Consider the following 57023-nt stretch of genomic DNA (forward strand, 5'->3'; position numbering starts at 1 on the left):
TGCGCTCTGATTTCCCATAGGTCTCGATCACAGAATTGATCGCTTCCATCAGGTTCGGACCATCTGGCAGGCCCAGTTTCTTCATCAGGAAGTTTTTCTTTACCAGTTCCAGTTCGCTTTCCTGACCCGCCGCAACCGTCTGCGCATCCGCGTTGTAAATTGAAGGGCCACAGCCGATTGTGACCTTTGTCAAAAGATCCATGTCGGGCGTCATGCCACATTTGTTTTTCAAATCGTCTGCGTACTTCGCAATCCACTCGTCTCGTTTGCCCATGCAATAGTCTCCCACCTTGAAATTTAGCAGTCAGCAGGTGCCAACCTTCTGGGAAGACTACTGACAAATACGGCCTCTACAAAGGGAAAAGTGGGCTAATCCTCCCCCTCGCAAGTTCAATGGTTCATTTGTCGGATTCTGAACAGACGTGGGGGCATAGCAGATGAGACTGGAAATTGATTGAAGAGACGTCAAACTGCACCGAGACGGATTACAATGGACCGCAAGGCCAACCTGAGAACAAATTGATCGCACCGGTATCAAACAGACGCAGACAGCAGTATGTAAAGACATACGACAACGGGAGAACGGTAATGGCGAAGACTGTCAGCTTTACCCAAATGAAGGATGGCACCAAGGCAGACTACGAGCTGCTAGAAAGGCTTGAGAAACCTTATGTCGCGCTGACAGCCGACCGCGTCCTGGATGAACTCCGCAGACAGGGCGATGCGACGCTGGAAGGGTATCGCATCACGCGTCTGGACCACGGCCTGCAATCGGCAACACGGGCAGAGCGGGACGGCGCTGATATTGACTGGATCGTTGGTACATTGCTGCATGACATTGGCGATGGACTGGCGCCCCAGAACCACGACCGGTTTTCAGCCGAGGTCATACGGCCTTTCGTCCGTTGGGACGTGTCTTGGGTGGTCGAACATCACGGTATTTTCCAGATGATCTATTACGCTCACCACTACGGATGGGACGAAAATGCGCGTGATGCGTTCAAGGACCACCCGTGTTTCGAAAGCTGCGCAGAATTCTGTGAGCGTTGGGATCAAGCCTCTTTCGATCCTGACTACGACGCCAAACCACTCATCCATTTTGAGCCGATGGTGCGTGAAGTGTTTGCCCGCAAAGCCTATGATCCGGATGTGATCCGAGAGGGATACGTGTCACCGCTTGTCGCCTGACTGCGGTCTGCGCCGTTAGTCTAGGGTAACGCCATCCCGTGCACCGTGATTGGTGCGGCGATCCAGTTCTTTATCGGCCCTGTTGTATTTTCGAATGATCGCTGCACCACCTTTGCAATTTGCACGGCTGATCTCATGCGCTGCATTGATTCCGTTTTGCCCATGCAAACGTTCATGCGCTGCCAGGTTTGCAACCATCCGATCAAAAGCACGCCTCGTGCGATCTGGCAGCGCATCAGGATTGCTGTGTTGCGGTAGGGTGTAAACGATACGTGCCGATACCCGACACCCTGGGGTCCACCGTATGTCCCACCGTGTGTAGCCCCAAAACCCTTTGGGGCCTTTGTTGCGCATTTCACTTCGCAACCCCCGCGCAGTTGTTTCACTGACGCTATAGGTTTTGGTTGTCTCTGTGATTTGCGGGGCAGCCAGTGCCGGGGTCCATACAAACCCCGCCACCAGCCCGATGATCATGGCGCGCCAAAGGGATTTTACGACGCGCATCCCTTTAGTAACGATAATGCTCTGGCTTGAACGGCCCATCAGGGTTCACGCCAATGTAAGACGCCTGTTCAGGATCCATTTTTGTCAGCTTTACGCCGATGCGGTCCAGATGCAGACGCGCAACCTTCTCGTCCAGGTGTTTGGGCAGAATGTAGACGTCGTTCTTGTACTCATCACCCTTGGTCCAAAGCTCAATCTGCGCCAGTACCTGATTGGTAAAGGACGCGGACATTACGAAGGACGGGTGGCCAGTGGCGTTGCCAAGGTTCAGCAAGCGTCCCTCAGACAACAGGATCAGACGATTGCCGTTCGGCATCTCGATCATATCCACCTGTTCCTTGATGTTGGTCCATTTGTGGTTTTTCAGCGCGGCAACCTGAATTTCATTATCAAAGTGACCGATGTTACCAACGATCGCCATGTCCTTCATCTCGCGCATATGCTCGATCCGGATGACGTCCTTGTTGCCGGTCGTGGTGATGAAAATATCTGCCGTGCCAACGACGTCTTCCAACAGCACAACCTCAAAGCCATCCATCGCAGCCTGGAGCGCACAAATTGGGTCAACTTCGGTCACTTTCACCCGTGCACCCGCACCGGCAAGGGACGCGGCTGAACCTTTGCCCACGTCACCGTAGCCCATCACGACAGCAACCTTGCCAGCCATCATCGTGTCTGTGGCGCGGCGGATACCGTCAACCAGCGACTCTTTGCATCCATACTTGTTATCGAACTTCGACTTGGTGACAGAGTCGTTCACGTTGATCGCAGGGAAAGGCAACTGACCCTGTTTCTTCAACTCATACAAACGGTGGACACCCGTTGTGGTTTCTTCGGAAACGCCCTTGATCTGGTCACGCATCTTGGTGAACCAACCGGGGGAAGCTTCCATCCGCTTTTTGATCTGTGCCTTGATCACCGTCTCTTCTTCGGAGGTTGGAACAGAGATGATATCTTCACCAGCCTCGGCGCGGGCGCCCAGCAGGATGTAAAGCGTCGCGTCACCGCCATCGTCCAGAATCAGGTTCGGACCCTCATCAAACATGAAAGATTTGTCGAGGTAATCCCAATGCTCTTCCAGCGACTGGCCCTTGATTGCAAAGACAGGAACGCCTGCTTCGGCGATCACTGCTGCAGCGTGGTCCTGGGTCGAAAAGATGTTGCAAGATGCCCAGCGCACATCTGCGCCCAGCGCCACGAGCGTTTCAATCAAAACAGCTGTCTGAATGGTCATGTGCAGGGAACCAACGATCCTTGCACCTTTAAGCGGTTTGCTTTCGCCATACTCATCGCGCAATGCCATCAGTCCGGGCATTTCGGTTTCAGCAATATCAAGTTCCTTGCGGCCGTAGGCGGCAAGGTTAATGTCTTTGACGATGTAATCGTTTGCCATGAGGCACCTCATCCATGATGTTTGAACGCCAGCTAGCACTTTTGCCAGACTGTCTCAACAGCGATGGGGTCGCATGCCTTCTGGTTGATTAATTTGTCAGCTGTGCAAGCATTTCTGTCGCGTCAGGATTGACCAACCAATCATCACCTTGTGCGATTACGCAAGCATTTCCATCCGCCAGCATCTTGATCATCGTCCAGGTGCCCGTCTCTTGGGAAACCCAGATCTGTTCATTGTTTTCGGACGGCGCCGCAACGGGACGTTCACCATACCAATCTATCAGTGCCGCTTTCATCTCATCAGCGACCATGCAGACTTGCTCGGCATTCGCCGCAGGGGCAAAACTGGCCGTTCCAAGTAGTAGGGCAAATGAGGCAATTAGCGGTTTCATAGTTCTCTCCTTCGTGGGAAAAACAAAGAGTTAGCCAAATGGTTCCAAAGTACTCCAAGACGTGAAGGTGCACTCGCGTGGCACAGCAACCCAGAGCATGGCAGCGGATGCTGTCGGGGCGCAGGCTTGATCTGCTGGACCCGACCCCGGTGGACATTGAGATTGAAGACATCGCCCACGGCCTCGCCTTCGTGGCGCGATGGAATGGTCAGACCCACGGCGACTATGCCTACTCCGTGGCCGAACACTCACTGCTGGTTGAAACGCTTTTCAGCAGAATGAATCCCAAGGCACCGCCGAAATGGTGTTTGGCGGCCCTGCTGCACGACGCGCCGGAATACGTGATCGGGGATATGATTTCTCCGGTCAAAGCTGCCGTTGGGCCGGGGTATGGCGCACTGGACGACAGGCTTACGGCAGCCATCCACTTGCGGTTCGGATTGCCCGCCACAATTCCAGCCACGATAAAAAAGCAGATCAAGAAGGCAGACAAGATCAGTGCCTGGATGGAAGCCACACAGATTGCCGGATTCTCCGAGGCGGAATCTTCCAAATTCTTTGGGAAACCGGACGCGGCATTGATCGCTGACCTGAAGATCGTGCTAAGGCCACCTGTTGAGACCCGCAATGCGTTCACCGCCCGCCATGTTGCGCTTCTGGGTCAGATGACATGATCAAGGTCCGCAGACCAATCCCACTCGACCTGCCGGACATGGCGCGATTGCTTAACGCCATTATCCACGAAGGCGGCACTACTGCGCTGGCGCGGCCGGTGACAGGCGACGATCTGGGTGAATGGATGGAATTTGAACCAAGCCGGAACGCTTGGCACGTCGCGGTAGACGGCGCAGAACGTGTAGTGGGGTTCCAGTGGATTGAGCCGGAAAAGACGCTGCCTCCAGAAGCTGCCAATATCGCTACGTTCGTCGAGATCGGGCAAACCGGTCTTGGCATCGGATCGGCCCTGTTCGACGCGACAAAGAAGGCGGCGAAAGAACTTGGCTACATCTGGATTAATGCAAACATTCGCGCCGACAACGAAGGCGGCCTGATCTATTACCAAAGCCGTGGCTTTCAGGATTACGGTGCGATCGAAGGCTATGAAATGGCCAACAGTCAGATCGTGGACAAGCGGCTTAAACGCTTTGATCTATGATCAGCCTAGCGTGGTGACCGTTTCGCCAGAATACGCTGCAATGTCCGGCGGTGCATGCTCAGCCGTCGCGCGGTTTCAGATACGTTTCGATCACAGAGCTCATAAACCCGCTGGATATGTTCCCACCTTACGCGGTCCGCGCTCATCGGATTGTCAGGCGGTGGTGGCAAATCGTCGCCATTTGCCAACAAGGCATTCGTGATGTCGTTGGCGTCGGCAGGTTTTGACAGGTAATCCGTCGCCCCGATTTTGACCGCAGCGACCGCCGTTGCAATCGCGCCATATCCGGTCAGCACCACGACCCGTGCATCTTCGCGTTTTTCACGCAGTACTTCGACCACGTCCAGACCATTGCCATCTTCAAGACGCAAATCAATAACGGCATAGGCTGGAGGCCGCGCTGTCGCGATGGCACGGCCACCGGCAACGCTGTCAGCTGTCTCAACTTCGAATCCACGCTTTTCCATCGCCTTAGCCAGACGCCGCAAGAATGGTTCGTCATCATCGACCAGCAACAACGATTTGTCCGGCCCGATACTGGTAGTTTCCTGTGTCACGTCAAAGCGCCCGTATTCGATTTGAATTCTAGGCTTAATATGGGTCTAAGACGGGGCGGGTCAAACCCCGGGGCCAAGGTTCACCTCAAAGCTGGTCGACAAAGCACCCAATTTTGTCAGCCATCTCGTCCGGGGTGACCTCACGGCGGAAGTATTCGACAAATCCAATCTCGGGCATCACCAGATAGCTGAAAGTCGAATGATCGACCAAATACTCATCATCGACCGCCGGATGCGCCTTGTAATAAGTGCGGTACGCCTGACTTGCCGCCTTGACCTGTTCGGGTGAGCCGGTCAGCCCGATCATCCGAGGATGCATGACTTCAGCGAATTCACCAACCACTTCAGGTGTGTCGCGTGCCGGGTCGATTGAGATGAAGATTGGCGTCACCATCGTGCCGCGTTCTTCAAGGATCTCGATGGCAGACGCATTGCGGTCAACGTCCAGTGGGCAGACGTCAGGGCAGAAGGTATACCCGAAATAAATCAGGGATGGCGCGGTGATCACATCTTTGTCAGTGACTGTTTCGTTTGCGGCGTTCACCAGTTCAAACGGTCCGCCCAGATCCCCGGCAACTGTTGAAGACCGGCATTGCGCGAATTGGTCGTCATCACCGCTACCCTGCATGACGAACCAGACCGATCCCAACAGAAACGTGGCCGCCACCACAACGGCACCTATGGCTATGTTACGGTTCATGGGGGGCCTCCTGCGCCAAAGGGCGCTCTTGATCGTGTAATATCGCAGACCTACGCTACATCCTTTCGTACGCAACAGCGAATAAACAAAAGGTGCGCTCATGACGCAGGCAACCATCCGTCCTCTTTCAGGGCCCACGCGGGCCAACTGGATCAGGTTGCGCACCATGATCATGCTGCGCTGGGTTGCAATCACCGGCCAGCTGATTGCGATTACAGTGGCGCAACTTATATACGGGCTCCAGCTTGAACTCGGGCTGTGCTATCTGGCAATCGGCGCCTCTGTTATCGCCAATCTGGTCACCACATTCATTTATCCAGAGAACAAGCGCCTCACCGAATTTGAGAATCTCTGGATGATCATGTTCGACCTGCTGCAGATCGCCTTCCTGCTGTTTCTCACGGGCGGATTGAACAATCCGTTCGCCCTTTTGCTGCTGGGACCGGTGACCATTTCCGCAACCGCGCTCAGCTTGCGGCCCACGCTTGTGTTGTGTTCGGCGGCGATCTTGCTGGTCAGCCTACTGGCCCTGTTCCATCTGCCACTGATTACGGAAAACGGTAAGGTGCTGGCGATACCGGGGCTGTTTATCTTTGGTCAGTGGACAGCACTTGTCATCGCGATCCTGTTTACCAGTGCCTATTCTCGCAGGGTGACGACCGAAGTACATTCAATGGGTGACGCATTGGCCGCGACGCAGATGGCCTTGGCGCGCGAACAGAAACTGACCGATCTGGGTGGCGTCGTGGCCGCCGCCGCGCACGAACTTGGGACACCCTTGGCAACAATCAAACTTGCCAGCGCCGAGCTGTTGCACGACCTCAAGGACCATCCGGATCTGGCCGAAGACGCCGCACTGATCCGCGATCAGGCCGACCGTTGCCGGGACATTTTGCGTGACATGGGCCGGGCAGGCAAAGACGACATTCATCTCCGTCAGGCCCCGCTTGAAGCTGTCGTGCTTGAATCCGCTGAACCCCATATGGAGCGCGGCAAAACCGTAGTCCTGACGCAAGTCCCCGGCCCGGATCAGCGCAAAGACCAACCGACAATACTCCGCAAACCCGAGATCATTCACGGCCTGCGCAATCTGGTTCAGAATGCCGTCGATTTTGCACATAGCACCGTTTGGGTCGAATCCGCATGGTCAGACAAAGATGTTTCCATCCGGATCATGGACGATGGACCAGGTTTTTCTATGCATATCCTTGGCCGCATCGGCGATCCATTCATGCGAGAACGATCCCGCTCACAAACTGCTATCTCACGCCCGGAATACGAAGGTATGGGCCTTGGCCTTTTCATCGCAAAAACCCTGCTTGAGAGGTCAGGCGCACGACTGCGGTTTGCGAATGGTTCAGACGGCAGGCCGGGGACTTCTGGGTCCGGTGCGATTGTCGAGGTGATCTGGCCCCGTGCCAAACTGGAAGAAGAAATCGCGACCAACCGCCAGCCGATCGGCCGCAATCAACAAATCACAGCCTGAAATTCAGCGGCAGGTCTGTCAGACCAGCAATTAATGTGTCGTTAACCAAATTTAATGAGACTGACCCGATGTCGCAAACGTCGGGGACAAATCCATGCTGACGATTCTTGAATTGCTACTGATCGTCAGCGTGGCCATCACGACGGCCGGTATTGCAGCAATCATGCTGGCTCAACGGAAACCAGCGTCAGCACCGCATTGGCAAATAGCTGATGAACCTCTCTCCCTGCTCTTTGATGAAGGTGTTCTTCATCATGCAACGCAAAAGGCTCTTAACACCTTTTGTTTTCTACCGGGGGCGCACGTCTGGGACGATCTGCGCGAGGCGCTGATGCCTCGTTTCCCTGATTTTCCTGATGTGGCGGGGACTGGGGCGTCAGGCAGTATGTTGCTACTTGCCCGTGATCCGAACGACAATTCTTGCCTGGAAATCAATTGGCGGGACGGGCTTTGCTGGGTGCAGATCACCGAGAAAGCTGGCCAGACCGGGACCGGCCCAATGTCATTCGTTGATCAGAATATGCACAAGCTGTGTTCCGATACGATAACCCAGCCGGTGTGGGAGGTCCAAGAGGATGGGGGCGTGGGCTGGCGCTATGCGGCCTTCGATGCGCTTTGCCTGCGTTTTGACCGGTCTGACATCGAAGCAGAATTTTCCCGACCAAATGGCAACGATCCGCAACGTGTCTCGCTTGAGCGGCCAGATGGAAATGAAGAGTGGTACGAAGTGTCCACCCGAACAATCCAAGGCAAGACACTTTGTCAAGCCAACGACATTACGCCGCTTGTGAAATCAGAAATAGCCCAGCGCTTCTTTGTCCAGACCATTGCCAAGACGTTTGCGCATTTGTCCATCGGACTTGCAATATTTGATCAGAACGGTCGGCTTGGCATCTTCAATCCGGCACTTGTTGATCTGACCGGCCTTCGGCCGACGTTCCTTGCCACCCAGCCTACCATGATGTCCTTCTTTGACCAGTTGCGGGAAAACAGAGGCATGCCTGAGCCAAAGAATTACAGCACTTGGCGGCAAGACATCGCCGAGGTGATCGCAGTGGCATCAGGAGGCAAATACCGTGAGACGTGGACACTGGAAGATAGCCGAACCTTTTCTGTCCAGGGGCGCCCACATCCGGACGGGTCAACCGCTTTCCTGATCGAAGACATTAGCCCCGAGGTTACACTTACCCGCAACTTTCGTATCGAAGTCGAACAATACGAAGCGCTGCTCGACTGCATTGATGATGCGATGGTGGTATTCTCATCGGCAGGTATCTTGACCTTTTCCAACGCGGCCTATCGGAAAATGTGGGGTCACAACCCCGAAGCTGCGTTTGCGGACATCACAATTCTGGATGCCATCAACCTTTGGAAAGAACGGCTGAGACCTGTTGTACCTTGGACAAACATCGCTGATTTTGTGACCACTGTGGGCCGGCGTGACAATGATGAGATCACCATGCGCCTTGCAACCGGGGGCCAGATCGCTTGCCAGCTTGTGCCAATCGCTTCGGACGCCACATTGATCCGGTTTTCAGCAGCGGAAGTAAGCACGCAGAACCATGATCCGGCATTGACTAAAGGCACTGTATGATCGCGCGGTAATCGCTTTCGGCTTGCACAGGCTTCTGGGCATTGTCACCATGCATCATGACCGAACAGACCCTCACGCTTTCCCTCAAAAACCCGGAAGAAACTGCCCGATACGCGATGCTTCTGGGTGCGCAACTTCAGCCTGGTGACGTTGTGCTTTTGGAAGGTGATGTTGGTGCCGGCAAAACCCATTTCGCGCGATCCCTGATCCAATCCCTGCTCCGGCATCCCGAAGACGTTCCGTCGCCCACATTCACGCTGGTACAGACCTACCCAACAGATCAGGGCGACATCTGGCACGCCGATCTGTACCGGCTGACCTCCACCCACGAGATCGAAGAGCTTGGGTTGGCCGATGCATTCGAGACGGACATCTGTCTGGTCGAATGGCCAGACCGATTGGGGTCGCTTTTGCCAGAGCATGCTTTGACGCTTTCGTTCTCGTCTGGTGACGAAGAACAGGCACGCCATCTGACAATCCGCTGGACCGACGTCAAATGGGACAACAAACTGAAAGACTGGCGCAAGTGAACGACAGGGAAACAGAGATACACAGATTCCTGCGCCGGATTGGCTGGTCGGATGTAGACCGCCGTTCTGTTGCTGGCGATGCATCCAACCGCAGATACGACCGGCTAACTGACACCCGGGGCAATACCGCCATTCTGATGGATGCATCACCAGATCAAGGCGAGGACGTGCGACCCTTCGTGCGCATTGCTGAGCACCTGCGAAACGCAGGCCTCAGTACTCCGGAAATTTATCATCAGGATGCGGCAAAGGGTCTTCTGCTGATCGAGGATTTTGGCGATGCCCTCTTTGCCGATCTGATGGCTGGCGAACCGTCGCGCCAAATCCCACTTTACCGGGACGCGGCCGACGTATTGCTGCACCTGCGCGATGTGCCAAAACTTGATCTGGTGATCTGCGACACCGCATGGCTGGTTGATATGCTGGCGCCTTTGTTCGAATGGTATGCACCAAAAACCGATAGCGCGTTTTCAGAGCAGTTCCGTTCTTTTGCCGATGACGTTGCTCAGCATGAAACCGTTCTGATGCTGCGCGATTATCATGCGGAAAACCTGCTAATGCTGCCAAACCGATCAGGTGTTCAGCGCGTCGGGCTACTTGATTTTCAGGATGCCATGCTGGCCCACCCTGCCTATGATCTGGTCTCCGTCCTGCAAGACGCCCGCCGTGATGTCAGCACCACGGTCGAGGCCGAAATCATCGACTACTATCTAGGCAAAACGCGGCAGAATGCCGACATGTTTCGCCGCCACTACGCCATCCTTGGATTGCAGCGTAATCTACGCATCCTTGGCATTTTTGCCCGCCTTTGTCTGCGTGATGGCAAAGCGCACTACGTCGATATGATCCCACGCGTCTGGAACTACGTGCAGCAAAATCTGGCCCACCCGGCCCTTGCCCCGCTTGCCGCAAGCGTCAGTGCAACCCTACCCGAACCAACCCCCGATTTTCTGGAGCAACTGAAACGCCAATGCCCGCGCCAACATACCCCGTCCTGATGTTTGCCGCGGGCTTCGGCACGCGGATGAAAGACCTGACCAAGGACAAACCCAAGCCGCTGATCACTGTCGCGTGCAAACCGCTGGTGGATCACGCGTTGGCACTGGCCCGTGACGTTGATTGTGCGCCGATCATTGCGAACCTGCATTACAAGGCAGAGCTTCTGGAAGCGCATCTTGCTCCTCAGGGGGTTCAGACGATCGTTGAAATGCCTCAAATCCTTGAAACAGGGGGCGGGTTGCGCAATGCCTTGTCGCTCTTGGGCAAATCGCCTGTGATCACGATGAATACGGACGCCATATGGGTTGGGCCAAACCCTGTCGCGCAATTGATCGCGGGCTGGCGGCCCGATGAAATGGACGCATTGTTGATCTGTATTCCAAAGGAAAGCGCGGTTGGTCATGAAGGCAATGGCGATTTCATGCTGTCAGAAAGTGGCAGGATAGAACGCGGGCCCGGCGCAGTGTATGGCGGTGTGCAGATCATCAAAACTGACCTCCTTCACGAGATCAAGAAAGAAAAGTTTTCGCTCAATCTGCTGTGGGACAAAATGCTTGCAACGGGCCGGATGTACGGGCTGCATTATCAGGGAAAATGGTGCGACGTGGGCCACCCCGCGGGGATAAAGATGGCAGAAAACATGCTAAAGATGCATGATGTTTGAACCATCGGACATTCCAAGGCTATTCGGCGTCGCACCCGGCGTTGATTTTCCCGCGGCCCTGATCGCTGGCCTTCGGACGCGCCTGGACGGTCAGCCACCGCAGGCAATGGCCCAGGTTGATCTGATTGTGAACACACGCCGCATGGCCCGCCGCCTGCGCGAAATTTTCGACGCCGGACCGCCGGGCTTCTTGCCGCGCGTCCGTTTGCTGACAGAAGTCGATACGCTTGTGCCGGGCATCACCCTGCCGCCTGCCACCCCATCCCTACAGCGACGGCTGGAACTGATCCAGCTGATTTCTTGTCTGCTCGATGCCGATCCAAAAATCGCTCCGCGCGCCTCGCTCTATGCCCTGTCTGATAGCCTTGCAGGGCTCATTGATGAGATGCAGGGGGAAGGTGTCAGCGCACAGCAGATTGCAGACCTCGACGTAAGTGATCAGTCAGGGCACTGGGAACGTGCCAAGCAGTTTCTTGAGATCGCTCACACCTATCTTGACCGCATGTCGAGCCAGCCCGACACCGAAGCGCGCCAGCGCCAAATGGTCCAGCGGATCGCGGCAAATTGGGAAAATGAGCCGCCAGAGCATCCAGTCATTGTTGCAGGGTCCACCGGTTCACGCGGCACGACATCCTTGTTGATGCAGGCGGTTGCCCGTTTGCCCCAAGGTGCCCTGGTCCTTCCCGGTTTTGATTTTGACATGCCACGACATCTGTGGGGCATGCTTGAATCCGAGCAACCGCCCGAAGATCATCCGCAGTATCGGTTCTTTCACATGATGAAAGCACTGGATGTGACGCGGCCTCAAGTCACGGATTGGGCAGAAATCTCTCCGCCCTCTCCCGCGCGAAATGCGCTTGTTTCGCTCTCGCTTCGCCCAGCGCCGGTCACGGATACATGGCTGAGCGAAGGGCCAAAGCTGGTCGATCTTGATCTTGCAACCGAAGCGCTCACGCTGGTTGAAGCACCGACCCCGCGTATTGAGGCGCTAAGCATCGCAATGCGCCTGCGCAAGGCGGTCGAGGAAGGAAAGACCGCCGCGCTGATTACCCCTGACCGGATGCTGACCCGGCAAGTCACATCGGCGCTGGACCGCTGGAACATTTTGCCCGACGACAGCGCCGGCACTCCGTTGCAACTCTCTCCTCCGGGTCGTTTTCTGCGCCATGTGGCGAACCTTTTCGTCCGCAAACTTGATGCCGAGGCTTTGCTGACCCTGCTGAAGCACCCGTTGACCCACAGTGGGGACGGACGGAACAATCATCAGCTAAATACGCAGCGGCTTGAGATGCAGATCCGTAAAGACGGGTTGCCCTATCCCAATGCCGAAGGTTTGACGCGCATCGGCGCAAAGGTCGCGGCTGGGATTGAGGACCCGGAAGGGTTCCTGTCCTGGATCGCTTGGGTGGCCGAGACCTTCGGCACGAGCCACACCAGCCCCGCACGTGACCTTTCCGATTGGGTCGAAACACACCTTGGTCTGGCAGAACAAATCGCAGCGGGAGAGCCACGAGACCCCCAACACGAGTTGTGGAAGCTGAAAGCCGGGCAAAAAGCCCATGAGGTGATGGAAAACCTCCGTACCCATGCAGCGCACGGCGGTGTCATGACAGCATCGGATTATGCCGATCTGGCCGGTTCATTACTGGGCACAGAAGAAGTACGCGACCGTAATGCGCCCCATCCACATGTGATGATCTGGGGAACGCTTGAGGCGCGCGTGCAGGGTGCGGAACTGGTCATTCTGGGTGGTCTGAACGATAGGACATGGCCCGAGGCACCGCCGCCCGACCCTTGGCTCAATCGGCAGATGCGGCTCAAGGCCGGATTGCTCTTGCCCGAGCGGCGCATCGGTTTGTCAGCCCATGATTACCAGCAGGCGATTGCCGCGCCCGAGGTCATGCTGACCCGCGCAATTCGTTCAGATGAGGCCGAGACGGTGCCATCGCGCTGGCTTAACCGGCTTGAGAACCTGCTGAACGGGCTGCCCGATCAGAAAGGTGCTGACGCCATGCGCCAGATGCGCAAGCGCGGGGCCTATTGGATCAGCCAGACCGAAGCTCTTGAAGCATTCACACGTACAGACCCTGCCCCGCGCCCGTCGCCCCGGCCACCTGTCCCGGCGCGTCCACACACGCTGTCTGTGACAGAAATCAACCGTCTGATCCGTGACCCCTATGCCATCTATGCCAAACACACTTTGCAACTGCGCCCGGTGAATCCGCTGGTGCAATCCCCCGACGCACCTGTGCGCGGCATCGTGCTGCACAGGGTCATGGAGCTGTTCATCAAATCGGTGAGGGGTGATCCGACCCTGCTGAGCAAGGCGCATCTGCTGAATGTCACGGATGAAGTTCTAGCAGAAGAAGCCCCATGGCCCGCCGCCCGCCTGATGTGGCGCGCACGGATTGAACGTGTGGCCGACTGGTTCATTACCCAAGAACAGACACGACAAGCCTACTCATCACCCGTGCTGTTTGAAAAGGCTGCCAAGGGGACGATTGAATTCAAGGATCTTGGCTTCACCCTCAATGGCTATGCTGACCGGATCGACCGAACCGAAGATGGCGATGCGCTGATTTATGACTACAAGACCGGCACGCCCCCCAGCAAGAAAGAGCAACAATTCTTTGACAAACAGCTGCTTCTCGAAGCGGCAATGATCGAGGAAGGCGGGTTCAAGGAACTTGGCCCGACGCCCGTCGCGCATGCCGCCTTCATCGGTCTGGGTTCCACCCCGGTTGAGGTTGCCGCACCGCTGGACGAAGAACCGCCAGCTGCTGTTCTGGCCGGACTTCGCAAGTTGATCGAAAGCTATCTGTCTCAGGACCAAGGCTTTACCTCGCGCCGGATCGTCAAGACCGAGGACGCCGCAGGCGATTACGATCAGCTTGCGCGTTTTGGTGAATGGGACGGCACGACCCCGGCCACACCGGAGGATCTGACGTGATGTTCGACGACGCCACGCGCGCGCAGATCGAAGCGGCACGGCCCGATGCCTCGACATGGCTGGGAGCAAACGCCGGATCGGGCAAGACCCGTGTGTTGACGGACCGGGTGGCACGGCTGCTGCTAAATGGGGTCGAACCACAGCACATTCTCTGCCTGACATATACCAAGGCTGCGGCGTCCGAGATGCAGAACCGGCTGTTCAAGCGTTTGGGCGAATGGGCCATGTTGCCCGACGATACCTTGCGCAACGCGATGGCAGAGCTGGGCATTGCCGGGACATTGGATCCTGAACAGTTGCGCAAGGCGCGTACCCTCTTTGCGCTGGCAATCGAAACGCCCGGCGGACTGAAAATCCAGACCATCCACTCTTTCTGCGCGTCCCTGTTGCGGCGGTTTCCGCTTGAAGCAGAGGTAAGCCCGCAGTTTACCGAGATCGAGGACCGCGCAGCCGATCTACTGCGTGCAGATATCGTCGATGAGATGGCGGAAGGACCGGATGCCGCGCTGATTGCCGGTATTGCACGTTTTTACACAGGCGAGGATTTCGGCAAGATGACCCGAAGCATCGTCGGAATGCGGGACACTTTCACCGGCGCATTTCAAAGGGCGGACGCACTGGCGTTGCTGGGACAGCCAACCACGTTGGACGAGCACCAGATCGAAAGTTCTGTCTTTCTTGGCAACGAGCATGGCGTGATCGCCGAGATCATCCCGCATCTTTTGGCCAAGGGCGGCAATGATGAGAAAGCCGGACGTGCACTGCAGCAAATCACAGATTTCGATCAAAGCGCCCTGCCCGTCCTTGAAAAGGTGTTTCTGTTCAGCAGTGGAGCAAAAGCGCCGTTCACCGCCAAGATCGGCAGTTTCCCTACAAAACCAACGCAAGCCGCTCTTGGTGCCGCGATGGAACAGCTTGAGGCCTTCATGCTGCGGGTCGAAGACGCGAGGGACGCGCGGCTGGCCCTGATGGCGGCAAACAAGGCCGTGGCACTGCATGATTTCGCCCGCGCCTTTCTGAAACGGTATGAGACTGCCAAGCAACTGCGCGGCTGGCTTGATTTCGACGACCTGATCCTCAAGGCGCGCGCGTTGCTGCGTGACAAGGCGGTTGCCGCATGGGTCCTGTACAGGATCGATGGCGGGATCGACCACATTCTGGTGGACGAGGCGCAGGATACGTCGCCCCGGCAGTGGGATGTGATCGAGGCACTGACAGATGAATTCTACAGCGGTTCAGGTGCGCGTACGGACGTTGCCCGGACGCTTTTCGTCGTGGGTGACAAGAAACAGTCCATCTATTCCTTCCAGGGGGCTGACCCGTTGGAGTTTGACCGCAAGAGCGCCGTTTTTGATGAAAAGATCAATGCCGCAGGGCAGTTCTTTCAGCACCGCTCACTTGATTATTCTTTCCGGTCCTCAAGTGCCATTTTACGTCTTGTAGACACTGCTTTTGATCCCAGAAGGCGGGCCGATTTCGGTAAGCAGACGCACCATATCGCTTTCAAGGAGGCACTGCCCGGCCGGGTTGACCTGTGGCCTTTGGTGGAGAAGGCCGAAGCAGAGCCGGACCGCCCCTGGACCGATCCGCTGGATCGTCGCAGCGCCCAGCACCATACCGTTGTCCTTGCCGAACAGATCGCAGCCCAGATCAAGGCGATGACCGACCCTGATAATCCGACCTACATTCCCGATGATGGGCCGCAAAAGGGCACGTTCATCAAACGGCCGGTCCGGGCGGGCGATTTCCTCATACTGGTGCAGCGGCGTTCGGCGTTGTTCTCCGAAGTGATCCGGGCCTGCAAGGCCGCCGGCTTGCCGATTGCCGGGGCCGACCGCCTTAAGGTCGGGGCGGAACTTGCGGTCAAGGATCTGGCCGCCTTGCTGTCGTTCCTTGCAACCTCGGATGACAGCCTTTCGCTGGCGACTGCGTTGAAATCCCCTTTGTTCGGGTGGAGCGAACAGGATCTTTTCACCCTCGCCCATGGCCGCAAGCAGCCCGTCCTTTGGGAAGCCTTGCGAAAGCGGAGCGACGATTATCCAGAAACGCTTGCCATTCTCAGGGACATGCGGTCTCAGGTTGATTTCCTGCGGCCCTACGATCTGATCGAACGCGTTCTAACCCGGCACCGGGGCCGCGAGAGGCTGCTGTCGCGTCTTGGCCCTGAAGCGGAAGACGGGATCAACGCGATGCTGACGCAGGCGCTGGCATATGAACGCAACGATGTGCCAAGCCTGACCGGGTTCATCGAATGGATGCAGACCGATGATCTTGAAATCAAACGCCAGATAGATTCCGCCTCGAACCAGATCAGGGTGATGACGGTCCATGGCTCCAAAGGTTTGGAAGCACCTATCGTGATCCTGCCGGACACCGGCCGACGCGATGTCACAATCAAGGATGAGATCATCAAGCTGGACGGCGTACCGGTCTGGAAGCCCGCAACAGATGATCTTCCGTCAAAGCTGCGCACAACCGTTGATGCAATGAAGGACGCGCAACAGGCAGAACGTTTGCGACTGCTCTATGTCGCCATGACGCGGGCAGAAAAATGGCTGATGATTGCCGCTGCTGGCGATCTTTCAAAGGACAATACCGCTTGGTACCAGATTGCCGAAGAGGCCATGGGCCACATCAATGCGGTAGAGGTTCCCGGCACCGGGATCAGGCGTTTTCAGGAAGGTGATTGGAACGCGCTTGAAACTGCCGAGACACCGACAGAAGCTGCCGTTCGTCCCATATTAGAGCCTATTTTCGCGCTCCATGCTCCTGAAGCTGTTGAAATCGAAGATGTCCAGTCTCCGTCAGATTTGGGCGGTGCCAAGGCGCTCCCCGGAGATCTGGGAGAAGAGAGCGAAGCGGCAAAGGCCTATGGGTCCGTAATGCACAAGCTGCTTGAAATTCTTCCGGGACTGACTGAACCCGCGTTTTCTGCCGCCGCACAGGCGATCGCCGCGAAGGCTGAGCCAGACCGGGCCGAGCAGGCCATTGCAGAAACGCGTTCCGTGATCGAAAACGATAACCTTTGCGATATTTTTGCACCCGATACACTGGTCGAGGTCCCCATCACGGCCAAGGTCGGCGAACGGAGGTTGCACGGCGTGGTGGACCGGTTACGGATCACGGATTCCGTCGTGCAACTGATCGACTACAAGACCAACCGGCACGTCCCGCCGGACCCTGCCGCCTGCCCGGAAGGGATCCTGCGGCAAATGGGCGCCTACGCGGCGATGCTGTCGCAAATATTTCCCGATCACGAAATCAGAACAGCGGTCCTCTGGACGGTGAACGCGACCCTCATGCCCCTGCCCCACGATCTTGTGACAAAGGCGTTTGCGCAGTCAGATCACCTTGACGTAGGGCAGTCACGTTCCTAGGTTCTGCACAACACAATGTAACGCTTCTCAGGAGAGCATCATGGCCACGGTCGCAGTCACAGACGCAACATTCGACGCCGAAGTTAAGAATTCCGATATCCCCGTTGTGGTGGATTTCTGGGCAGAGTGGTGCGGGCCCTGCAAACAGATCGGCCCAGCGCTTGAGGAGTTGTCAGCCGAGATGGACGGTAAGGTCAAAATCGTCAAAGTGAACGTGGATGAGAACCCGAATTCCCCAGCCCAGATGGGTGTGCGCGGCATTCCGGCCTTGTTTGTTTTCAAGGACGGTCAGGTCGTTTCAAACATGGCCGGCGCCAAGCCAAAGGCCGCGCTGCAAAGTTGGATCGAAGAGTCGATCTAAGCCTTTTGGCAACTGAAGATTTCAGAGGCGCTCCAAACGGGGCGCCTTCTTCATTTCATACCGTTAAGGCTTAGTTGCGCGGGCGTTACACCACCGGCCAGCCAAACCGTCTCAACCGGGATGCAATCTTGTCCTCCGCATCCTCGCGCCCCGCGTTGATCGACTGATCCTGCCAAAACCACCAGATGTACTTGTCATAGGCCGGTGCCAGCGTCGCCACCTTCGCAAAGCTCTTGTCCAGTGCGCCCATATCTACCCGTTCCGCGATATGGTGAAAGTCGATCTGACCAAACAAGAGAGCCGGTTTTCCAAAGAAATATCCCGAGAATCCCGCGCCCGAATTCTGGGTTACCACGTAATCGCAGGTGCGCAGATATTGCGCCATATTACCGGTATCGACCGTCAGCCGCGGATGCTTGCGTTCCAGCGCATCAAGATCGGCCAGTTCCTTGCGCGTGTAGCTTTCTTTTGGATGCAAGGTTGCCACGATATTTCGCTTTGGATCGTTTTCTAGGCAGTGTTCAATCATCTCAAGGGGGCTGCAGGCCTGAAACAGACGTTCGCGCCCCAGTTGCCCCTGCAAAGGCACATAGACAAACCCATCCCGCCGCGCCTTTTGCGACGCATCACCAAACAGACGGTTTTGCCAGTAGCTGTAGAAACGGGGCGCGTCCTTGGATGCGCATTCCGGATCAAATGTGGCCCGCGCCACATCCCACTGCCAGCGTTGCGCGACCGCCTCGATCTGCCAGAACGGATAGTGATAGACCCGGCGGAAGACCAATCCCCTGTCATTCGGCGGGTTCACCATGTGCGAGAGCGAATATCCGTCTGCTGGCACATCACTGGCAGGCAATCTGTGGAAGGTCGGGTCAAAGCCCGCCCGCTTCATCACCTTCACCACAAGGTTTATGAAATTATGTTCCCCGTTCGCAGCGGAAGTGCGCAAGGGCTCTTCCAGATAGAAACGAAAAGTTGCGTCATGGGTCATGGCAGAACGTTATCTGCTCCGATCCTGTCTCACAACCAGCGCTGCCCTTGTGCCTCTGATCCATGGGGGCCATATACCCACGAAGAACAACGGAGACATACATGGCACAAGACGATTTCCCCGGTTGGCACGGCACCACGATCATCGGCGTGAAAAAGGGCGGTGAAGTGGTGATTGCAGGCGACGGGCAAGTGAGCCTTGGCCAGACTGTCATCAAGGGCACTGCACGCAAGGTGCGCCGCCTGTCGCCCGGCGGGTTCGATGTGGTTGCAGGTTTTGCCGGATCGACGGCAGACGCCTTTACGCTGCTGGAACGGCTTGAGGCCAAGCTGGAGGCGACACCAGGGCAATTGCAACGCGCAAGCGTGGAACTGGCCAAGGACTGGCGCACGGACAAGTACCTGCAAAAGCTCGAAGCGATGCTGATTGTGACCGATGGCAGTGAACTTTTGGTGATCACCGGCGCGGGCGATGTTCTTGAACCCGAACATGACGTGGCCGCCATCGGCTCTGGCGGTAACTACGCGCTGGCTGCCGCGCGCGGCATGATCGACAGCGACCGTGATGCGGAAGGTGTCGCCCGCGACGCGATGGCAATTGCCGCAGACATTTGTGTGTACACCAACGGCAACCTTACCGTGGAGAAAATTTCGAAATGACCGATCTGACCCCCCGCGAAATCGTATCGGAACTGGACCGCTTTATCATTGGTCAGAAAGACGCAAAACGCGCAGTCGCCGTAGCGCTGCGCAACCGGTGGCGTCGCAAGCAGCTGGGTGATGATCTGCGCGAGGAAGTTTACCCAAAGAATATCCTGATGATCGGGCCCACCGGTGTCGGCAAGACAGAGATCAGCCGCCGCTTGGCAAAGCTGGCACGCGCGCCGTTCCTCAAGGTTGAAGCCACAAAATTTACCGAAGTCGGTTATGTCGGCCGGGATGTGGAGCAGATCATCCGCGATCTGGTCGATGCCTCCATCGCCATGACACGCGAACACATGCGCGAGGACGTCAAAGCCAAGGCCCACAAAGCTGCCGAAGAACGCGTGATTGACGCCATTGCAGGCACGGAGGCCCGCGAAGGAACGCGCGATATGTTCCGAAAAAAGCTCAAGGACGGTCTGCTGGACGACACGATGATCGATCTCGAGGTCACGGAAACATCCAGCCCTTTTCCGATGATGGAAATCCCCGGTCAGCCCGGCATGGGTGCAGGCATGATGAACCTTGGTGATCTGTTTGGCAAAGCATTGGGCGGGCGCACAACAACCAAGCGGCTGTCTGTCGCCGAAAGCTATGAGATCCTGATTGGTGAGGAAGCGGACAAGCTGCTGGATGACGAAACCGTCACCCGCAACGCTATCGAAGCGGTTGAACAGAACGGTATCGTTTTCCTTGATGAGATCGACAAGGTTTGCGCGCGCTCTGATGCACGCGGCGCCGATGTCAGCCGCGAAGGTGTGCAGCGCGACCTGCTGCCCCTGATCGAAGGCACAACTGTCAGCACCAAACACGGGCCAGTAAAAACCGATCACGTACTCTTTATCGCATCGGGTGCCTTCCACATTGCCAAACCATCTGACCTTCTGCCCGAATTGCAGGGCCGTCTGCCAATCCGCGTAGAACTGCGGGCGCTGACGGAAGAAGATTTCGTGCGCATTCTGACAGAGACGGACAACGCGCTGACCCTGCAATACACCGCTTTGATGGGAACCGAAGAGGTGACTGTCAGCTTTACTCAGGAAGGCATCGCAGCGCTGGCCAAGATTGCCGCGGATGTGAACCATACGGTCGAGAACATCGGTGCGCGGCGCCTTTATACGGTGATGGAACGGGTGTTCGAGGAGTTGTCCTTTACCGCCCCGGACCGTGCCGGCGAAAACATCGAAGTAAACGCAGATTTCGTTGAAAAGAACCTGGGTGAGCTGACCCGCTCTGCCGATCTGAGCCGCTACGTGCTTTGAACGAAAAACGCGCGCCAGTTCCCTGGCGCGCGCTCTGATTTTCAATGTTTCCGATCAGAATGTGTATTCGACAAAGTCCGTATTTGTCAGGCCAATAAGATCAGACAATTCAGTGATGTTGGCGAATTCGGCAGTCATTGAGCGGCTGGATGCCGTGGACCAGTCATTGTCGAACCACAGCTCGCCCTTGCCGGACGTTTGGTTGAAAACCAAGAGATAGGTGTTGGTCGCCCCAACAGAGGTTTGCGTGATCTGATCATTTGTCGCAGCCAATTGAAGCTCAACCAGCTTGTCTGAATCCGCGTTTGTCAGATTGGCAACAGCCTGCAAGTTCTGGACATAGTCATTGGTACTAAGGGCCGTCCCCGCCGTGGTCGCATTGGTGTTGCCAAAATCAACACGCTCAAGTCCAATCTTGTCCTGACCTGCAACAAAGTCCTGAATCGTATCGGTACTATTCCAGTCCGAGAAGCGGAACTGATCCGATCCGCCGTTGCCCGTCAGGACATCATTGCCGCCCAAACCATAGAGGATGTCATTGCCAGAACCGCCTTCAATCGCATCCGCCGTGCCAGATCCAGCAATTCGCAATGCACCCGTGGCGCTGGATCCGTCAAGGTTCACACCGGTTTCGAAACCCCTCTCATCAGAGCTTGCCGTGAGCGATACGCCCACCTCGGCCGTGATGGTCAGAGCCTGGGATCCGGAAATGCCAAAGTTGCTTGGGCCGTTCTGGTTGGCGAAGGCAAAGTAATTATTGCTGCCATTATCCACTGCACGAATGACGTTGGCATTGGCGTTCGTCCCACTAGAGATGATCTCGACCGAACTGATGTTCGAGTTGCCAAACCCGATTGCTGCCGTGTCATTACCTGTGTTGGTGTCGGAAAGGATCCGCACTTCACCGTTCGTTTCACTGTCTGCGCTCAGTTCAAAGGTGAGCGCCTGTCCTGCGGTATCTGCCGCAAAGCGGAGCGCCTCATCACCGCGGCCCACATCGGACTGGAAGACAAACCTGTCATCGCCCGTCACACCAGTGATGTTCAGCCGACTGTCATTTCCGGTCTGACCATCAAAGATGAACGTGTCGATCGTGGTATAATCATTCGCATCAAGACTGGAGGTGCTGTCGGCAGAGCCCAATGCCTCAAACCCATTCGCCGCGTTGACGGAAGTCGCAGAGAGGTTGGTGAACGAGTTGACGACCAGAGTGTCTTCGCCCGCGCCGCCATCCAAAGACAACGTATTGGGATTGTTGAAGAGACTGTTGTTCAAAACAACAGAATCGTCCTGCCCGCTGCCGGTAAATGAGAAATCCGACTGCGTATTACTGCCCGCCCGCAGGTTCAGGCCCCCTCCGGACAAGGCGCTGGCATCTACGGACTTCAGAAGCTCAAAATTATCGATAGTGTCTTCGAGGTTCAGCTGTTGTGTCCCCGTGATCACCAGCGACTCCAGTTCCAGACTGATCATGTTCAGAAAGGATTCTGTGGTCCCACCGGTCTCGATATTTGCGTTCTCAAATCCTGTGTCTGCATTGTTTAACTGCGCATCAGCGATCAAGAACGTAGAGGAAGAATCCTCGGTCCCTGAATCTGCGATAAACAGATCAAAACTGTCGTTGGTTGATGCACTTCGGTCACCCTTGAAGTTCACCCCCACTGCCCCGTCGACATTCTCCATCCGAATGCTGGTTCCGATGTCCAGATTACTAAAACCCGTCAACGTGCTTGGGCCGCTGTCCTTCGCGGTGACTTCGGTCTCGCCCACAATGGCGTTGAAATTAAGAATAAAGATCCCGTTGGACGTTTCATTGGTGACAACAGCCTTTTCCAACCCAGAGGCCGCCGGTGAAACAATCTGTCCCCCGCTCGTGGTTGAAATGACCCGCACATTCAGTGTGTCGGTACCATCACCCGCTGCGATATTGTCGCTGCTCTGCAACGTTCCGCCATTGTTGGCCTCAACTGTCGCCGAATATGTGTCGTCACCAGTGGTGCCTTGGGTGTCTGCAGCGCCACCGCCGCCGCCGGGCTGATCTGTTCCGGTTGTCAGGTTCACGGAAATACCTGTCTGCGTGCCGCCACCAAAACTGGCAATGAAGGCATCAGTCGCCGTTGTCGCCGAATCGAGAGACGCAGGATCAGCCGTGACATTCTTTTGAAGATCCGTTGCTGCAGTCACGTCTGCAGGCGTGAATACATAGGTCGACCCACCCGGAGTGGCATTCAGTTGAGTATAGAAATCCAGACCAGCGGCCACTTTGTTCGCGACGACATCCTGGTCCGGTGATGTTGTTGCACCAGCGATAATCAGGCTGATGGCCTGACCTACGGAAAACTCACCAGAGTTGATCTTTCCAGCCCAAAAATCCTTGCCAGCCTGATCCGGGGCTCTGTTGAACAGATTGTCATACACCGTGTCAATGAATGTACCCAGATCAACGAGAGTTGGGTTCGGCTGCTGCGCCGGGTCAAAAAACGGATAGTTCGCGCGTGTCTCGGGCTGGGTTGAAAAGTCGACCGCCATCTCTGCCAAGGAAAACCCTCGATCAAACGCACCGATCCAAAAATTCAGGCCAAGCGCGTCTGGCGCCCGGTTATACTAGCCAACATAGAGTTTGATAATTTCATTAATTTCTGCGGCAGTTGCCATTGTTTGGTCCCCCTATCAATCCATCGATGGTATCACGCATTTCTATCCGCGATACGTCTTAATTTGCGCGAGCCTAGCGATATCCAGATTTTGATGAAAAAGTACTGTTCACAGGATAGTTGTGTATGGTCGGTTCGCCTTCAGATGGCAGTATTCTGGACTGCTTTACCTATGCATCAAAGACTTCCAGGTCCTGGCTCTGGTCGTCATTTCAAACGCTGGTTTCTGTACCCCAAGACGGTATAAGCGCGAATGGACTATCTCCGCTTCCTCCGCGCCAACTGGCCGTTCTTGCTGGCAGGTTTTCTGCTGACTTTTACGTCGTCATATGGCCAGACCTATTTCATTTCCTTGTTCGCAGGAGAGATCAAAGCGGACTTTGACCTGACAGACGGGCAATGGGGCGGCATCTATACCGTCGGTACCACAGCTTCTGCCCTCGCGATGATCTGGGCCGGGGTATTGACCGACCGGTTTCGCGTGCGGGTCCTTGCGTTGGGCGTGATGCTGGCCTTGGCCGCTGCCTGCATGGCGATGTCCATAAACACATCATGGATCCTATTGATGGGCGTCATTTTCGCGTTGCGGCTGACTGGTCAGGGAATGATGTCGCAGCTTGGCGCTGTTGCCATGGTCCGTTGGTTCGAGGCAACGCGCGGCAAAGCACTGTCATTGTCGTCAATGGGATTTGCAGCCGGGCAGGCCATCTTGCCGGTGGTTTTCGTAGCGCTCTTCGCTGTCGTGCACTGGCGCATGCTTTGGGTGCTGGCAGCGGCTCTTGTCCTGATAACGATCCCCATATTGCTGATGCTCCTTCGCCAGGAACGCACGCCGCAATCAATGGCCGCCGAAGCACAGATTGCCGGAATGGATGGCCAGCACTGGACACGTGGTCAGATGCTGCGATCAGGATTATTCTTTCTGATGATCCCTATGATTGTAGGCCCGTCAGCGTGGGGAACGGCGTTGCTCTTTCAACAGGTCCACCTGACGCAGGTCAAAGGCTGGGAGCTGGTGGCCTACGTAGGCCTGATGCCGATTTATACGGTGTCATCCGTGCTCTCCACTTTCCTCTCCGGCTGGGCCATCGATCGCTTTGGCGTCAGCCGGATTGTCCCGTTTCAGATGCTGCCTTTCGCGGCGTCTTTCGCCGTCCTGACTTTTGCCGACACGATTTTTATGGCGGGCGTGGGGCTTGTCATCTTTGGTGTGGGGCAGGGGTTGCAGGCCACGGGTTCTTCGACGTTTTGGGCTGAATACTATGGTACCCGCCACATTGGTTCGATCAAGTCTGTTGCTGCGGCATTAATGGTCTTTGGGTCAGCCATTGGGCCGGGCATCACGGGTGTGCTGATTGATTTTGGTATCAACTTCCCGGATCAGATGCTGCCCATTGCGGTGTACTATCTGTTCGCTGCCGGTCTCGCGACGATAGGGATCGTTCGCTATCGACCGACGCTGGGTCGTTAACGTTGCCTGCGCAGATAAACATAGTATGCGCCCTGGCCACCGTGACTGACATGCGACTGCGTTACCTGTAGAATGACCGAAGAAAGCGGCGGCATCGACAACCATTGGGGCACCTGATGGCGCAAGACACCGTGCCGCACAGGAATCGGCCCACCTTCGTCGCGCTGCTTGCCCTTGCCCGTAATCACCAGAACAAGGCGCTTGCCGCTTTGATGCGCAGACATGATGAACCGGTTCAGAGCAGGATGCGCACGGTCGAGCGTCATGCCGTGCAAATCAATCCGGCCCTCCGGTTTCAGCTTGCCCCGTTTCATCTTGCCGAACGCCTTTTGGTCCATTTGTACCGGGTCACGGTTCAGCCGATCCGGGAGAGAAGGCACAAGATCATGGCCGCTGTGTTTGGATTTGCCTGCTGGTTTTCCCATCAGCACGGTTTTTGATTTGCGTAACGCCGGTGGCGCAGGGGCAGGGACGTCAATTTCTGGCGTGAAAAGGGATTTTAGGTCCAGCTTCTCGGTGCGGTCCGTGACCTGCCGCCACAATGCCAGATCATCATCGTTCAGTGGGCCGTGTCTGCGGTTGCGCGTCATAGCGCGCTTTCCGGCAGCAAGGCATAGGCACGCTGAATTGGCATCAGTACGATCATGCGACCCGGATCGCGCAACTTGCCAGCATCCTGGCCGGCCTTGTCCCCGGTACCAAAGAAAACATCGGCCCGCTGCGCGCCCTTGATTGCTGAACCTGTATCCTGCGCAATCATCAACCTGCGGAGCGGGTTCTTTCCATCTTTCTCGATCCAGACCGGCGCGCCAAGTTCCACGAAAGCCGGGTCCACTGCGATGCTTCGCATCGCAGTAACGGACCGGTTCATCGCACCAAGAGGCCCTTGATCCGATGGCACCTGACTGACTTCCCGAAAGAACACATATGATGGGTTGTGGAACAACAATTCACGTCCCAGCGCCGGGTTGCGGCGCACCCAGTTCTTGATGACTTCGGCACTTACCTGATGCGCTTGATAAACACCCCGCCGGACCAGTTCGACACCGATAGACCGATAGGGGTGACCGTTAGAGCCTCGGTATCCCACACGAATGCGGCTTCCGTCCGGCAATTTGATCCGTCCTGACCCCTGAATCTGCAAAAAGAACAATTCGACGGGATCATCGACCCAAGCAATCTCAAGCCCACGGCCCGCCATGACGTCCCCTTCGAGGATGTCGCGGCGCGTCAACCAAGGGTTGGACTCCAATGCCTCATTCGGCATTTTATACACGGGATACCGGTAACGGGCAGACCGATAACGGTCACCGTCCAGCTCTGGCTCGAAGTAACCGGTGAAGAGAGCCTCTTGGCCGTCATCAATCAGCACGGGGCGAAAGAACAGCTCGAAAAACTGGCGTGGCTCCGGCTGCGCTTTGGCATAATTGCACAGAGCGGTCCAATCCGGATCCTTCATATCCAGACAAGTGTTCAGAAACACCTTAAGCGCATCGGCGTGGTCATCTTCGGCCCAGCCATCAAGCTGATCGAATCCAAGCACTTCATAAGATACATCGGTGGCGGAGGCAGGCGTCATAGAAACCACGCCTGCCCAAAGCGATGCCACAACCGCATGGCTTAACCGTCTGTAGAGACCAACAGCCAATTCGGATCGTCCGAGCCCATGATGCGGGCAAAGACCCATGTGTCTTTCTGGCGTTTGACCTCGGTCAGGCTGCCCTCAACGATATCGCCCGCCTCATCCCTAACAGCAGAAGTCAGCTCACCCACAAAGCGGATGGTCATCTCGGATTCGTTGGTATCGGGGTCGATGGACGCATTCACCAGTTCGGTTTCACGCACACCAATGAACTCCGCCTCGATCGTCAGGCCCTGATCTTCTCGGGCTGCGACACCGTCGACAAAGCTTTCGTAGATATCTTCGGAAAGAAACGGCTGGATCTTGTCCAGTTCACCACGTTCATACCCCATGACGATCATCTCATAGGCCTGACGCGCACCACCCAGGAAATCGCTGACACCAAAAGATGGCTCAATCCGCTTCATTTCAGCCAGCGCTTTGCCAGCCGGGCTGTCAGCGGGGACGTGGTCCGTTATATCAAGGTCGGGGCCTCCTTCTATAACCTCAAAGGCAGGTCCACTGCTGCGGCGGGCGGTAGTCTGATCAGTCACGGGCGGCTTTTCGAACCCCTCCCGCGTGCCAAGCACATTTTTCAGGCGCAGGATCAGAAATACGGCAATACCGGCCAACACCAGAAGCTGTATCATGGGTGAATTCATCGCTACCTCACGGGGTCAAAACATGGAAACACGTCGCTAGAGACCTTATGTAGGTCTTCGACCGGGGTGAGTCCACCGCACCCCAAGTAAAAGGACGCCTGCCATATGTGGCTTTTGATCGCATTTATCGCTGTTCCCATGATTGAGATCGCCTTGTTCATTAAAATCGGCGGTGCAATCGGGCTTGGATGGACCCTTGCTATTGTTCTGATCACTGCCGTTCTTGGTACCTGGCTGGTCCGCACACAGGGCGCGATGGCCTTGGGGCAGTTGCGCAGTTCATTCTCGGACATGCGCGATCCGACTGAGCCCCTGGTGCACGGGGCGATGATCCTTTTTGCCGGTGCGCTTTTGCTGACGCCCGGATTTTTCACCGATGCCATTGGATTTTCACTGCTCGTCCCCGGCCTGCGGCAAGCTGCATACCGCGCCATTCGTGCGCGGGTGGATGTGCAGACATTTGAAACCCGTAGTCAGACCTACAGACAAGATCCGCATCCTTCCGATCCGCAAGGAGACGTAATTGACGCGGAATACCATGAGATCAGCGATACAGCGCAAAATGACAAAGGCTCCTCTGGCTGGACAAAGCATTGAGGGCGCTTTGCCCTTCTGTTAAGCCCGCGTGAATCTATTTTCATGACGGAGACACCGATGGCCGAAGAAGCAGCACAACCACCACAGGCGCAAATGCGCGTATTGGGACAATTCATTCGCGATATGTCCTTTGAAAACATCATGGCGCAAAAAGGTGGCGGCGCCGACGTACAGCCGGACGTCGAAGTTCAGGTAAACCTTGATGCGAAAAAGCGCTCAGCGGATCACCAGTATGAAAGTTCCATCAAGCTGAACGTGACATCCAAGGACAAGGGTGGCGACACCACGCTTTTCGTTCTTGAAGTTGATTATGTCGGCATTTTCCACATCGAGAATATCCCCGACGACCAGATCCATCCGTTCCTGCTGATTGAATGCCCGCGCATGATTTTCCCATTCCTACGCCGGATCGTCAGTGACATCACACGCGACGGGGGTTTCCCACCACTGAACCTTGAGAACATCGATTTCGTGTCACTTTACCGAAACGAGATCGCACGACGTCAGGCGGCAGAAGGTGCGCCCAAGGCGGACGCCTAAACCTTTGACCACAATGCGCCGTCGCCCAGCTTGCTGACAAACTCCGCATGGGCGGCGGCTTCTTTCTCCGAAATCCGCGATGGCAAGGGCGTTGCCCGTGGTCTTGGCGTCCACTGAACAGCCGCCTGTCCCGTTGCGCCAGAAGATTGCGTCGACAGCGCGAAGTCAGGCTGCCGTCCGCCAATCAGTTCCAGATAAACTTCGGCAAGAATTTCGCTGTCAAGCAAGGCCCCGTGCAAAGTGCGGGACGAGTTGTCGATTTTGAACCGGCGGCACAGGGCATCGAGGGAAGCTGGGGAACCGGGGAACCGTTTGCGCGCGATGGCGAGCGTGTCAATCGCCTGCTCCCATGGGATTTGCGGCAGGTTCATCCACTTTAGTTCGGCGTTCAGAAACTTGATATCGAACGCGGCGTTATGGATGACCAGCTTGGCGTCCCCGATGAAATCCAGAAAGGCGCGGCCGACTTCCGCGAATTTTGGCTTGTCGCGCAGGAAATCGTCGCCCAATCCGTGCACTTCGAAAGCATCCTGGGGCATTGCCCGTTCGGGATTGATGTATTGGTGATACGTCCGGCCCGTTGCCACGTGACCCATCAGTTCTACCGCGCCAATCTCAACAATCCGGTCGCCTGTTTCAGGGTCAAACCCCGTCGTTTCAGTGTCGAGGACAACCTCACGCATTTTTCAACTTCTCCCGAATGTCTTGAACCACAGACTGCACCTGCTCTTTCGCGTGTTCAATCGTATCGGTTTCGATCACATAGTCTGATCGCGCGCATTTCTCCGATGCGGGCAACTGCTTGGCCTTGATCGCTTCAAACTGTGCTTCGGTCATCGTGCCGCGCTCCATCACGCGATCCCTTTGGGTGGCGTCATCGACGGTGACACAGGCAACCGCGTCAACACGTGTGTTGCCGCCGGTCTCAAACAGCAAGGGTATATCGAGGACGACAATGTCGGAGGTTGCCTGCGCGATGAAGGCGGCGCGGTCCTGTCCGACCAACCGGTGCACGATGCTTTCAATCTTTTTCAGAGCGGCAGGATCACGCCCGATGATCTCTTTCAGCTTTGGTCGGGAAACAGCACCATCTGCGATGGATTCCGGGAATGCCTCGCGAAGCGGCGCAACTGCAGCGCCTCCCTTAGAATAAAGCCGGTGAACCGCCGCGTCCGCGTCCCAAAGCGCGCAACCCTCTTCAACGAACATCTGCGCCGTCGTCGATTTGCCCATGCCAATGGAACCGGTCAACCCAAGCAAGAACATCAACGCAACGCCGCTGCACGCGTGGTGCGGTCCACTTCGGGGCGTTTGCCAAACCAACGTTCGAACGCTGGTACGGCCTGATGCAGCAACATGCCCAACCCATCGACGGTCACACACCCGGCTTCCTCGGCCGCTTCCAGCAGCTTGGTCTTGAGCGGTGCGTAAACAAGATCAGTGACAACAGATTCCTTGCGCAATCCGTCCAGCGGCACCCGCATCTCTCCCTTGCCGATCATGCCAAGTGACGTGGTGTTCACGACCAAAGCAGCGTTTGCCAGCATGTTACCGGCCTGCACCCAGTCGAAAATGCGCACTCGGCTGCCGAAATCCGACTTCAGCTTTTCGGCACGCACGCGCGTTCGGTTGGACAGCATGATCTCTGGCACACCGGCATCCAGCAGGGACGCGATCACCGCACGCGCGGCACCTCCGGCACCCAAGACGGCGGCTGGCCCTGATTTTGGCGTCCAGTTCGGCGCGCCGGTCTTGAGGTTCTCAAGAAACCCATAGCCATCCGTGTTGTCCGCGTGAATCTTGCCGTCCTTGCGGAAGATCAGCGTGTTGGCAGCGCCGATCAGGATTGCACGGTCAGTGACCAGATCAGCGATGGAAAGGATTGCCTCTTTGTGCGGGATGGTGACGTTGACGCCGACGAAACCCATCTTGGGCAAGGTCCGCACGACTTCTTCCAGATCCTGTGCCACCACATCCATTGGAATATAGTAGCCCTCGATCCCATAAGTCTTGAGCCAGTGTCGGTGAAGCTGCGGTGATTTGGAGTGTGCAATGGGGGAGCCTATGACCCCTGCCAGCGGTATTTTGGGCAAATTCATGTGGAGAGATCCCCGCGCAACGTCAGATAATTCAGTAGTTCAAGAAGTGGCATACCCAGCACATGAAAGTAATCCCCTTCGATACCAGTGAAAAGGCGCACGCCTTCTTCTTCAAGTTTGTAGCACCCGACCGCATGGCGAATGCTATCCCAGTTCCGGGTCACATAATCCTGAATGTAATCATCGCTCAATTCGCGCATGCGCAGACGTACTTGACCGATCTGACGCCAGATTGGTTTGCCGTCTTCACAGATCACGGCCGCAGAAAGCAATGTATGACGGTCGTTGCTAAGGCTGCGCAGCTGATCACATGCATCTTCGGGACTCATGGGCTTCGACAACATCAGGCCCCTATGATCGAGCACCTGATCGCACCCTAAGACCAGTGCGCCTGGGTTTTTTTCACTTACCTTGCGCGCCTTCATCTCGGCCAGGGTATCCGCAATGTCCCGCGGCGGCGCATCTTCAGCCAAGAGTGCCTGCTTGATCATCTCCTCATCAACCTTGGGCGCTTGAACGTCAAAGGGGACACAGGCCTGTCGCAGCAACTGCGCTCTGATGGTTGACCCCGAAGCGAGGATAAGAGGTTGCGGCATGGGGATAACCTTGTGAGTTTGATTAAGAAGTTATTAGGAACTTCTAGTGCAAAATCTGACGGATTGGCACAAGGCCGATACTTTTGAGAGATGTTCATTTTCCTGCGGGTTTTCTCCTGCGTGGAAAAGCATAACTTGTGAACCGGGAGGAATCGGGTCCCGTATGTGAAATCCTATTTTTATACACAGTAGCAGGTGATCGGTTTTCAGTTAAATATCTGATAAAACGGGTAAATTTTGTACTTACACGGTTTTATACCCTGTCTGGGGATGAAACCTGTCCTCTGGGGGACAACGCTGGGATAAAGCGTTAATCCACAGAAATCCTTCTCCCTACTAACAACATCATCTTTCTTCTTTTCTTTATTATTATAAGAAGGGCACAGAACACGGAGTGGGATATGTATGACTTCCTTGCCCTCGCTTACCCATGGGTCAAAGCGTTTCATATCGTATCCGTGATTTCATGGATGGCGGCGTTGTTCTATCTGCCCCGTCTGTTTGTCCATCATACCGAACGCGCGGGGCTTGAAGGTGAGACCCACGAAATCTTTACGATGATGGAATTCAAGCTGGCAACCGTGATCATGCGCCCAGCCATGCATGCAACCTGGATTGCCGGTCTGGTGCTGGTCTTTACGCCGGGGATCGTTGATTGGTCTATGGTTTGGCCCTGGCTGAAAGGGGCAAGCGTGATTGGTATGATCCTGTTTCACATCTGGCTTATCCAACGCATGAAGGCATTCCAAAAGGGCGAGAATACACTGACCGGTCGGCAGTACCGGATGATGAACGAGGTGCCGACGGTGTTGATGCTTGTCATCGTGTTCTCGGTCGTCGTGAAATTCTGATTTGTTGACTCGGTCCTGACCCGCGCTTATATCTCTCGAACCGCCCCGTCCGGGGATGGTGCCTAGCTATTTCATTCTAATACCCACCAGCCCGCGATCATGCTTGGGCTGCACAGGATTGTTCCATGACAACTGACACTCTGAATCTTGCCGATCTCAAGGCACAAACACCCAAGAACCTTCTTGCTATGGCGGAAGAGCTTGAGATTGAAAACGCCTCCACCATGCGCAAGGGTGAGATGATGTTCCAGATCCTGCGTGAACGCGCGGACGAGGGATGGGAGATTTCAGGCGATGGTGTGCTTGAGGTTTTGCAGGACGGTTTCGGTTTTCTGCGTTCACCCGAAGCGAACTATTTGCCAGGTCCCGATGATATTTACCTATCACCAGAGATGATCCGCCAATGGTCCCTGCGGACCGGGGACACCATTGAGGGGCTGATCAAGGCACCCGACGATAACGAACGGTATTTCGCTCTGACCGAAGTGACTAAGATCAACTTCGAAGAGCCAGAGAAGGCGCGCCACAAGGTGGCCTTTGAAAACCTCACGCCGCTTTACCCGGACGAACGTCTGACGATGGAAGTCGATGATCCCAAGATCAAGGACAAATCAGCCCGTGTGATTGATCTGGTCGCGCCCATCGGTAAGGGACAGCGTTCGCTGATTGTGGCGCCGCCGCGTACGGGTAAGACAGTGATCCTGCAAAACATCGCCAACTCGATCGAAAAGAACCACCCGGAATGCTATCTGATTGTTCTGTTGATCGACGAACGACCTGAAGAAGTTACCGACATGCAGCGTTCGGTGAAGGGCGAGGTTGTCTCATCGACTTTCGATGAACCAGCAACACGTCACGTTGCCGTGTCCGATATGGTGATCGAAAAGGCAAAGCGTCTGGTCGAGCACAAGCGCGACGTGGTGATCCTGCTTGATTCCATCACGCGCCTTGGTCGCGCGTTCAACACTGTCGTGCCATCGTCTGGTAAGGTTCTGACCGGTGGTGTGGATGCCAATGCGCTGCAGCGTCCCAAGCGCTTCTTTGGTGCCGCACGAAATATCGAAGAGGGCGGATCGCTCACCATTATCGCCACGGCACTGATCGACACCGGCTCGCGGATGGATGAGGTGATCTTCGAAGAATTCAAAGGCACCGGTAACTCTGAAATTGTTCTTGATCGCAAGATCGCTGACAAGCGCGTGTTCCCGGCCATCGACATTCTCAAATCCGGTACACGGAAAGAAGACCTGTTGGTTGACAAGATCGATCTGCAAAAGACGTTTGTTCTGCGCCGGATTCTTAACCCGATGGGGACAACGGATGCGATCGAATTCCTGTTGGGCAAGTTGAAGCAGACCAAGACAAACTCGGACTTCTTCGATTCAATGAACACCTGATTGTTATTTGATAACAAAAGGTTAAATGAAAATGGCGACGATTTTTGCCCAAGCGACTGCTTCGGGGCGTGCAGGTGTGTCCGTTGTACGTATTTCAGGCCCTGCCGCGCTTGAAATCAGTGCAAAGCTGGCTGGCCAGTTGCCACCGTCACATCAGGTCGCGCTGCGAACGATCCGGACGGCGGACGGCGATGTGATCGACCGTGCGCTTGTGTTGCCATTCCATGGACCAAACAGTTTTACCGGCGAAGACGTGGTTGAGCTTCATCTTCACGGTAGCATCGCTGTTGTTGACGCTGTCCTGAAATCGCTGGGCACGTTTCCAGATGCGCGCCTTGCTGAAGCGGGAGAGTTCACACGACGTGCCCTTGAGAACGAAAGGCTGGATCTTGCGCAGGTCGAGGGGCTTGCCGATCTCATTGATGCTGAGACAGAGGCACAGCGTAAACAGGCCCTGCGTGTGTTGTCGGGGCATTTGGGAGACCTTGTTGAAGGTTGGCGCAGTGATTTGATCCGTGCGGCCGCGCTGTTGGAAGCGACGATTGATTTCGCAGATGAGGAGGTGCCAGTTGATGTGACGCCGGAAGTCAGGGCGCTTCTTTCTGGTGTAACAGATCAATTGGCAAAGGAAGTCGAAAAATCAAAGGTTGCTGAACGAATCCGGTTAGGTTTTGAGGTTGCCATTGTCGGCGCGCCGAATGCTGGAAAATCAACGTTGCTGAACGCGTTGGCAGGTCGCGATGCTGCGATCACTTCTGAGGTTGCTGGAACGACGAGGGATATTGTTGAAGTGCGGATGGACCTTGAAGGTTTGCCGGTAACGTTGCTGGATACCGCTGGACTGCGAGAAAGTGATGATGTCGTTGAAACCATCGGGGTGGAGCGCGCCATTAGCCGAGCCCGGTCATCTGACCTGCGTATTTTCCTTGCGCACGAGAATGAAGAGCTGATGCTGGCCCCATCTGAGGGAGACATCATTGTTCATCCCAAGGCGGATGTATTTCCGGACCAACCGAATGCTATTTCTGGTAAGACGGGTGAAGGTATCGCGGAACTTGTTTCAAAGGTGACGCAAGAGTTGAAAACCCGTAGTCTGGCTGCAGGAGTTGCTACGCATGAACGGCATAGGATGGCGATGGTATCTGCCCTCCAAAAGTTGAAGAGCGCGCAAGATGTAGTGGATCGTGGGGTTGAATACTACGATATCGGGTCTGAAGAATTGAGATCGGCAGTACGATCCTTGGAAGCGGTCGTCGGAAGAATTGGCGTCGAAGATTTGCTGGATGAGATCTTTTCCAGCTTTTGCATAGGTAAGTGATGGAGTGTTTCACGTGAAACATTTTGAGGTTGTCGTCATTGGCGGCGGTCATGCCGGGACCGAAGCGGCGCATGCGGCCGCGCGCATGGGTGCTAGAACGGCTCTCGTAACGATGTCAAAAAATGACATTGGCGTGATGTCCTGTAATCCAGCCATCGGTGGCTTGGGAAAAGGGCATCTTGTGCGCGAGATTGATGCGATGGATGGCGTGATGGCGCGGGTTGCAGATAAGGCTGGCATTCAGTTCAGATTGCTGAACCGTCGCAAAGGCCCGGCCGTTCAGGGCCCGCGTGCACAGGCAGACCGCAAGATCTATCGTGAGGCCATGCTGACCGAGACGCTGGCGCGTCCAAACCTTGAGATCATCGAAGGCGAAGTGACAGACCTGATCATTGAGAATGACAGGATTTGTGGAGTGGAGCTGGCCGACAACGAGTTGATCAAAGCAGGGTCGGTCATCCTTACCACCGGGACGTTCCTTCGTGGTGTGATCCACATCGGGGATGTCTCCCGCTCTGGCGGGCGAATAGGGGACAACGCGTCAAATAAACTGGCGGACCGGATGGATGGCTTTGATCTTCCCTTGGGTCGTCTTAAGACAGGAACGCCGCCAAGGCTTGATGGGCGAACAATTGATTGGACCGATCTAGAAAGCCAGCCCGGAGATGACGAGCCAACATTGTTCTCTTTTATGTCGTCCAGCACGTCGGCCAAGCAAATCTCTTGTGGCATCACGCATACGAACGAAGCGACGCACGAGATTATTCGTACGAACCTGAAGCGATCAGCCATGTACGGCGGCCATATCGATGGGATTGGTCCGCGCTATTGCCCGTCGATCGAAGATAAGATCGTTCGCTTTGCGGATAAGACGTCTCATCAGATTTTTCTTGAGCCGGAGGGCGTTGACGATCACACAATCTATCCGAACGGGATTTCGACATCATTGCCTGAAGAGATTCAGGCAGCCTATGTCCATTCCATAAAAGGTCTTGAGGAAGCGGTGATCCTGCAGCCAGGGTATGCGATTGAATATGATTATGTCGACCCAAGGGCGCTCAAAAGCACACTAGAGCTAAGGTCAATTCACGGGCTTTACCTTGCCGGGCAGATCAATGGCACGACGGGCTATGAAGAGGCTGCTGCACAAGGGCTTGTTGCCGGGCTCAATGCGGGTTGTGTATCCCAAGGCAAACCTCCGATGACTTTTAGCCGTGCAGAGAGTTATATTGGCGTAATGATAGATGACCTTGTCGCCTGCGGTGTCAGTGAGCCCTACCGGATGTTTACGTCACGGGCTGAATTTCGTTTGTCATTGCGCGCTGACAACGCGGATCAAAGACTGACGCCTCTGGCGATTGAATTGGGCTGCGTGTCAACAGATCGCCAGGAACTGTTCGAAGAAAAGGCGGCGAAGCTGGAAGATGCCAAAACACTACTGACTGAGAAAACCTTTACGCCATCTGAAGCCGCGCGTAGTGGTATTTCCGTCAGCCAGGACGGTACGCGCCGGACTGCGTTCCAATTGCTGTCGTTTCCTGATGCAAAATTTGACGATATTATCCCGCTACACCCATCGCTCGAGGCAGTAGAACCAGAGATTCGAAAACAGATCGAACGGGATGCGCTGTATTCCAACTATCTGTCACGACAGAAGGCGGAGATTGAAAAGCTTAAGAAAGATGAGGCGCACCGGATCCAGGATGGTTTTGACTATCTTGGGCTAGAGGGGCTTTCTAATGAGTTGAAGGCCAAGCTAAACGCTGCGCAGCCAGAGACATTGGCGCAAGCGGCCCGTATTGATGGCGTAACTCCGGCAGCACTGACTTTGATTCTTGCCCGTCTGCGGCGTGAGACAAGCAAGAAGTCAGCGTGATGCAAAGCGATGATCTAAATGTTTCACGTGAAACATTTGCAAAGTTGGAAGCTTTTTCGGACCTGGTGCTTAAGTGGACGCCCAAAATAAACCTGATATCAAAGCAAAGTATGCAGGATCTGTGGAGTCGGCATATTGTGGATTCTGCCCAACTCTATGATCTGGCGCCACCATTCAAAAGGTGGGTTGACCTTGGGAGTGGCGGCGGATTTCCGGGGATTGTTGTAAGCATCCTTGGTCAGGACGATAGGATCAAACGCGAGTTCATCCTTGTAGAAAGCGACCAGAGAAAATGCGCATTTTTGCGCACTGCAATTCGTGAGTTGAACCTGCAGGCAAGGGTTATCTCTGATAGAATTGAAGATGTTCCGCCCCTCGCTGCAGATATTGTTTCTGCGCGCGCTCTCGCTGACTTGAGTGTTCTTCTTGGGTTTGCTGAACGGCACCTGAAGCCCGGAGGCACAGCGCTTTTCCCGAAGGGCGCAAAATGGTCGACCGAGGACGAAGCCGCACGAACTGAGTGGTCTTATCATTGCGATGCTATTACAAGCAAAACAAGCCCCGATGCTGCTGTCTTGAAGATCAAGGATATCAAACGTGTCTGACCTTTCCCGCCCAAAAGGACCCAAGATTATCGCGGTAGCGAACCAGAAAGGTGGCGTTGGAAAAACAACAACGACAATCAACCTTGCGGCCGGTTTGGTTGAACATGGCAAACGTGTTCTGCTGGTCGACCTTGACCCACAGGGGAATGCATCGACAGGATTAGGTGTTGAATTGGATGACCGGGAATTCACCACTTACGAATTGCTGTTGGAAGATCTTGATCTGAATGATGTGATACAGGAAACGGAATACCCGGGTCTTTGTATTATTCCGGCGACGGTCGACCTCAGCTCGGCTGATATTGAGCTGCTTTCAGCGGAAAAGCGGAGCTTCCTGCTGCATGATGCTTTGCGGCAAACACAGATGGACGCCTTCGAATTTGACTACATTCTGATCGATTGCCCGCCTTCATTGAACCTTCTAACAGTAAACGCCATGATTGCTGCGCATTCTGTTCTGGTCCCGCTGCAAAGCGAATTCTTCGCCTTGGAGGGCTTGAGCCAGCTGATGATGACCATCCGTGAGGTTCGTCAGAGCGGAAACAAGGAATTGCGTATCGAAGGTGTTGTGCTAACCATGTACGATAAACGCAACAACTTGTCTCAGCAGGTAGAGCATGACGCGCGGAGCAATCTTGGTGATCTGGTGTTCAAAACCGTGATCCCACGAAATGTCCGGGTGAGCGAAGCACCTAGTTTTGCAATGCCAGTGTTGGCTTATGATAGTCAGTCCAAAGGTGCGACTGCCTATCGGGCGTTGGCAAATGAGATTATCAAGAATAACAAGGTTTAGAGGTAAGAGATGGTAGACAAACCAGATAGAAAACGTGGCTTGGGACGCGGATTGTCTGCCTTGATGGCAGATGTTGCAGAAACCGAAGCGGTAGCAGCCAAAGGTCCAGCCGCTGCTGAGCAGATGATCCCAATTGAACGGATTTCACCAAATCCTGAACAGCCAAGAAAGCGGTTTGAAAAAGGCGATCTGGATGATCTGGCCGCGTCGATCCGGGAAAAAGGGGTGATCCAACCGCTGATTGTCCGGGCAAGGGATGATGGGAGTTTTGAGATTGTCGCTGGTGAACGCCGTTGGCGCGCTGCACAGTTAGCGCAACTGCATGAACTGCCTGTCATCGTGCGGGACTTCACCGATGTCGAGGTTCTTGAAGTCGCGATCATCGAGAATATCCAACGCGCCGACCTGAACGCGATTGAAGAGGCCGCCGGATACCGCCAGCTGATGGACAAGTTTGGCCATACCCAAGAGAAGATGGCGGAGGCTTTGGGCAAAAGCAGAAGCCATATTGCAAACCTCCTGCGCCTGCTGAACCTGCCTGAATTGGTTATCGATATGGTCCGTGATGGAGAGTTGAGCGCTGGACACGCTCGCGCACTTATTCCGGCACAGGACCCACTGAAGCTGGCGCGGCAGATCGTTAAAGGCGGGCTGTCGGTTCGCGCGACTGAAGCCCTCGTTAAAAAGGAAGCATCAGCCGGAACAGAGACTGAAACGAAGGCTCGGCCATCTTCTGTAAAAGATGAGAAAGATGCAGATACGAAGGCGCTGGAGGGCGATTTGTCAGCCTCAGTCGGGATGAAAGTTCGAATTGATCATAAGCCCGGGCAGGAGGGTGGCCAACTGACTGTGCAATACAAGAGCCTTGATGAGCTTGATACCCTGTGCCGCATGTTGAGCGGGGGTTAATCGGGTAGCAACGCCTCGATTACAGCATTCAGAACCATAAGTCCTTGATTTGTAACCATTAATCTTGAACCGACCACCTCAATCATGGCGATCTCCTTCAGTCGGTGGAGTTTTTCGTCAGAAATTGGTGTACCGGCGAGGGATGTGTACCGGTCAAGGCAAATCCCTTCCTTGAGGCGGAGGCCCATGAGCAAGAATTCTGTCGCTTGATCGTCCTTTGACAGCAGCGTGCGTGGTTTCTCTGTCTGGCTCAACCCAATGCCTTCAAGCCATCGCTTAGGATTGCTGAAGCATTCGGTTGCCCATTTTCCACCATCAACAGTCAGCCGTCCATGCGCACCTGGACCGATCCCAATGTAATCCCCATAGCGCCAGTAGATCAGATTGTGCCGCGATTGCGCCCCGTCACGCGCATGGTTTGAAACCTCATATGCGGGCATTCCCATTGCGCCGCAAATATCCTGCGTTGCGGTGAACATATCCGCCCCAAGGTCTTCATCCGGCAAACCCGGCAGCTTTCCACGCGCATAGCGATCGCCAAATGCCGTCCCGTTCTCAATCGTGAGCTGGTAGAGCGATATGTGGTCTATCGCAAGGGTCAGAGCCTGTTTTAGCTCAGCTTCCCATGCGGAAAGGCTTTGATCCTGACGCCCATAAATCAAATCAAAACTGACACGCTCAAAATGTGTTCGGGCGATATCAAAGGCAGCGAGCGCTTCACTGGCCGTGTGGAGGCGTCCAAGCCTCTTCAGATCATCGTCGTTCAGCGCCTGTATCCCCATCGACACCCGGGATACCCCAGCTTGACGGAATGCGGCAAATCGGCCGGCCTCTACCGACCCTGGGTTCGCTTCAAGCGTGATTTCAAGATCATTTGCCGTAGGCCAGTGTTTCCTGATCGCCGCTATGATGTCGGCAACTGTCTGCGGATCCATCAGGCTTGGGGTGCCGCCGCCAAAAAAAACTGCATTAAGCACTCGGCCCGAGGTTTCCCGTGCGGCCCTCTCAAGTTCTATCAGATAGGCATCGCGCCAGGCACGTTGATCAATGCTGCGGCTGACGTGACTGTTAAAGTCACAATAGGGGCACTTCGCCTCGCAGAATGGCCAATGAATATAGAGGCCAAAGCCGCCATGTTGCCAGTCTTCAGTCAAAACAACCCTTGATCAGCTTGGCGAAAACATCACTCCGGTGGCTGATGGCATTCTTTTCATCGAACGTCATTTCGGCGAATGTTTTGTCATGTCCGTCTGGTTGAAACATCGGATCATAGCCGTGACCAAGTTTCCCGCGCAGCGGCCAGACCAAGGTTCCGTTGACTGTCCCGGCAAAAACCTCGTCATGTCCGTCGGGCCATGCCAGCACCATTGTCGCGCAGAAACGGGCACGGCGGGGATGCGGGGCGTTTTTCTCTTCAAGCAAATCGTGGGTTTTGGTCATCGCCATCAGGAAATCGCGGCCGTTGGGTGTTTCTGCCCAATCGGCGGTGTACACACCGGGCGCTCCGTCCAGTGCCTCAACCTCGATTCCTGAATCATCGGCCAGTGCGGGAATACCGGTCGATTGCGCCGCTGCATGCGCCTTGATCCGGGCGTTGCCGACAAAGGTGTTTTCGGTCTCTTCCGGCTCGGCCAGATTCATTTCGGCAGCACCGACAACTGAAACCCCATGCGGCGCGAACAGCTCTTTCAGCTCTTCCAGTTTGCCAGCGTTATGGGTGGCGAAAAGAATCCGTTTGTCAGTGAACTTGCGGGTCACGCGGCGGCGTCTTTCTGGATCGCGACCAATTCCGAGACACCTTTTTCTGCAAGGTCCATCAGTTCGTTCATCTGATCGCGGGAATAGGTGGAGCCTTCGGCGCTCATCTGGACTTCGATCAAACGCCTGGATCCGGTCATGATAAAGTTACCATCAACACCGGCCTCCGAATCCTCGGGATAATCAAGGTCAAGCACGGGCTGGCCCGCGTAAATCCCACAACTGATGGCGGCAACCGGGTCAACCAAAGGGTCGCTGACCACGTCGCCTGCTTTCATCAGTTTGTTCACCGCCAGACGCAGGGCAATCCAGCCGCCAGTGATGGAAGCACAGCGTGTTCCGCCATCTGCCTGCAACACATCACAGTCTACGGTGATTTGACGCTCTCCCAACGCGACACGGTCAACACCCGCGCGCAAGGACCGGCCAATCAGGCGCTGGATTTCAACGGTACGCCCACCTTGTTTTCCAGCCGCGGCCTCGCGCCGCATACGGGTGTTCGTGGCGCGGGGCAGCATCCCGTATTCCGCAGTGACCCAACCCAGACCGGAACCCTTGATAAACGGCGGCACCCGGTCTTCGATTGTCGCGGTGCAGAGGACATGGGTATCTCCCATCTTAATCAGCGCAGATCCTTCGGCATGCTTGGTAAAGCCTACTTCAACAGATACAGCGCGCATTTCATCAAGATTTCGGCCAGAGGGACGCATGAGTAAGATCCTTTTTGATGTTAGCCGGGGATACTCCTCTCGCAACGCAGGATGCAACCCCGATTGACGTTTGGCCCAAGTGCACCTTTATTACAGGTACCATGAACATTCCAAAAACTGACGCTTCTGATTTGCTGCAAGAGATGAACGAACGCTCGCGCGAGGTATTTCGCCGCGTGGTCGAAGGCTATCTGGCAAGCGGTGACCCGGTCGGGTCGCGCACACTGACCCGTGATTTCAGCGAAAAGGTCAGCGCCGCCACGATCCGCAACGTGATGCAGGACCTTGAGTATATGGGTGTTCTGGGGTCACCACACATCAGCGCAGGACGGATTCCAACGCAACTGGGCCTGCGGATGTTCGTGGACAGCATGATTGAACTGGGCGATCCGACAGAGACGGACCGCGAGAAAATCGACGCGACCCTTGGCGATAATGCCTCTGACGTCAGTGGCCTGCTTGATCGCGTCGGGTCTGCCCTGTCCGGCGTCACGCAAGGCGCGTCACTGGTACTGACGCCCAAACATGAGGCCCCGATCAAGCACATCGAGTTTGTGTCGCTGTCACAGGACCGTGCGCTTGTGGTTCTGGTGTTTTCAGATGGCCATGTGGAAAACCGGTTGTTCACGCCACCCGTCGGTCAGACCCCAAGTTCAATGCGGGAGGCCGCGAATTTTCTGAATGCGATTGTCGAAGGGAAGACGATCAGCGAAGTGCAGCGGACGATCGCACAAGAGATCGCGCATCGCCGGCAAGAGATCGACATCCTGGCGCAACAGCTCGTGGAAAGCGGTCTCGCGCTGTGGCAGGGCGATGATGAGAATTCCGAGCGGCTGATCGTGCGGGGCAGATCGAATCTGTTGGAAGGAGAGGCCGAGGAAGAAGACCTTGCCCGGATCAAAAGCCTGTTTGACGATCTGGAACGCAAGCGCGACATCGCGGAATTCCTCGAATTGGCCGAAGAAGGCGAGGGTGTACGCATTTTTATCGGCTCAGAGAACAAACTTTTCTCACTTTCGGGTTCCTCTCTGGTCGTTTCCCCTTATATGAACGCTGACCGAAAGGTGATCGGAGCGGTTGGGGTCATCGGGCCTACACGCCTGAACTATGGGCGGATCGTGCCGATCGTGAATTACACAGCACAGCTGGTAGGCAAATTGGTGTCCGACCGCAGCTAGAGGTGAAAAATGGCAGAACCGAGAGAGAACGAATTTCTGGACGATCTGGAAGAGGCCATGGCGGAAGAGTTCGCAGGTCAGGACGCCGAGATTGACGATGAAGCACTGGAACTGGACCAGCTGCGCGCAGAGCGGGACGAGCTGAAGAACAAATTCATGCGCGCACTGGCGGATGCAGAGAATTCGCGCAAGCGGTCTGAGAAGGATCGTCGTGAAGCTGAAAACTACGGCGGTTCAAAACTGGCGCGTGACATGCTGCCCGTCTACGACAACATGAAACGTGCGCTGGAAGCAGCGACAGAAGAGCAGAAAGAGATTTCCGCCGCATTGCTGGAAGGCGTTGAGCTGACCATGCGCGAGCTTCTGAACGTATTCAAGAAACACGGCATCGAAGTTATCGCACCCGAAGTCGGCGACAGGTTCGATCCGCAACAGCATCAGGCTATGTTCGAGGCGCCCGTGCCCGGCACCAAGGCGGGTGACATCATTCAGGTCGCTGCCGAGGGTTTCATGCTGCATGACCGTCTGCTGCGTCCGGCACAGGTTGGCGTATCTTCAACGCCCGCATCCTGAGACACAAGGAAGGGCTATAACAGGCTGTTAATCAGGTTTTAAAATGGGGTGGTCATGATTTGGCCGCCTCTTTCAGTTTATAGATCAGATCAAGCGCCTCTCGCGGACTGAGTTCGTCTGGGATGATCAGCGCCAATTCTTCCTCAACCTGCGACGTCTTCTGAACCGGCGGTGGGGGCGCGGGAACGGCAGAAAACAGAGGCAGATCATCAATCATGGTCTTTTGCGTCGCACCGCCTTCACGTTCGCCTTTCTCCAACGCATCCAAGACAACGCGCGCCCGGGCAATGACGCTGTCTGGCAGCCCGGCCAATTGCGCGACCTGCACGCCATAGGACCTATCCGCCGCACCTTTCCGAACTTCGTGCAGAAAGATGACCTCCCCTTCCCATTCTTTCACAGCGACGGTCGCGTTATCGACACCGTCAAGCTTCCCGGCGAGCGCGGTCATCTCATGGTAATGCGTCGCAAAGAGCGCCCGAGATTTATTCACATCATGCAGATGCTCAAGCGTGGCCCAAGCGATGGAGAGGCCATCATAGGTTGCCGTTCCCCTTCCGATTTCATCCAAGATCACCAGCGCCCGGTCATCTGCCTGATTGAGAATCGCGGCCGTCTCGACCATCTCGACCATGAAAGTGGACCGCCCCCGTGCCAGATCGTCAGAGGCGCCAACCCGGCTGAACAACTGGCTTACGATACCGATGTGAGCCTTCGAAGCAGGCACAAAACTGCCCATCTGGGCCATCAGCGCAATTAACGCATTTTGCCTAAGAAAGGTCGATTTACCCGCCATGTTCGGACCGGTGAGCAACCAGATATTCGCAGCGTCGCTTTCCGCGCTCAGATCGCAGTCATTTGCGATGAAAGGATCTCCGGACTGTTGTGCCAGCGCCCGTTCGACAACAGGATGACGCCCTCCTTCGATATGAAACGCACGGCTTTGATCAACCTTGGGCCGGACCCAGTTTTCGGCAGTCGCAAGATCAGCAAGGGACAGGGCCAGATCAATCTCGGCGATTGCAGCCGATGTTTGCCCGATATCGGTAGCACTTTCGAGAATTGCCGTTTTAAGCCTTTCATAGAGCCGCTTTTCGATCTCAAGCGCGTGGTTCCCGGCATTAAGGATCTTTGTTTCCAGCTCGGACAGCTCAACAGTCGTGAACCGCACCTGATTGGCGGTGGTCTGGCGATGAATGAAGGTTTCAGAGAATGGTGCCGACAGCATTTTTTCTGCATGGGTTGCCGTCGTCTCGATGAAATAGCCAAGAACATTGTTGTGCTTGATTTTCAGAGACGAAATCCCCGTATCAGAGACGAATTGCTGCTGCATGCCGGCAATCACACCGCGCCCTTCGTCGCGTAACGTTCGGGCTTCATCCAATTCGGCGTCATACCCCGGTGCGACGAATCCGCCATCGCGGGCCAACAACGGTGGTTCCGCCACCAGCGCCTGATCCAGAAGATCAATCAGCGGCGTATGCCCGCCAAGATCAGAAACGGCGTCGGACAACAATTGGGTTAAATCTTGTGGGCCAAGCAGTTCGGCAAGTCGTTCTGCCTCTGCCAGCCCGTTTCGGATGGCGGCAAGGTCCCTTGGTCCACCCCGGTCAAGCGACAGGCGCGACAGGGCGCGGTCAAGATCCGGGATCTTGCGCAGGGTTTCCCGCAGGTCGCGTGTCAGCCGCATGTTTTCAAAGCCGAAACTGACCGCATCAAGCCGGTCGTTGATTATGTCCAGAACCCTAGACGGGCTTGAAATTCGTCGCTCAAGCAGCCGTGCCCCGACAGCGGTACAGGTCCTGTCCATCAAACCCAGCAGAGAACCGGCGCGGCCACCGCCCAGAGCATGGGTCAGTTCCAGATTGCGCCGGGTTGCTGCATCAATCTGAACGGTGCGGGCCTCGCTTTCTTTTTGCGGTGGACGCAACAGGGGCAGTTTGCCCTTTTGGGTGATTTCCAGATAGGAAATCAGGGCACCCATGGCCGATACCTCGGCCCTTTCAAAAGAGCCGAAAGCGTCCAGCGTGGCGATGCCAAACAGATCGCAGATGCGTTTTTCAGCGCTGGTGCTGTCAAAAGCCGACCGTGCCAAACCAGTCAGCGCAATCCCGAATTCAGAGACTAATTCGTATAGTTCAGACTCTTTCGCCTCAGATACGATCAGTTCAGAAGGACTGAGGCGAGCGAGTTCCGGGCCCAGCCGGACAGAGGGCAACGGCATCACGTGAAAAGCGCCGGTCGAAATATCTACCCAGGCCAGGGCGCAGGAATCGCGCACTTCGGCGAACGCAGCCAGGTAATTGTGCCTGCGCGCCTCAAGCAATGAATCCTCCGTCAGGGTGCCGGGGGTGACAAGGCGTACCACGTCCCGTTTCACAATCGCTTTGTACCCACGCTTCTTTGCTTCCGCCGGGCTTTCCATCTGTTCGCAAACAGCCACGCGAAAGCCTTTGCGGATCAACGTAAGCAGATACCCTTCGGCTGCATGCACCGGAACGCCACACATCGGAATGTCTTCACCGTCATGCTTTCCGCGCTTTGTCAGCGCGATATCAAGCGCTTCGGCTGCGGCAACCGCATCTTCGAAGAACATCTCGTAGAAATCGCCCATCCGGTAGAACAGCAGCGCTCCTTCGTGCGCTGCTTTGATCTGCAGATATTGCGCCATCATCGGCGTGGTTTTTGCGTCACTCACGAAAGTCTCCCCATTCCACCATGTCTGTACAAAACCACGGTTCCGGGGGAAAGGGGCGCTTGCCGCGCCTTGACGGTGGACGGGTCAGCGATGCGTGTTAAAACAAGAAAAGTCCAAGCAGAAGCAGGCCAACTGTCGTGCGCAATAAGGTCGATTTTACCTTGCCCCCGGATGTGCTGTTCCTGAATCCCTGGCGGGATCCGGGACTGCGTTTGCTGTTGGAGCCAGAGTTTGTCTGGCGCCCCATGCCCAAAGCGCGGATAACTGGCTTTGCAGCCAGCGAACACGACGAGATTAATCAGCGGATCAAGGGGCTGATCCGAAGTGCAGTGCAGACGCGGACCTTTTCAAAAGCGATCGAATATAACTCCGTGCCTGTTGTCCTTGATAAGGCAAGTTTTCGCAAATCCTATGTTCAGGCGCGGGACAGATTGGTTCTGACCGGCGCTGCGGGCAATCGCTTGATCAATCGGTTCAGGTGGGAGAACGAAGACACTCTGGCTGATGTCGACCAACGGCTTGCCGATTACTTTGCCAATTGCAGCGCCGGAAATGAGGGCAAGGAAATTCCTCTCTATGCCGGGCTTTTAGACCCTTCGGTCCCTTTCGCGATCGAGTGTCGTAATACCTTTAATTACTACCATTTCATCACTGAATCGCTTTGCCAACTGACAGTTCTGGATGGTTTGGGTTTCGAGGGTGACATCTATTTTCACTTCCCCAATCAGGAAGAGCGTCAGCGACCTTTTGCGCAAGCCTATGCCGAAGCGCTTTTCCCTGAGTTTGAAGGCCGTGTGTTTTTCGAACGTGTGCCGAAAGACTACAACAGCGTGTTGTCGACCTATGATCTGATCGGCGGTCATTATCAGGCACCACCTTCGGTGATCGCGGGGATGAACCGGTTTGCCCCCGACGCAATCAAGAACCATGGTGGCGTTCAGGCCTTGGGCGCCCGGTCTGCCTTGTCCATGAACGTTGTGAATTCCGCGCTGTTGGCGTTGAGAGCGCGCGCGCTCAAGGCGATTGAGGGCCGTGATTTCAGCCATTTGCCAAAGAAGTTCTTTGTAGGACGCGACACTCGGCTGAGCCGCGTCCGGCACATGGACGGCGAGGACAAGCTGTTTGAGCATCTTGAGATGTTCGGTTTCGAATATGTCGTTTTCGAAAGCCTGAGCCCGCTAGAGCAGATTGCGATCATGGCGAATGCCGAGATGATGGTGTCCTATCACGGGGCCGGTTTCACCAACATGCTTTTTGCCGGGCCGCAAACTTATGTCATCGAAATTGGAACGGTTCAGACTGCACGGCACCGTTGGGGTGATTTTTGGCCCTTGGCGCACGCATCGCAGTGCAAATACGTCAATTTCTTTTGTGATCTCAAGTCTGAAAATCCCCTTATAGAGCCTGATTTCCAATCTGAAGGCCTGATCCCTGTGTCGATGTCTGACAAGGCGATCGGGCAGATCATGGCGTTTGTTGTATCCCTGTTGGGCCAATACCCAGAATTGAAATCGCCCGCTGTCGTCTCAGAACTGGCAAAGGAGTTGCTTGAGGTTGGCGGTGCGGAACAGGCGATCGGTTTGCTGGATAAACACAAGGACATGGCTGCGCAGAACGCTGAGCTGTGTCTGCTGAAGGCGGACTGTCACAAGGATCTGGATGAGCCGAAATCGGAACTGGTTGCGCTGGATATGGCGCACAAGGCTGATCCGACACGCTGGCAAACGCTGGTTCGGATTATCTGGTGTGCGAACCGCTGTGAACGGCCACAGGTGATCCGCTGGGCGCTGTCGCGGCTCAAGACCGATTTCCCGCAACGGCACGACGCATTTGTCAGCAACCATGAATGGGTGCGCTACGTCGCCTGATTGTACGTCTTTGCGAACAAAGCTACGGTGCGCAAAACAAAGGAATTCACCACCCGTGTCCAAGAATCGTATCACCTCAGAAGAGGCTCTTGCCTTTCATCTGGAGCCGACGCCCGGCAAGTTTGAAATCACCGCCACCGTTCCAATGACAACGCAGCGCGATTTGTCCCTCGCCTATTCGCCCGGCGTTGCCGTGCCTTGCGAGGCGATCGCGGAAAACCCTGAAACGGCATACGATTATACCAACAAGGGCAACCTTGTCGCTGTCATATCCAACGGAACGGCGGTTCTGGGCCTTGGGAACCTCGGCGCCTTGGCATCCAAGCCGGTGATGGAAGGCAAGGCGGTTCTCTTCAAACGGTTCGCGGATGTAAACTCAATCGATATCGAACTGGATACCGAAGACACAGATGCCTTCATCAACGCGGTCAAGCTGATGGGGCCGACCTTTGGCGGCATCAACCTTGAAGACATCAAGGCGCCTGAGTGTTTTATCATCGAACAGCGTCTGAAAGAAGAGATGGATATTCCCGTCTTTCATGATGATCAGCATGGGACAGCGGTGATCTGTGCGGCGGGGCTGCTGAACGCGCTGCATATATCAGGGAAAAAGATTGAGGATGTCCGCATTGTCCTGAACGGTGCCGGGGCTGCAGGGATTGCCTGCCTTGAACTGCTCAAGGCGATGGGAGCCAAGCAAGACAATTGCATCATGTGTGACACCAAGGGCGTCATCTATCAGGGCCGAACGGAAGGGATGAACCAGTGGAAGTCCGCCCATGCGGCGAACACCAAGCTGCGTACCCTGGAAGAAGCGATGAAAGACGCCGACGTGTTTCTGGGTGTTTCCGTCAAGGGGGCGGTGACGCAGGACATGGTCGCCAGTATGGCGGATGATCCGGTGATCTTTGCCATGGCGAACCCCGATCCCGAGATTACGCCCGAAGAGGCACATGAAGTCCGGATGGATGCCATCGTAGCTACCGGGCGTTCGGATTACCCCAATCAGGTGAATAACGTTCTTGGTTTTCCTTACCTCTTCCGGGGCGCTCTTGATATCAATGCACGTGCCATCAACGATGAGATGAAGATCGCCTGCGCCCATGCGCTGGCCAATCTTGCCCGCGAGGATGTGCCAGACGAAGTGGCGCTGGCCTATGGCAAGACGCTGAGTTTCGGGCGGGATTACATCATCCCGACGCCCTTTGATCCGCGTCTTATTCATCGGATCCCGCCAGCGGTGGCCAAGGCAGGCATGGATACCGGTGCTGCGCGCCGTCCCATTATCGATATGGACGCCTATGAGCTGACGCTGAAGTCCCGGATGGATCCGACGGCCAATATTCTACGTGGCATCAACGCCCGTGCGCGGGCCAATCAGGCGCGGATGATCTTTGCCGAAGGCGACGATCCGCGCGTTCTGCGTGCGGCTGTCACCTATCAGCGGTCTGGCCTTGGGAAGGCGCTTGTTGTTGGACGTCCTGACGACGTGAAGAAAAAGCTGGAAGAAGCCGGGATGTCGGACGCTGTGCGCGAGCTTGAGATCGTGAATGCAGCCAAGACAGATCATCTCGAAACCTACAAAACGTTTCTTTACAACCGACTGCAAAGACGCGGTCACGATGCAAAGGACATTCACCGGCTTGCGGCGCGGGACCGCCATGTATTTGGCGCCCTGATGCTGGCCCATGGACATGGCGATGGATTGGTCACGGGTGCGACACGCAAGTCAGCTCATGTGTTGGAAAGGCTGAACCACGTGTTCGAGGCAAACCCGGAGCATGGTGCGGCGGGGTTCACCGCGTTGCTGCACAAGGGGCGGATTGTGTTCATCGCCGATACGCTGGTGCATGAATGGCCCAATGAAAACGACTTGGCCAATATTGCCGAACGCGGCGCGAAAGTCGTCCGCCATCTGGGGCTGGAACCGCGTGTCGCATTCGTCAGCTTTTCAACCTTTGGGTATCCGGTGTCGGAACGTGCCGAAAAGATGCATCAGGCGCCCAAGGTGCTCGACGCGCGTGGCGTGGATTTTGAGTATGAAGGCGAGATGACCGTCGATGTGGCCCTGAACGTTCAGGCGCAGGCGCAATATCCGTTTTCGCGATTGACCGGCCCTGCGAACATCCTTGTTGTTCCAGCACGCCATTCGGCCAGCATTTCGGTAAAGCTGATGCAAGAGATGGCTGGCGCGACGGTGATTGGTCCCATTCTGACCGGGCTCGATAAGTCCATTCAGATCTGTTCCACCACGGCGACGGCGAACGATATCCTGAACATGGCCGTTCTTGCGGCCTGCAAGGTTGGCGAATGATCTGGAACCTCGGCTCAATCAATGCGGATAATTTCTATCATTTGAGCCATTTGCCCGCGCCGGGTGAAACCATCGCTGCCACACGTTTTCATCAGGGGCTGGGTGGAAAAGGGGCGAATATGTCGGTTGCTGCCGCTCGCGCGGCGGCGCGGGTGGCGCACATCGGTGCAGTAGGGCCTGAAGGCAAATGGGCGGTCGACCGTTTGCTGGAATACGGCGTCGATACCCGGCACATCGCGCAGGTAGAGGTTGCAACAGGACATGCCAATATCAACGTGGATGCGGCTGGCGAGAATAATATCGTCCTTTTCACCGGTGCAAATCACGCCATCACGGATCAGATGATCGGCGCCGCATTGTCAGAGGCGAGCCCAGGTGATTTTTTGCTCATGCAGAATGAAACCTCGGGACAGAGTTACGCGGCGCGGACCGGAAAGACACTGGGACTGCGCTTTGCCTATGCCGCAGCGCCTTTTTCGTCTCAGGCGGTTCAGGCTGTCATCAATCATATTGACCTGTTGGTGCTGAACGCGGTTGAAGCCGCCCAATTGCAGGAGGAAACCGGGCAACGAATTGAGGATTTGCCCATTGATGATATCATCGTCACTCTGGGGGCGGATGGGTGCAAATGGGTCTCTAATAAAGGGAAAACAGCCCAGGAATTCGCTTCCTACCCTGTGGAAGTTGTCAATACAACAGGGGCAGGTGATACGTTCACTGGCTATCTGATCGCTGGCTTGGACAGGGGGCTGCCGATGCCAGACGCCATTGATCTGGCGATGCGCGCCGGGGCGTTGATGGTCACGCGAGAGGGGACGGCGGATGTGATCCCGGATCTCAAAGAGATTCAGGATCACGACTTTTCCTAATTCACAAATGGCGCATCACTGCCCCACAATTGCTTGACACGTGCGTCCCGACCGCAATTCTTACGATAGCGTTTGTAGGCGGTCGATTTTTTGACGCCAAGGCCAACTGAGGTCACCGCCAGCCGGTCGCTGCTTTTGTAGTAATTCTGATGATAATCGTCCGCCGGATAGAATTTCGACGGTCCAAGGATCGGCGTTACGATGGTTTGACCCAGCTCTGCCTGTGCTTTGCGCTTCGCTTGTTCCGCGGCAGCGCGCTGGGCGTCGTTTGCGGGAAAGATCGCCGTTCGATAGCTTGCGCCTCGGTCGCAGAACTGGCCGCCCGCATCTGTCGGATCAATCGAACGGAAAAACAGGTCAAGAATTGTATCACGGCTGACGACATCAGGGTCGAACTGGATCTGCACCGCTTCATAATGCCCCGTTCCCCCTGCGGTCACCTGTTTGTAGGTCGGGTTGCCAGTCTTGCCGCCGGCAAAACCGGAAACGGCCTCTTTGACACCGGATACGGATTCGAAATCAGATTCGACGCACCAAAAACATCCACCCGCCACTGTCAGCGTCTCAATCCCTGCGGCGCGTGCCGTGGTTGATTGAGCGCACAACCCCACTGCGATAAGCCCGGCCAGGATGAATGCCTTCAAGGTTGAGATATGTAGCATCGCTGTCTCCTTTTCTTTCAGGCTGAACTTCCTGTCAGGCTAGCGCAATGCACAGCGCCGTCACCTCACGCGCAGGTGATGGTACTTTACCGCTTGGCACAGAGCCGTAACATTTCTAGCGTCGCGAACGGAATGGGAGAGTGTTTCATGCGTATTGCGATGTGGTCCGGGCCGCGTAATCTGAGCACGGCAATGATGTACAGCTTTGGCGCGCGGACCGATTTCGCGGTGATGGATGAGCCGTTTTATGCGGCCTATCTGGCGCGGACCGGGCTGGAGCATCCGATGCGGGATGAAATCATCAGTACGCATGAAACAGACCCTAACAAGGTTGATTTGGCGTGTCGCCGCGAGGGTAAGCCCCATCTTTATATGAAGCACATGCCACATCACATGTGCGATGATTTCCCCATGGGATGGTCAAAGGACTGTGTGCATGTCCATTTGATCCGAAATCCGGCGCGGGTCATTGCCAGCTATGCCGCCAAACGCGAAGCGCCGACACTTGAGGATATTGGATTCGTGCAACAGCAGGTGATCTATGGGCAGCTGGGCGGCGTAGTGGTCGACAGTACGGATATCCGTGCCGATCCGGAAACGAAGTTGCGCAAGCTTTGCGATGCGATTGATCTGGCGTTCGATCCTGCGATGCTTGGTTGGTCCGCTGGGCCGCGCCCCGAAGATGGCGTTTGGGCAAAGCATTGGTACGGAGCGGTCCACCGCAGCAGCGGATTTGCCGGAGCGGAGGGCGATATGCCCAAGTTAGAGCCTGATATGGAGGCTTTGATGGAGGTCGCGCTGCCCTACTACGAAAGCATGGCAGCGCAGAAGATCTAACCTTTGAGCCGCTTGTCGCGTGCCGCCAAAAGCTTGAGCCGCAAGGCGTTCAACTGGATGAACCCTGCCGCGTCTTTCTGGTCATAAGCGCCGGCGTCATCTTCGAACGTCACATGCGCTTCGGAATAAAGCGAATGATCCGACCAGCGGCCCACAGTCCGCGCGTGACCCTTGTACAGCTTCAGCCGCACGGTGCCCGTGACATGGGTCTGGCTCGCGTCGATGGCGGCCTGAAGCATCGTACGTTCGGGCGAGAACCAGAAACCGTTATAGATCAGCTCTGCATAGCGCGGCATCAGCTCGTCCTTGAGGTGCATCGCACCGCGGTCAAGCGTGATGGATTCAATGCCGCGGTGCGCCTCAAGCAGCAGCGTGCCGCCTGGCGTTTCGTAGATACCGCGTGACTTCATCCCGACAAAGCGTCCTTCGACCAGGTCAAGACGTCCGCAACCGTGCTTGCCGCCCAACTCGTTCAGCTTGGTCAGGATCGTGGCGGGCGACATCGCCTCACCATTGATGGACACAGCATCGCCGCGCTCAAATCCGATCTCGACATACTCCGGCTCGTCCGGTGCTTTTTCCGGATCGACGGTGCGCTGATAGACGTAATCGGGCGCGTCCACAGCCGGGTCTTCCAGCACTTTGCCCTCGGAAGAGGTGTGCAGCAGGTTCGCGTCCACGCTGAACGGCGCTTCGCCACGCTTGTCTTTCGCAATCGGGATCTGGTTCTTTTCTGCAAAGTCGAGAAGCTTGGTGCGGCTGGATAGATCCCACTCACGCCACGGCGCAATTACCTTGATATCGGGGTTCAGCGCGTAGGCGGCCAGTTCGAAACGCACCTGATCGTTGCCCTTGCCGGTTGCCCCGTGGGCCACGGCATCGGCGCCGGTTTCAGCGGCGATTTCAACGAGCCGTTTGGAAATCAATGGCCGCGCGATGGAGGTACCCAACAGGTACAGTCCTTCGTAGACGGCATTGGCGCGAAACATGGGAAAGACGAAATCGCGGACGAATTCTTCTCGCACATCTTCGATATAGATATCGGAGGCACCCATCATCTCGGCCTTCTTGCGCGCTGGCTCAAGCTCTTCGCCCTGGCCAAGGTCGGCGGTGAAGGTGACGACCTCGCAACCGTATTCGGTTTGCAGCCACTTGAGGATGATCGAGGTATCAAGACCGCCGGAATAGGCGAGCACAACTTTTTTGGGCGCGGACATGGGATTCCCTTTCTGACTTGGCCCGCGAGGTATCCGGTTTTCGCAAGCTGGGCAAGATGAGCCTGCCGCGTTGACCTCTTTGCCCTGCATCCCTATCGAAGAGAAAGGCACCGGGAGGCATCGCCATGACAGAAAACTTTCAAGCGATGGCAACGCTCGCGGCGGCCAAGATGCGGTCGGTGTTCCCTGCGACGCCTTTACTGAAGAATGAACTGCTCTCGGACCGCTTTGATGCTGATATCTGGCTCAAGCGCGAGGATTTGACGCCGGTGCGGTCTTACAAGCTGCGCGGAGCGTTCAACGCGATGCGCAAGGTAATCCCCGATCAGGAGCTTTTTGTCTGCGCCTCGGCAGGCAATCACGCGCAGGGCGTGGCCTTCATGTGCAAGTACTTTGGGGTCAAGGGTGTGATTTTTATGCCCGTTACCACGCCAGAGCAAAAGATCCTCAAGACTCGCATGTTTGGTGGAGACCATGCCGAAGTGCGGTTGGTTGGGGACTATTTTGACGAAACACTGGTTGCAGCACAGACCTTTTGCGCAGAGCAAGGTGCGCATTTTCTGTCACCTTTTGACGATTACGACGTGATCGAAGGGCAAGCTTCGGTCGCGGTTGAGATCGAACAGGAATTGGGCCGCGTCCCGGATCATATTGTGATGCCAGTCGGTGGGGGCGGCCTGTCTGCGGGTGTGGTCGGTTATTTCGGGACAGAATGCCGGTACACCTTTGTTGAGCCGTCCGGAGCCAAGAGCCTTGCGGCTGCGATTGATGAAGGCAAGCCAGTTGACGTGTCGCCCATTGATTCATTCGTGGACGGTGCCGCGGTGGCCAAGCTTGGCGCAAGACCGTTCGAGACCCTGAAAACGATTGCGCGAGAGGATATCATCGACCTGCCGGAAGATCGGATTTGCTGCACAATCGTTGAAATGCTGAATGTCGAGGGGATCGTGCTGGAGCCGGCGGGTGCCATGTCAATTGAGGCGCTGGGCGACATCAGGGATCAGATCAAAGGCAAGACAGTTGTCTGTCTGGTCACCGGAGGCAACTTTGATTTTGAACGCCTGCCCGAAGTGAAGGAACGCGCGCAACGCTACGCGGGACTGAAGAAGTACTTTATTCTGCGGCTGCCCCAACGCCCCGGTGCCCTGCGGGATTTTCTGGACAAGCTGGGACCGCACGACAACATCACGCGATTTGAGTACATGAAGAAATCAGCGCGCAACTTTGGCTCTGTCCTGATCGGAATCGAAACGGACAAGCCAGAGAATTTCCAGAGTCTGTTTCAGCGGATCGACGAAAGCGGTTTCACGTACACCGATATCACCAATGACGAAACGCTCGCGCAATTCGTGATCTGAGGGGCAGACGGATGGAATTCAAAGACAGTTCAGTTGTGATTACCGGCGCTGGCAGTGGCATTGGGGCGGCACTTGCACGCCGGGCGGCTGACATGGGGGCCAAAGTCTGTGTGTCGGACATTGATGGCAAAAAGGCCGAAGCGGTCGCAGCTGAGATTGGCGGCATCGCGGTACAATGCGATGTCCGTGACGAAATGCAGATCAAACACCTGATTGATGAAGCGACCAAGGCACATGGCACGGTGGATATCTATGTATCCAACGCCGGACTTGGCGGGGGTGAGCCGACCCATGCCGCGTCGCAGCCCGATGCGCATTGGATGCTGAACTGGCAGGTCCATGTGATGTCACACGTCTATGCGGCGCGGGCGTTGCTGCCCATGATGATCGAACGCGGCTCAGGGCATCTGGTCAATGTTGCGTCCGCGGCGGGACTGTTGAACCAGATCGGGGATGCCGCCTATTCCGCAACGAAACACGCGGCTGTCAGTTTTGCGGAATCTCTGGCGATCACCCATGGGCATGAGGGGATCGGCGTGTCTGTTGTCTGCCCTCAATATGTGGCGACCCCGCTTCTGGGTCTTTCAGACGACGACGCAGCGCAGCAGGAGTCCTTGCTGACGGCGGATGACGTCGCGCATGCGATCACCCAAGGGGTCGAGGAAGACCGCTTCTTGATCTTGTCGCATCCCGTCGTGCAAACCTACGCGGTGCACCGGGCCAAAGATCATGACCGTTGGATCACAGGCATGCAGATGCTGCGGGCAAAGGCGGAGGAAACCTTTGGCGGTATCAATATCGAAAACTTTTACAAACTGGTTTAGGCGGCATCGAGATTTTGCAGACCTTCGATGAATTGCTGTTTTGACGCCTCATAGCAGGACACGATTGCTGTCAGGTCCACCTTGTCACCCTCGCCGTTTTCCGCTTGCATCTCGCCTTCTGCGCAAAGTGCAGACAGGTCACTGAAACCAAGGTTTAACGCTCCGCTTCGCAGGAAATGCAAGTCGCGCGCCAGCTGGATTGGTGTATCTGATTTCGACACACGTTTGACCGCGCTGTCTATCTCCGAAAAGAATAGCGGGACCAGCTTGTCAAAATCTTCCGGGCCAACCTCTTGCTGAAGCGTCCGGACGTGGTTCCAGTCAATCATTTTGACCTCCTTGGCTAAAGTGACCGGAACTTGGGCCAAGGACCTTAACAAAAGCCATCCGTCAGCCGGCAATATGCGTTGGTTTTGAACCTTTACGCTGTCTTAAGCGAACCGTGCAACGACACGACGAGGCAGCAACAGTGCAGGCAAACATGGGCCACAGGAACGCGATACCGGATAAGGCAGAGACAGAGGTGCACGCAGCCACGCCGCACCGCCTGTTGATTGTGGATGACAGCCGCTTGCAGCGGCGCATTCTGGCGTCGACCCTAGTGAAATGGGGATTTGACGTGGTTGAGGCCGAAACGGCAGAGGAAGCGCTGGAGCATTGCAAGCATCAGGTGTTTGACCTTGTCATCAGCGACTGGGTGATGCCGGGCATGTCCGGGATCGAGTTCTGTCAGGTGTTCCGAGAGATAACTCAGGATGATTATGGGTACTTTATCCTTCTAACCTCAAAGACCGAGAAATCAGAGATCGTCCGTGGCCTTCACTCCGGTGCGGATGACTTCTTGTCCAAGCCCGTGAATATGCACGAACTACGCGCCCGCATTTCCGCCGGAGAGCGTATCGTGAGAATGCAACGTGAGCTTTCCAAGAAGAACCGGCTGGTCAATATGACGCTTGATGAGCTGACGCGCGTCTATGACCTGGTGGACAAAGACCTGCTGGAAGCGAAAAAGCTGCAGCAATCCTTGGTGCCAGATCGTCACCGTGCCTGGCGTGAAGGGGGGCTGTCCCTGCTTTTGCGATCTGCCGGGCATGTCGGGGGCGATCTCGTCGGATATTTTTCGACCGACGATCAAAAGCTGGGGCTTTACGCGATTGATGTGTCGGGTCACGGCATCAGCTCTGCCCTGATGACCGCCAGATTGGCAGGGTATCTGTCGGCCGCATCGCCGGATCAGAACGTTGCCCTTTCCCGCCAACCCGATGGGCGGTATTTCGCGTTGCCGCCCAAGGACGCTGTGGCCACCCTGAACAAGCTGGTGCTGAACGAAATGGACACCGAGCAGTACTTTACCCTCATGCTGG

Annotated in this window: 54 protein-coding genes (2 of these 54 cut by a window edge); 32 read left to right on the plus strand and 22 right to left on the minus strand. The window is 55.7% G+C overall.

Features of this window, described 5'->3' with window-relative positions:
• Positions 1–274, minus strand: the 5' portion of a protein-coding gene (locus GV827_RS03730; RefSeq protein WP_164352363.1) for a DUF2853 family protein. 68 nt of this gene lie to the left of the window's left edge; the window shows 274 of its 342 coding nt (coding positions 1–274); its start codon is at positions 272–274; the stop codon falls past the left edge of the window.
• A 314-nt stretch (positions 275–588) separates the two neighbouring features.
• On the opposite strand from GV827_RS03730, the gene GV827_RS03735 reads away from it, so the two are divergent.
• Entirely contained in the window at positions 589–1188 is a 600-nt protein-coding gene (locus GV827_RS03735; protein WP_235930226.1) for an HD domain-containing protein, read from the plus strand.
• Between the two features lie 15 nt (positions 1189–1203).
• On the opposite strand, the gene GV827_RS03740 is transcribed toward GV827_RS03735, so the two are convergent.
• The 3 genes from GV827_RS03740 to GV827_RS03750 form a co-directional block, all read right to left on the minus strand.
• Entirely contained in the window at positions 1204–1731 is a 528-nt protein-coding gene (locus tag GV827_RS03740; RefSeq protein ID WP_204325702.1) for a DUF922 domain-containing protein, read from the minus strand.
• Positions 1697–3085, minus strand: coding sequence for an adenosylhomocysteinase (gene ahcY / locus GV827_RS03745; protein ID WP_164352365.1), 1389 nt, complete (start codon positions 3083–3085; stop codon positions 1697–1699). Before ahcY ends, GV827_RS03740 begins: the two co-directional genes overlap by 35 nt.
• An 88-nt stretch (positions 3086–3173) precedes the next feature.
• Positions 3174–3476 (minus strand): S-adenosyl-L-homocysteine hydrolase, encoded by a 303-nt coding sequence (locus GV827_RS03750; RefSeq protein ID WP_164352366.1) that lies wholly within the window; start codon positions 3474–3476, stop codon positions 3174–3176.
• A gap of 77 nt (positions 3477–3553) precedes the next feature.
• Here GV827_RS03750 and GV827_RS03755 point away from each other — a divergent pair, with 77 nt between their 5' ends.
• Both GV827_RS03755 and GV827_RS03760 read left to right on the plus strand, forming a co-directional pair.
• Positions 3554–4150: an HD domain-containing protein gene (locus GV827_RS03755; protein ID WP_164352367.1), complete on the plus strand. Its 597-nt coding sequence runs from the start codon at positions 3554–3556 to the stop codon at positions 4148–4150.
• On the plus strand, positions 4147–4632 hold the full coding sequence (locus GV827_RS03760) for a GNAT family N-acetyltransferase (protein ID WP_164352368.1): 486 nt from the start codon (positions 4147–4149) through the stop codon (positions 4630–4632). Before GV827_RS03755 ends, GV827_RS03760 begins: the two co-directional genes overlap by 4 nt.
• 5 nt (positions 4633–4637) lie before the next feature.
• Here GV827_RS03760 and GV827_RS03765 read toward each other — a convergent pair whose 3' ends face one another.
• Together GV827_RS03765 and GV827_RS03770 are read right to left on the minus strand one after the other, a co-directional pair.
• Positions 4638–5189, minus strand: a complete 552-nt coding sequence (locus GV827_RS03765; protein ID WP_164352369.1) for an ActR/PrrA/RegA family redox response regulator transcription factor — start codon at positions 5187–5189, stop codon at positions 4638–4640.
• An 85-nt stretch (positions 5190–5274) separates the two neighbouring features.
• Positions 5275–5889, minus strand: coding sequence for an SCO family protein (locus tag GV827_RS03770; RefSeq protein WP_164352370.1), 615 nt, complete (start codon positions 5887–5889; stop codon positions 5275–5277).
• A gap of 100 nt (positions 5890–5989) precedes the next feature.
• On the opposite strand from GV827_RS03770, the gene regB reads away from it, so the two are divergent.
• The 8 genes from regB to trxA all read left to right on the plus strand — a co-directional run bounded on the left by regB (position 5990) and on the right by trxA (position 17850).
• Positions 5990–7375, plus strand: coding sequence for a sensor histidine kinase RegB (gene regB, locus GV827_RS03775; RefSeq protein ID WP_164352371.1), 1386 nt, complete (start codon positions 5990–5992; stop codon positions 7373–7375).
• 94 nt (positions 7376–7469) lie between these two features.
• Complete coding sequence (locus tag GV827_RS03780; RefSeq protein ID WP_164352372.1) at positions 7470–8969, plus strand: PAS-domain containing protein; 1500 nt, start codon at positions 7470–7472, stop codon at positions 8967–8969.
• A gap of 56 nt (positions 8970–9025) precedes the next feature.
• Positions 9026–9499 carry a tRNA (adenosine(37)-N6)-threonylcarbamoyltransferase complex ATPase subunit type 1 TsaE gene (gene tsaE, locus GV827_RS03785; RefSeq protein ID WP_164352373.1) on the plus strand — a complete coding sequence of 158 codons (474 nt, stop codon included), beginning with the start codon at positions 9026–9028 and terminating at the stop codon, positions 9497–9499.
• A complete protein-coding gene (locus GV827_RS03790; RefSeq protein ID WP_204325703.1) occupies positions 9466–10497 on the plus strand; it encodes an aminoglycoside phosphotransferase family protein in 1032 nt (343 codons plus the stop codon). Before tsaE ends, GV827_RS03790 begins: the two co-directional genes overlap by 34 nt.
• The gene (locus GV827_RS03795; protein WP_164352374.1) at positions 10470–11162 is read left to right on the plus strand and encodes a nucleotidyltransferase family protein; all 693 of its coding nucleotides are present in this window, start codon (positions 10470–10472) and stop codon (positions 11160–11162) included. Before GV827_RS03790 ends, GV827_RS03795 begins: the two co-directional genes overlap by 28 nt.
• A complete protein-coding gene (gene addB / locus GV827_RS03800) occupies positions 11155–14112 on the plus strand; it encodes a double-strand break repair protein AddB (RefSeq protein WP_164352375.1) in 2958 nt (985 codons plus the stop codon). The genes GV827_RS03795 and addB overlap by 8 nt, the downstream gene beginning before the upstream one ends.
• Positions 14112–17489 (plus strand): double-strand break repair helicase AddA, encoded by a 3378-nt coding sequence (addA, locus tag GV827_RS03805; protein ID WP_164352376.1) that lies wholly within the window; start codon positions 14112–14114, stop codon positions 17487–17489. Before addB ends, addA begins: the two co-directional genes overlap by 1 nt.
• Positions 17490–17529: 40 nt before the next feature.
• The gene (gene trxA / locus GV827_RS03810; RefSeq protein ID WP_164352377.1) at positions 17530–17850 is read left to right on the plus strand and encodes a thioredoxin; all 321 of its coding nucleotides are present in this window, start codon (positions 17530–17532) and stop codon (positions 17848–17850) included.
• Positions 17851–17935: 85 nt separating this feature from the next.
• Here trxA and GV827_RS03815 read toward each other — a convergent pair whose 3' ends face one another.
• Positions 17936–18841, minus strand: coding sequence for a capsular polysaccharide export protein, LipB/KpsS family (locus tag GV827_RS03815; RefSeq protein WP_164352378.1), 906 nt, complete (start codon positions 18839–18841; stop codon positions 17936–17938).
• A gap of 101 nt (positions 18842–18942) precedes the next feature.
• On the opposite strand from GV827_RS03815, the gene hslV reads away from it, so the two are divergent.
• Both hslV and hslU read left to right on the plus strand, forming a co-directional pair.
• Positions 18943–19500: an ATP-dependent protease subunit HslV gene (gene hslV / locus GV827_RS03820; protein WP_164352379.1), complete on the plus strand. Its 558-nt coding sequence runs from the start codon at positions 18943–18945 to the stop codon at positions 19498–19500.
• A complete protein-coding gene (hslU, locus tag GV827_RS03825; protein ID WP_164352380.1) occupies positions 19497–20804 on the plus strand; it encodes an ATP-dependent protease ATPase subunit HslU in 1308 nt (435 codons plus the stop codon). The genes hslV and hslU overlap by 4 nt, the downstream gene beginning before the upstream one ends.
• A gap of 54 nt (positions 20805–20858) precedes the next feature.
• Here hslU and GV827_RS03830 read toward each other — a convergent pair whose 3' ends face one another.
• Complete coding sequence (locus GV827_RS03830; protein WP_164352381.1) at positions 20859–23333, minus strand: DUF4214 domain-containing protein; 2475 nt, start codon at positions 23331–23333, stop codon at positions 20859–20861.
• 378 nt (positions 23334–23711) lie between these two features.
• On the opposite strand from GV827_RS03830, the gene GV827_RS03835 reads away from it, so the two are divergent.
• Positions 23712–24929, plus strand: coding sequence for an MFS transporter (locus GV827_RS03835; RefSeq protein ID WP_164352382.1), 1218 nt, complete (start codon positions 23712–23714; stop codon positions 24927–24929).
• On the opposite strand, the gene GV827_RS03840 is transcribed toward GV827_RS03835, so the two are convergent.
• From GV827_RS03840 to GV827_RS03850, 3 genes are read right to left on the minus strand one after another with little or no spacing between them, the layout of a single operon-like run.
• Positions 24926–25519: a Smr/MutS family protein gene (locus GV827_RS03840; RefSeq protein ID WP_164352383.1), complete on the minus strand. Its 594-nt coding sequence runs from the start codon at positions 25517–25519 to the stop codon at positions 24926–24928. The genes GV827_RS03835 and GV827_RS03840 overlap by 4 nt on opposite strands.
• Positions 25516–26508: a murein transglycosylase A gene (mltA, locus tag GV827_RS03845; protein WP_164352384.1), complete on the minus strand. Its 993-nt coding sequence runs from the start codon at positions 26506–26508 to the stop codon at positions 25516–25518. Before mltA ends, GV827_RS03840 begins: the two co-directional genes overlap by 4 nt.
• Positions 26509–26549: 41 nt before the next feature.
• Entirely contained in the window at positions 26550–27212 is a 663-nt protein-coding gene (locus tag GV827_RS03850) for a Tim44/TimA family putative adaptor protein (protein WP_164352385.1), read from the minus strand.
• 105 nt (positions 27213–27317) lie between these two features.
• On the opposite strand from GV827_RS03850, the gene GV827_RS03855 reads away from it, so the two are divergent.
• Together GV827_RS03855 and secB are read left to right on the plus strand one after the other, a co-directional pair.
• A complete protein-coding gene (locus tag GV827_RS03855) occupies positions 27318–27809 on the plus strand; it encodes an FxsA family protein (RefSeq protein ID WP_164352386.1) in 492 nt (163 codons plus the stop codon).
• Positions 27810–27851: 42 nt separating this feature from the next.
• The gene (gene secB / locus GV827_RS03860; RefSeq protein WP_235930231.1) at positions 27852–28349 is read left to right on the plus strand and encodes a protein-export chaperone SecB; all 498 of its coding nucleotides are present in this window, start codon (positions 27852–27854) and stop codon (positions 28347–28349) included.
• Here the strand turns inward: secB and dnaQ are convergent.
• From dnaQ to GV827_RS03880, 4 genes are read right to left on the minus strand one after another with little or no spacing between them, the layout of a single operon-like run.
• Positions 28346–29032 (minus strand): DNA polymerase III subunit epsilon, encoded by a 687-nt coding sequence (gene dnaQ / locus GV827_RS03865; protein ID WP_164352387.1) that lies wholly within the window; start codon positions 29030–29032, stop codon positions 28346–28348. The genes secB and dnaQ overlap by 4 nt on opposite strands.
• Positions 29025–29615, minus strand: a complete 591-nt coding sequence (gene coaE / locus GV827_RS03870; protein WP_164352388.1) for a dephospho-CoA kinase — start codon at positions 29613–29615, stop codon at positions 29025–29027. The genes dnaQ and coaE overlap by 8 nt, the downstream gene beginning before the upstream one ends.
• Complete coding sequence (locus tag GV827_RS03875; RefSeq protein ID WP_164352389.1) at positions 29615–30448, minus strand: shikimate dehydrogenase; 834 nt, start codon at positions 30446–30448, stop codon at positions 29615–29617. The genes coaE and GV827_RS03875 overlap by 1 nt, the downstream gene beginning before the upstream one ends.
• Positions 30445–31044 (minus strand): Maf family protein, encoded by a 600-nt coding sequence (locus GV827_RS03880; protein WP_164352390.1) that lies wholly within the window; start codon positions 31042–31044, stop codon positions 30445–30447. The genes GV827_RS03875 and GV827_RS03880 overlap by 4 nt, the downstream gene beginning before the upstream one ends.
• Positions 31045–31445: 401 nt before the next feature.
• Between GV827_RS03880 and GV827_RS03885 the strand changes: the two genes are divergently transcribed.
• The 7 genes from GV827_RS03885 (at position 31446) to GV827_RS03915 (ending at position 38793) form a co-directional block, all read left to right on the plus strand.
• Complete coding sequence (locus GV827_RS03885; protein ID WP_164352391.1) at positions 31446–31895, plus strand: CopD family protein; 450 nt, start codon at positions 31446–31448, stop codon at positions 31893–31895.
• Positions 31896–32020: 125 nt separating this feature from the next.
• The gene (rho, locus tag GV827_RS03890; protein WP_164352392.1) at positions 32021–33292 is read left to right on the plus strand and encodes a transcription termination factor Rho; all 1272 of its coding nucleotides are present in this window, start codon (positions 32021–32023) and stop codon (positions 33290–33292) included.
• A 31-nt stretch (positions 33293–33323) separates the two neighbouring features.
• The gene (gene mnmE / locus GV827_RS03895) at positions 33324–34610 is read left to right on the plus strand and encodes a tRNA uridine-5-carboxymethylaminomethyl(34) synthesis GTPase MnmE (RefSeq protein ID WP_164352393.1); all 1287 of its coding nucleotides are present in this window, start codon (positions 33324–33326) and stop codon (positions 34608–34610) included.
• 13 nt (positions 34611–34623) lie between these two features.
• Complete coding sequence (gene mnmG / locus GV827_RS03900) at positions 34624–36486, plus strand: tRNA uridine-5-carboxymethylaminomethyl(34) synthesis enzyme MnmG (protein ID WP_164352394.1); 1863 nt, start codon at positions 34624–34626, stop codon at positions 36484–36486.
• Positions 36486–37091: a 16S rRNA (guanine(527)-N(7))-methyltransferase RsmG gene (rsmG, locus tag GV827_RS03905; RefSeq protein WP_204325705.1), complete on the plus strand. Its 606-nt coding sequence runs from the start codon at positions 36486–36488 to the stop codon at positions 37089–37091. The genes mnmG and rsmG overlap by 1 nt, the downstream gene beginning before the upstream one ends.
• Positions 37084–37884, plus strand: a complete 801-nt coding sequence (locus tag GV827_RS03910; RefSeq protein ID WP_164352396.1) for a ParA family protein — start codon at positions 37084–37086, stop codon at positions 37882–37884. Before rsmG ends, GV827_RS03910 begins: the two co-directional genes overlap by 8 nt.
• A 9-nt stretch (positions 37885–37893) precedes the next feature.
• Complete coding sequence (locus GV827_RS03915) at positions 37894–38793, plus strand: ParB/RepB/Spo0J family partition protein (protein ID WP_164352397.1); 900 nt, start codon at positions 37894–37896, stop codon at positions 38791–38793.
• On the opposite strand, the gene hemW is transcribed toward GV827_RS03915, so the two are convergent.
• The 3 genes from hemW to rph are packed head-to-tail and all read right to left on the minus strand — an operon-like array spanning position 38790 to position 41261.
• On the minus strand, positions 38790–39947 hold the full coding sequence (hemW, locus tag GV827_RS03920) for a radical SAM family heme chaperone HemW (protein WP_164352398.1): 1158 nt from the start codon (positions 39945–39947) through the stop codon (positions 38790–38792). The two genes, GV827_RS03915 and hemW, sit on opposite strands and share 4 nt — an antisense overlap.
• A complete protein-coding gene (gene rdgB, locus GV827_RS03925) occupies positions 39940–40551 on the minus strand; it encodes an RdgB/HAM1 family non-canonical purine NTP pyrophosphatase (RefSeq protein ID WP_164352399.1) in 612 nt (203 codons plus the stop codon). The genes hemW and rdgB overlap by 8 nt, the downstream gene beginning before the upstream one ends.
• Positions 40548–41261: a ribonuclease PH gene (rph, locus tag GV827_RS03930; RefSeq protein ID WP_164352400.1), complete on the minus strand. Its 714-nt coding sequence runs from the start codon at positions 41259–41261 to the stop codon at positions 40548–40550. Before rph ends, rdgB begins: the two co-directional genes overlap by 4 nt.
• Positions 41262–41404: 143 nt before the next feature.
• Here rph and hrcA point away from each other — a divergent pair, with 143 nt between their 5' ends.
• Together hrcA and GV827_RS03940 are read left to right on the plus strand one after the other, a co-directional pair.
• Positions 41405–42439, plus strand: coding sequence for a heat-inducible transcriptional repressor HrcA (hrcA, locus tag GV827_RS03935; protein ID WP_235930246.1), 1035 nt, complete (start codon positions 41405–41407; stop codon positions 42437–42439).
• A gap of 9 nt (positions 42440–42448) precedes the next feature.
• Positions 42449–43012 (plus strand): nucleotide exchange factor GrpE, encoded by a 564-nt coding sequence (locus GV827_RS03940; RefSeq protein ID WP_164352402.1) that lies wholly within the window; start codon positions 42449–42451, stop codon positions 43010–43012.
• A 52-nt stretch (positions 43013–43064) separates the two neighbouring features.
• On the opposite strand, the gene mutS is transcribed toward GV827_RS03940, so the two are convergent.
• On the minus strand, positions 43065–45686 hold the full coding sequence (gene mutS / locus GV827_RS03945; protein ID WP_164352686.1) for a DNA mismatch repair protein MutS: 2622 nt from the start codon (positions 45684–45686) through the stop codon (positions 43065–43067).
• A gap of 161 nt (positions 45687–45847) precedes the next feature.
• Between mutS and GV827_RS03950 the strand changes: the two genes are divergently transcribed.
• The 3 genes from GV827_RS03950 to GV827_RS03960 are packed head-to-tail and all read left to right on the plus strand — an operon-like array spanning position 45848 to position 50761.
• Positions 45848–47578, plus strand: a complete 1731-nt coding sequence (locus tag GV827_RS03950; RefSeq protein WP_164352403.1) for a glycosyltransferase family 61 protein — start codon at positions 45848–45850, stop codon at positions 47576–47578.
• A gap of 55 nt (positions 47579–47633) precedes the next feature.
• Positions 47634–49892 carry an NADP-dependent malic enzyme gene (locus GV827_RS03955; RefSeq protein ID WP_164352404.1) on the plus strand — a complete coding sequence of 753 codons (2259 nt, stop codon included), beginning with the start codon at positions 47634–47636 and terminating at the stop codon, positions 49890–49892.
• Complete coding sequence (locus GV827_RS03960; RefSeq protein WP_164352405.1) at positions 49889–50761, plus strand: ribokinase; 873 nt, start codon at positions 49889–49891, stop codon at positions 50759–50761. The genes GV827_RS03955 and GV827_RS03960 overlap by 4 nt, the downstream gene beginning before the upstream one ends.
• Here the strand turns inward: GV827_RS03960 and msrA are convergent.
• Positions 50758–51423, minus strand: coding sequence for a peptide-methionine (S)-S-oxide reductase MsrA (gene msrA, locus GV827_RS03965; RefSeq protein WP_164352406.1), 666 nt, complete (start codon positions 51421–51423; stop codon positions 50758–50760). The two genes, GV827_RS03960 and msrA, sit on opposite strands and share 4 nt — an antisense overlap.
• Before the next feature lie 147 nt (positions 51424–51570).
• Between msrA and GV827_RS03970 the strand changes: the two genes are divergently transcribed.
• The gene (locus tag GV827_RS03970) at positions 51571–52260 is read left to right on the plus strand and encodes a sulfotransferase-like domain-containing protein (RefSeq protein WP_164352407.1); all 690 of its coding nucleotides are present in this window, start codon (positions 51571–51573) and stop codon (positions 52258–52260) included.
• Here GV827_RS03970 and GV827_RS03975 read toward each other — a convergent pair.
• Complete coding sequence (locus tag GV827_RS03975; protein ID WP_164352408.1) at positions 52257–53477, minus strand: argininosuccinate synthase; 1221 nt, start codon at positions 53475–53477, stop codon at positions 52257–52259. The two genes, GV827_RS03970 and GV827_RS03975, sit on opposite strands and share 4 nt — an antisense overlap.
• Positions 53478–53602: 125 nt before the next feature.
• On the opposite strand from GV827_RS03975, the gene ilvA reads away from it, so the two are divergent.
• Together ilvA and GV827_RS03985 are read left to right on the plus strand one after the other, a co-directional pair.
• Positions 53603–54835 (plus strand): threonine ammonia-lyase IlvA, encoded by a 1233-nt coding sequence (ilvA, locus tag GV827_RS03980; protein ID WP_164352409.1) that lies wholly within the window; start codon positions 53603–53605, stop codon positions 54833–54835.
• An 11-nt stretch (positions 54836–54846) separates the two neighbouring features.
• Positions 54847–55659 (plus strand): SDR family NAD(P)-dependent oxidoreductase, encoded by an 813-nt coding sequence (locus GV827_RS03985; protein WP_164352410.1) that lies wholly within the window; start codon positions 54847–54849, stop codon positions 55657–55659.
• Here the strand turns inward: GV827_RS03985 and GV827_RS03990 are convergent.
• The gene (locus tag GV827_RS03990) at positions 55656–55988 is read right to left on the minus strand and encodes an Hpt domain-containing protein (RefSeq protein ID WP_164352411.1); all 333 of its coding nucleotides are present in this window, start codon (positions 55986–55988) and stop codon (positions 55656–55658) included. The two genes, GV827_RS03985 and GV827_RS03990, sit on opposite strands and share 4 nt — an antisense overlap.
• Positions 55989–56101: 113 nt before the next feature.
• On the opposite strand from GV827_RS03990, the gene GV827_RS03995 reads away from it, so the two are divergent.
• On the plus strand, positions 56102–57023 hold the 5' portion of the coding sequence (locus GV827_RS03995; protein WP_328823106.1) for a PP2C family protein-serine/threonine phosphatase. The gene runs 416 nt beyond the window's last position; 922 of the gene's 1338 nt are visible here — the first part of the coding sequence; the start codon lies at positions 56102–56104; the stop codon falls past the right edge of the window.

Origin of the sequence: Sulfitobacter sediminilitoris (assembly GCF_010667575.1) — a bacterium.
GTDB classification, from domain to species: Bacteria; Pseudomonadota; Alphaproteobacteria; order Rhodobacterales; family Rhodobacteraceae; genus Sulfitobacter; species Sulfitobacter sediminilitoris.

Excerpts from the sequence above, each read along its gene's own strand:
- GV827_RS03735 (WP_235930226.1), top strand. The coding sequence starts at position 589 with ATGGCGAAGACTGTCAGCTTTACCCAAATGAAGGATGGCACCAAGGCA.
- GV827_RS03740 (WP_204325702.1), bottom strand. The coding sequence starts at position 1,731 with ATGGGCCGTTCAAGCCAGAGCATTATCGTTACTAAAGGGATGCGCGTC.
- ahcY (WP_164352365.1), bottom strand. The coding sequence starts at position 3,085 with ATGGCAAACGATTACATCGTCAAAGACATTAACCTTGCCGCCTACGGC.
- GV827_RS03750 (WP_164352366.1), bottom strand. The coding sequence starts at position 3,476 with ATGAAACCGCTAATTGCCTCATTTGCCCTACTACTTGGAACGGCCAGT.
- GV827_RS03760 (WP_164352368.1), top strand. The coding sequence starts at position 4,147 with ATGATCAAGGTCCGCAGACCAATCCCACTCGACCTGCCGGACATGGCG.
- GV827_RS03770 (WP_164352370.1), bottom strand. The coding sequence starts at position 5,889 with ATGAACCGTAACATAGCCATAGGTGCCGTTGTGGTGGCGGCCACGTTT.
- regB (WP_164352371.1), top strand. The coding sequence starts at position 5,990 with ATGACGCAGGCAACCATCCGTCCTCTTTCAGGGCCCACGCGGGCCAAC.
- GV827_RS03780 (WP_164352372.1), top strand. The coding sequence starts at position 7,470 with ATGCTGACGATTCTTGAATTGCTACTGATCGTCAGCGTGGCCATCACG.
- tsaE (WP_164352373.1), top strand. The coding sequence starts at position 9,026 with ATGACCGAACAGACCCTCACGCTTTCCCTCAAAAACCCGGAAGAAACT.
- GV827_RS03790 (WP_204325703.1), top strand. The coding sequence starts at position 9,466 with ATGGGACAACAAACTGAAAGACTGGCGCAAGTGAACGACAGGGAAACA.
- GV827_RS03795 (WP_164352374.1), top strand. The coding sequence starts at position 10,470 with ATGCCCGCGCCAACATACCCCGTCCTGATGTTTGCCGCGGGCTTCGGC.
- addB (WP_164352375.1), top strand. The coding sequence starts at position 11,155 with ATGTTTGAACCATCGGACATTCCAAGGCTATTCGGCGTCGCACCCGGC.
- addA (WP_164352376.1), top strand. The coding sequence starts at position 14,112 with ATGTTCGACGACGCCACGCGCGCGCAGATCGAAGCGGCACGGCCCGAT.
- trxA (WP_164352377.1), top strand. The coding sequence starts at position 17,530 with ATGGCCACGGTCGCAGTCACAGACGCAACATTCGACGCCGAAGTTAAG.
- GV827_RS03815 (WP_164352378.1), bottom strand. The coding sequence starts at position 18,841 with ATGACCCATGACGCAACTTTTCGTTTCTATCTGGAAGAGCCCTTGCGC.
- hslV (WP_164352379.1), top strand. The coding sequence starts at position 18,943 with ATGGCACAAGACGATTTCCCCGGTTGGCACGGCACCACGATCATCGGC.
- hslU (WP_164352380.1), top strand. The coding sequence starts at position 19,497 with ATGACCGATCTGACCCCCCGCGAAATCGTATCGGAACTGGACCGCTTT.
- GV827_RS03830 (WP_164352381.1), bottom strand. The coding sequence starts at position 23,333 with ATGGCGGTCGACTTTTCAACCCAGCCCGAGACACGCGCGAACTATCCG.
- GV827_RS03835 (WP_164352382.1), top strand. The coding sequence starts at position 23,712 with ATGGACTATCTCCGCTTCCTCCGCGCCAACTGGCCGTTCTTGCTGGCA.
- GV827_RS03840 (WP_164352383.1), bottom strand. The coding sequence starts at position 25,519 with ATGACGCGCAACCGCAGACACGGCCCACTGAACGATGATGATCTGGCA.
- mltA (WP_164352384.1), bottom strand. The coding sequence starts at position 26,508 with ATGACGCCTGCCTCCGCCACCGATGTATCTTATGAAGTGCTTGGATTC.
- GV827_RS03850 (WP_164352385.1), bottom strand. The coding sequence starts at position 27,212 with ATGAATTCACCCATGATACAGCTTCTGGTGTTGGCCGGTATTGCCGTA.
- GV827_RS03855 (WP_164352386.1), top strand. The coding sequence starts at position 27,318 with ATGTGGCTTTTGATCGCATTTATCGCTGTTCCCATGATTGAGATCGCC.
- secB (WP_235930231.1), top strand. The coding sequence starts at position 27,852 with ATGACGGAGACACCGATGGCCGAAGAAGCAGCACAACCACCACAGGCG.
- dnaQ (WP_164352387.1), bottom strand. The coding sequence starts at position 29,032 with ATGCGTGAGGTTGTCCTCGACACTGAAACGACGGGGTTTGACCCTGAA.
- coaE (WP_164352388.1), bottom strand. The coding sequence starts at position 29,615 with ATGTTCTTGCTTGGGTTGACCGGTTCCATTGGCATGGGCAAATCGACG.
- GV827_RS03875 (WP_164352389.1), bottom strand. The coding sequence starts at position 30,448 with ATGAATTTGCCCAAAATACCGCTGGCAGGGGTCATAGGCTCCCCCATT.
- GV827_RS03880 (WP_164352390.1), bottom strand. The coding sequence starts at position 31,044 with ATGCCGCAACCTCTTATCCTCGCTTCGGGGTCAACCATCAGAGCGCAG.
- GV827_RS03885 (WP_164352391.1), top strand. The coding sequence starts at position 31,446 with ATGTATGACTTCCTTGCCCTCGCTTACCCATGGGTCAAAGCGTTTCAT.
- rho (WP_164352392.1), top strand. The coding sequence starts at position 32,021 with ATGACAACTGACACTCTGAATCTTGCCGATCTCAAGGCACAAACACCC.
- mnmE (WP_164352393.1), top strand. The coding sequence starts at position 33,324 with ATGGCGACGATTTTTGCCCAAGCGACTGCTTCGGGGCGTGCAGGTGTG.
- rsmG (WP_204325705.1), top strand. The coding sequence starts at position 36,486 with ATGCAAAGCGATGATCTAAATGTTTCACGTGAAACATTTGCAAAGTTG.
- GV827_RS03915 (WP_164352397.1), top strand. The coding sequence starts at position 37,894 with ATGGTAGACAAACCAGATAGAAAACGTGGCTTGGGACGCGGATTGTCT.
- rph (WP_164352400.1), bottom strand. The coding sequence starts at position 41,261 with ATGCGTCCCTCTGGCCGAAATCTTGATGAAATGCGCGCTGTATCTGTT.
- hrcA (WP_235930246.1), top strand. The coding sequence starts at position 41,405 with ATGAACGAACGCTCGCGCGAGGTATTTCGCCGCGTGGTCGAAGGCTAT.
- GV827_RS03940 (WP_164352402.1), top strand. The coding sequence starts at position 42,449 with ATGGCAGAACCGAGAGAGAACGAATTTCTGGACGATCTGGAAGAGGCC.
- mutS (WP_164352686.1), bottom strand. The coding sequence starts at position 45,686 with ATGATGGCGCAATATCTGCAGATCAAAGCAGCGCACGAAGGAGCGCTG.
- GV827_RS03960 (WP_164352405.1), top strand. The coding sequence starts at position 49,889 with ATGATCTGGAACCTCGGCTCAATCAATGCGGATAATTTCTATCATTTG.
- msrA (WP_164352406.1), bottom strand. The coding sequence starts at position 51,423 with ATGCTACATATCTCAACCTTGAAGGCATTCATCCTGGCCGGGCTTATC.
- GV827_RS03970 (WP_164352407.1), top strand. The coding sequence starts at position 51,571 with ATGCGTATTGCGATGTGGTCCGGGCCGCGTAATCTGAGCACGGCAATG.
- GV827_RS03975 (WP_164352408.1), bottom strand. The coding sequence starts at position 53,477 with ATGTCCGCGCCCAAAAAAGTTGTGCTCGCCTATTCCGGCGGTCTTGAT.
- ilvA (WP_164352409.1), top strand. The coding sequence starts at position 53,603 with ATGACAGAAAACTTTCAAGCGATGGCAACGCTCGCGGCGGCCAAGATG.
- GV827_RS03985 (WP_164352410.1), top strand. The coding sequence starts at position 54,847 with ATGGAATTCAAAGACAGTTCAGTTGTGATTACCGGCGCTGGCAGTGGC.
- GV827_RS03990 (WP_164352411.1), bottom strand. The coding sequence starts at position 55,988 with ATGATTGACTGGAACCACGTCCGGACGCTTCAGCAAGAGGTTGGCCCG.